At 41.7% G+C, this 57,671-nt stretch carries 65 protein-coding genes, 2 tRNA genes and 12 pseudogenes (1 of these 79 cut by a window edge); 65 read left to right on the top strand and 14 right to left on the bottom strand.

Going from position 1 to position 57,671, the window contains the following annotated elements; all coding sequences use genetic code 11:
* Positions 1-90: 90 nt before the first annotated feature.
* Together KUH03_RS26525 and KUH03_RS26520 are read right to left on the bottom strand one after the other, a co-directional pair.
* Positions 91-861, bottom strand: coding sequence for a DUF5694 domain-containing protein (locus KUH03_RS26525; RefSeq protein ID WP_257087503.1), 771 nt, complete (start codon positions 859-861; stop codon positions 91-93).
* Positions 862-1,183: 322 nt separating this feature from the next.
* A complete protein-coding gene (locus KUH03_RS26520) occupies positions 1,184-1,618 on the bottom strand; it encodes a hypothetical protein (RefSeq protein WP_257087502.1) in 435 nt (144 codons plus the stop codon).
* Positions 1,619-2,329: 711 nt separating this feature from the next.
* Between KUH03_RS26520 and KUH03_RS26515 the strand changes: the two genes are divergently transcribed.
* From KUH03_RS26515 to KUH03_RS26455, 13 genes and pseudogenes are all read left to right on the top strand, one after another.
* Positions 2,330-2,896, top strand: a complete 567-nt coding sequence (locus KUH03_RS26515) for an ABC transporter permease (RefSeq protein ID WP_257087501.1) — start codon at positions 2,330-2,332, stop codon at positions 2,894-2,896.
* Positions 2,800-3,132: an ABC transporter permease gene (locus tag KUH03_RS46790; protein WP_306429182.1), complete on the top strand. Its 333-nt coding sequence runs from the start codon at positions 2,800-2,802 to the stop codon at positions 3,130-3,132. Before KUH03_RS26515 ends, KUH03_RS46790 begins: the two co-directional genes overlap by 97 nt.
* Positions 3,129-3,506: a hypothetical protein gene (locus KUH03_RS26510; RefSeq protein WP_257087500.1), complete on the top strand. Its 378-nt coding sequence runs from the start codon at positions 3,129-3,131 to the stop codon at positions 3,504-3,506. Before KUH03_RS46790 ends, KUH03_RS26510 begins: the two co-directional genes overlap by 4 nt.
* A gap of 354 nt (positions 3,507-3,860) precedes the next feature.
* Complete coding sequence (locus tag KUH03_RS26505; protein ID WP_257087499.1) at positions 3,861-4,286, top strand: ABC transporter permease; 426 nt, start codon at positions 3,861-3,863, stop codon at positions 4,284-4,286.
* A gap of 161 nt (positions 4,287-4,447) precedes the next feature.
* The gene (locus KUH03_RS26500; protein WP_257087498.1) at positions 4,448-4,648 is read left to right on the top strand and encodes a hypothetical protein; all 201 of its coding nucleotides are present in this window, start codon (positions 4,448-4,450) and stop codon (positions 4,646-4,648) included.
* A gap of 307 nt (positions 4,649-4,955) precedes the next feature.
* Positions 4,956-5,507: a TolC family protein gene (locus KUH03_RS26495; RefSeq protein ID WP_257087497.1), complete on the top strand. Its 552-nt coding sequence runs from the start codon at positions 4,956-4,958 to the stop codon at positions 5,505-5,507.
* Entirely contained in the window at positions 5,504-6,340 is an 837-nt protein-coding gene (locus KUH03_RS26490; RefSeq protein ID WP_257087496.1) for a TolC family protein, read from the top strand. Before KUH03_RS26495 ends, KUH03_RS26490 begins: the two co-directional genes overlap by 4 nt.
* Positions 6,341-6,351: 11 nt before the next feature.
* A complete protein-coding gene (locus KUH03_RS26485; RefSeq protein ID WP_257087495.1) occupies positions 6,352-7,101 on the top strand; it encodes an efflux RND transporter permease subunit in 750 nt (249 codons plus the stop codon).
* A gap of 20 nt (positions 7,102-7,121) precedes the next feature.
* A pseudogene (locus tag KUH03_RS49195) lies at positions 7,122-8,632 on the top strand (efflux RND transporter permease subunit).
* On the top strand, positions 8,515-8,940 hold the full coding sequence (locus tag KUH03_RS26470) for a hypothetical protein (RefSeq protein WP_257097324.1): 426 nt from the start codon (positions 8,515-8,517) through the stop codon (positions 8,938-8,940). Before KUH03_RS49195 ends, KUH03_RS26470 begins: the two are co-directional and overlap by 118 nt.
* A 58-nt stretch (positions 8,941-8,998) precedes the next feature.
* Positions 8,999-9,514, top strand: a complete 516-nt coding sequence (locus KUH03_RS26465; RefSeq protein WP_257087492.1) for an efflux RND transporter permease subunit — start codon at positions 8,999-9,001, stop codon at positions 9,512-9,514.
* Positions 9,511-10,605, top strand: a complete 1,095-nt coding sequence (locus KUH03_RS26460) for an efflux RND transporter periplasmic adaptor subunit (protein ID WP_257087491.1) — start codon at positions 9,511-9,513, stop codon at positions 10,603-10,605. Before KUH03_RS26465 ends, KUH03_RS26460 begins: the two co-directional genes overlap by 4 nt.
* 162 nt (positions 10,606-10,767) lie before the next feature.
* A complete protein-coding gene (locus KUH03_RS26455; RefSeq protein ID WP_257087490.1) occupies positions 10,768-11,034 on the top strand; it encodes a hypothetical protein in 267 nt (88 codons plus the stop codon).
* A 220-nt stretch (positions 11,035-11,254) separates the two neighbouring features.
* On the opposite strand, the gene KUH03_RS26450 is transcribed toward KUH03_RS26455, so the two are convergent.
* Together KUH03_RS26450 and KUH03_RS26445 are read right to left on the bottom strand one after the other, a co-directional pair.
* Positions 11,255-11,716 carry a hypothetical protein gene (locus tag KUH03_RS26450; RefSeq protein ID WP_257087489.1) on the bottom strand — a complete coding sequence of 154 codons (462 nt, stop codon included), beginning with the start codon at positions 11,714-11,716 and terminating at the stop codon, positions 11,255-11,257.
* Positions 11,717-12,241: 525 nt separating this feature from the next.
* Positions 12,242-12,315, bottom strand: a tRNA-Pro gene (locus tag KUH03_RS26445).
* Between the two features lie 581 nt (positions 12,316-12,896).
* On the opposite strand from KUH03_RS26445, the gene KUH03_RS26440 reads away from it, so the two are divergent.
* The 32 genes and pseudogenes from KUH03_RS26440 to KUH03_RS26275 all read left to right on the top strand — a co-directional run bounded on the left by KUH03_RS26440 (position 12,897) and on the right by KUH03_RS26275 (position 30,637).
* Entirely contained in the window at positions 12,897-13,475 is a 579-nt protein-coding gene (locus KUH03_RS26440; RefSeq protein WP_257087488.1) for a nitronate monooxygenase, read from the top strand.
* Between the two features lie 137 nt (positions 13,476-13,612).
* Positions 13,613-14,185: a hypothetical protein gene (locus KUH03_RS26435; RefSeq protein ID WP_257087487.1), complete on the top strand. Its 573-nt coding sequence runs from the start codon at positions 13,613-13,615 to the stop codon at positions 14,183-14,185.
* Positions 14,152-14,532: pseudogene (locus tag KUH03_RS26430) on the top strand (hypothetical protein); the annotation flags it as partial. The gene KUH03_RS26435 and the pseudogene KUH03_RS26430, both read left to right, overlap by 34 nt.
* 320 nt (positions 14,533-14,852) lie before the next feature.
* On the top strand, positions 14,853-15,830 hold the full coding sequence (locus KUH03_RS26425; RefSeq protein ID WP_257087486.1) for a polyketide synthase: 978 nt from the start codon (positions 14,853-14,855) through the stop codon (positions 15,828-15,830).
* Positions 15,713-15,958, top strand: coding sequence for a hypothetical protein (locus KUH03_RS26420; protein ID WP_306429805.1), 246 nt, complete (start codon positions 15,713-15,715; stop codon positions 15,956-15,958). The genes KUH03_RS26425 and KUH03_RS26420 overlap by 118 nt, the downstream gene beginning before the upstream one ends.
* Positions 15,959-16,061: 103 nt before the next feature.
* The gene (locus KUH03_RS26415; RefSeq protein WP_257087485.1) at positions 16,062-16,589 is read left to right on the top strand and encodes a hypothetical protein; all 528 of its coding nucleotides are present in this window, start codon (positions 16,062-16,064) and stop codon (positions 16,587-16,589) included.
* Positions 16,586-18,364, top strand: coding sequence for an acyltransferase domain-containing protein (locus tag KUH03_RS26410; protein WP_257087484.1), 1,779 nt, complete (start codon positions 16,586-16,588; stop codon positions 18,362-18,364). Before KUH03_RS26415 ends, KUH03_RS26410 begins: the two co-directional genes overlap by 4 nt.
* A pseudogene (locus tag KUH03_RS26405) lies at positions 18,364-19,670 on the top strand (SDR family NAD(P)-dependent oxidoreductase). Before KUH03_RS26410 ends, KUH03_RS26405 begins: the two are co-directional and overlap by 1 nt.
* 8 nt (positions 19,671-19,678) lie before the next feature.
* The gene (locus KUH03_RS26395) at positions 19,679-19,873 is read left to right on the top strand and encodes a hypothetical protein (protein WP_257087482.1); all 195 of its coding nucleotides are present in this window, start codon (positions 19,679-19,681) and stop codon (positions 19,871-19,873) included.
* A gap of 19 nt (positions 19,874-19,892) precedes the next feature.
* On the top strand, positions 19,893-20,249 hold the full coding sequence (locus tag KUH03_RS26390) for a beta-ketoacyl synthase N-terminal-like domain-containing protein (protein ID WP_257087481.1): 357 nt from the start codon (positions 19,893-19,895) through the stop codon (positions 20,247-20,249).
* Between the two features lie 173 nt (positions 20,250-20,422).
* A pseudogene (locus tag KUH03_RS26385) lies at positions 20,423-21,250 on the top strand (hypothetical protein); the annotation flags it as partial.
* A gap of 34 nt (positions 21,251-21,284) precedes the next feature.
* Positions 21,285-21,521 carry a hypothetical protein gene (locus KUH03_RS26375; protein ID WP_257087479.1) on the top strand — a complete coding sequence of 79 codons (237 nt, stop codon included), beginning with the start codon at positions 21,285-21,287 and terminating at the stop codon, positions 21,519-21,521.
* The gene (locus tag KUH03_RS26370) at positions 21,437-22,405 is read left to right on the top strand and encodes an acyltransferase domain-containing protein (RefSeq protein WP_257087478.1); all 969 of its coding nucleotides are present in this window, start codon (positions 21,437-21,439) and stop codon (positions 22,403-22,405) included. Before KUH03_RS26375 ends, KUH03_RS26370 begins: the two co-directional genes overlap by 85 nt.
* 20 nt (positions 22,406-22,425) lie before the next feature.
* A complete protein-coding gene (locus KUH03_RS26365; RefSeq protein WP_257087477.1) occupies positions 22,426-22,584 on the top strand; it encodes a hypothetical protein in 159 nt (52 codons plus the stop codon).
* Entirely contained in the window at positions 22,581-23,573 is a 993-nt protein-coding gene (locus KUH03_RS26360) for a polyketide synthase dehydratase domain-containing protein (protein WP_257087476.1), read from the top strand. The genes KUH03_RS26365 and KUH03_RS26360 overlap by 4 nt, the downstream gene beginning before the upstream one ends.
* 64 nt (positions 23,574-23,637) lie before the next feature.
* Complete coding sequence (locus KUH03_RS26355; RefSeq protein WP_257087475.1) at positions 23,638-24,036, top strand: 4'-phosphopantetheinyl transferase superfamily protein; 399 nt, start codon at positions 23,638-23,640, stop codon at positions 24,034-24,036.
* Positions 24,037-24,111: 75 nt separating this feature from the next.
* Positions 24,112-24,411, top strand: coding sequence for an acyl carrier protein (locus tag KUH03_RS26350; RefSeq protein WP_120262284.1), 300 nt, complete (start codon positions 24,112-24,114; stop codon positions 24,409-24,411).
* Between the two features lie 144 nt (positions 24,412-24,555).
* A complete protein-coding gene (locus tag KUH03_RS26345; RefSeq protein WP_257087474.1) occupies positions 24,556-24,942 on the top strand; it encodes an alpha/beta fold hydrolase in 387 nt (128 codons plus the stop codon).
* A gap of 282 nt (positions 24,943-25,224) precedes the next feature.
* Positions 25,225-25,413, top strand: coding sequence for a hypothetical protein (locus KUH03_RS26340; RefSeq protein ID WP_257087473.1), 189 nt, complete (start codon positions 25,225-25,227; stop codon positions 25,411-25,413).
* Positions 25,414-25,659: 246 nt separating this feature from the next.
* A complete protein-coding gene (locus tag KUH03_RS26335; RefSeq protein ID WP_257087472.1) occupies positions 25,660-25,947 on the top strand; it encodes a hypothetical protein in 288 nt (95 codons plus the stop codon).
* Positions 25,857-26,573, top strand: coding sequence for a nucleotide disphospho-sugar-binding domain-containing protein (locus tag KUH03_RS26330; protein ID WP_306429804.1), 717 nt, complete (start codon positions 25,857-25,859; stop codon positions 26,571-26,573). Before KUH03_RS26335 ends, KUH03_RS26330 begins: the two co-directional genes overlap by 91 nt.
* Complete coding sequence (locus tag KUH03_RS26325) at positions 26,570-27,118, top strand: hypothetical protein (RefSeq protein WP_257087471.1); 549 nt, start codon at positions 26,570-26,572, stop codon at positions 27,116-27,118. Before KUH03_RS26330 ends, KUH03_RS26325 begins: the two co-directional genes overlap by 4 nt.
* A gap of 23 nt (positions 27,119-27,141) precedes the next feature.
* Positions 27,142-27,570, top strand: a complete 429-nt coding sequence (locus KUH03_RS26320) for a glycosyltransferase (protein ID WP_257087470.1) — start codon at positions 27,142-27,144, stop codon at positions 27,568-27,570.
* Positions 27,571-27,573: 3 nt separating this feature from the next.
* Positions 27,574-27,999, top strand: a complete 426-nt coding sequence (locus KUH03_RS26315; RefSeq protein WP_257087469.1) for a hypothetical protein — start codon at positions 27,574-27,576, stop codon at positions 27,997-27,999.
* Complete coding sequence (locus tag KUH03_RS26310; protein WP_257087468.1) at positions 27,975-28,436, top strand: hypothetical protein; 462 nt, start codon at positions 27,975-27,977, stop codon at positions 28,434-28,436. The genes KUH03_RS26315 and KUH03_RS26310 overlap by 25 nt, the downstream gene beginning before the upstream one ends.
* The gene (locus KUH03_RS26305; RefSeq protein ID WP_257087467.1) at positions 28,433-28,684 is read left to right on the top strand and encodes a hypothetical protein; all 252 of its coding nucleotides are present in this window, start codon (positions 28,433-28,435) and stop codon (positions 28,682-28,684) included. The genes KUH03_RS26310 and KUH03_RS26305 overlap by 4 nt, the downstream gene beginning before the upstream one ends.
* Positions 28,685-28,698: 14 nt before the next feature.
* On the top strand, positions 28,699-28,842 hold the full coding sequence (locus KUH03_RS26300) for a hypothetical protein (RefSeq protein ID WP_257087466.1): 144 nt from the start codon (positions 28,699-28,701) through the stop codon (positions 28,840-28,842).
* A 61-nt stretch (positions 28,843-28,903) separates the two neighbouring features.
* On the top strand, positions 28,904-29,440 hold the full coding sequence (locus KUH03_RS26295; RefSeq protein WP_306429803.1) for a condensation domain-containing protein: 537 nt from the start codon (positions 28,904-28,906) through the stop codon (positions 29,438-29,440).
* Positions 29,441-29,454: 14 nt separating this feature from the next.
* Positions 29,455-29,598: a hypothetical protein gene (locus KUH03_RS26290; protein ID WP_257087465.1), complete on the top strand. Its 144-nt coding sequence runs from the start codon at positions 29,455-29,457 to the stop codon at positions 29,596-29,598.
* Positions 29,595-29,807, top strand: a complete 213-nt coding sequence (locus tag KUH03_RS26285) for a hypothetical protein (RefSeq protein ID WP_257087464.1) — start codon at positions 29,595-29,597, stop codon at positions 29,805-29,807. The genes KUH03_RS26290 and KUH03_RS26285 overlap by 4 nt, the downstream gene beginning before the upstream one ends.
* A 139-nt stretch (positions 29,808-29,946) precedes the next feature.
* On the top strand, positions 29,947-30,087 hold the full coding sequence (locus tag KUH03_RS26280; RefSeq protein ID WP_257087463.1) for a hypothetical protein: 141 nt from the start codon (positions 29,947-29,949) through the stop codon (positions 30,085-30,087).
* A 61-nt stretch (positions 30,088-30,148) separates the two neighbouring features.
* On the top strand, positions 30,149-30,637 hold the full coding sequence (locus KUH03_RS26275; protein ID WP_257087462.1) for a hypothetical protein: 489 nt from the start codon (positions 30,149-30,151) through the stop codon (positions 30,635-30,637).
* A 174-nt stretch (positions 30,638-30,811) separates the two neighbouring features.
* Here the strand turns inward: KUH03_RS26275 and KUH03_RS26270 are convergent, their stop codons facing one another.
* The 3 genes from KUH03_RS26270 to KUH03_RS26260 form a co-directional block, all read right to left on the bottom strand.
* Positions 30,812-32,359 carry a tetratricopeptide repeat protein gene (locus KUH03_RS26270; protein WP_257087461.1) on the bottom strand — a complete coding sequence of 516 codons (1,548 nt, stop codon included), beginning with the start codon at positions 32,357-32,359 and terminating at the stop codon, positions 30,812-30,814.
* A gap of 323 nt (positions 32,360-32,682) precedes the next feature.
* Positions 32,683-33,480: a lipopolysaccharide assembly protein LapB gene (locus KUH03_RS26265; RefSeq protein WP_257087460.1), complete on the bottom strand. Its 798-nt coding sequence runs from the start codon at positions 33,478-33,480 to the stop codon at positions 32,683-32,685.
* A gap of 220 nt (positions 33,481-33,700) precedes the next feature.
* Positions 33,701-33,774 (bottom strand) — tRNA-Pro (locus tag KUH03_RS26260).
* A 342-nt stretch (positions 33,775-34,116) separates the two neighbouring features.
* Between KUH03_RS26260 and rplS the strand changes: the two are divergent.
* The 9 genes and pseudogenes from rplS to KUH03_RS26220 all read left to right on the top strand — a co-directional run bounded on the left by rplS (position 34,117) and on the right by KUH03_RS26220 (position 40,382).
* Positions 34,117-34,463: pseudogene (gene rplS / locus KUH03_RS26255) on the top strand (50S ribosomal protein L19).
* Positions 34,464-34,669: 206 nt separating this feature from the next.
* A complete protein-coding gene (locus KUH03_RS46785) occupies positions 34,670-35,224 on the top strand; it encodes a carbohydrate-binding family 9-like protein (RefSeq protein WP_306429802.1) in 555 nt (184 codons plus the stop codon).
* An 8-nt stretch (positions 35,225-35,232) separates the two neighbouring features.
* The gene (locus tag KUH03_RS26245) at positions 35,233-35,364 is read left to right on the top strand and encodes a hypothetical protein (RefSeq protein WP_257087459.1); all 132 of its coding nucleotides are present in this window, start codon (positions 35,233-35,235) and stop codon (positions 35,362-35,364) included.
* An 8-nt stretch (positions 35,365-35,372) separates the two neighbouring features.
* Positions 35,373-35,888, top strand: coding sequence for a hypothetical protein (locus tag KUH03_RS26240; protein ID WP_257087458.1), 516 nt, complete (start codon positions 35,373-35,375; stop codon positions 35,886-35,888).
* Between the two features lie 124 nt (positions 35,889-36,012).
* Positions 36,013-37,618: pseudogene (locus tag KUH03_RS26235) on the top strand (CTP synthase).
* 39 nt (positions 37,619-37,657) lie between these two features.
* The gene (gene yidC, locus KUH03_RS46780; protein ID WP_306429181.1) at positions 37,658-38,755 is read left to right on the top strand and encodes a membrane protein insertase YidC; all 1,098 of its coding nucleotides are present in this window, start codon (positions 37,658-37,660) and stop codon (positions 38,753-38,755) included.
* The gene (gene yidC / locus KUH03_RS46775) at positions 38,692-39,480 is read left to right on the top strand and encodes a membrane protein insertase YidC (RefSeq protein ID WP_306429180.1); all 789 of its coding nucleotides are present in this window, start codon (positions 38,692-38,694) and stop codon (positions 39,478-39,480) included. Before yidC (KUH03_RS46780) ends, yidC (KUH03_RS46775) begins: the two co-directional genes overlap by 64 nt.
* A gap of 121 nt (positions 39,481-39,601) precedes the next feature.
* Positions 39,602-39,736 (top strand): hypothetical protein, encoded by a 135-nt coding sequence (locus KUH03_RS26225; RefSeq protein ID WP_257087457.1) that lies wholly within the window; start codon positions 39,602-39,604, stop codon positions 39,734-39,736.
* A 100-nt stretch (positions 39,737-39,836) separates the two neighbouring features.
* A complete protein-coding gene (locus KUH03_RS26220; protein ID WP_257097314.1) occupies positions 39,837-40,382 on the top strand; it encodes an META domain-containing protein in 546 nt (181 codons plus the stop codon).
* 91 nt (positions 40,383-40,473) lie between these two features.
* On the opposite strand, the pseudogene KUH03_RS26215 reads toward KUH03_RS26220, so the two are convergent.
* Positions 40,474-41,822 (bottom strand): annotated as a pseudogene (locus tag KUH03_RS26215) (acyl-CoA dehydrogenase family protein).
* A 709-nt stretch (positions 41,823-42,531) separates the two neighbouring features.
* Between KUH03_RS26215 and KUH03_RS26210 the strand changes: the two are divergent.
* The 3 genes and pseudogenes from KUH03_RS26210 (at position 42,532) to KUH03_RS26200 (ending at position 44,857) form a co-directional block, all read left to right on the top strand.
* Entirely contained in the window at positions 42,532-42,753 is a 222-nt protein-coding gene (locus tag KUH03_RS26210) for a hypothetical protein (protein WP_120262264.1), read from the top strand.
* Between the two features lie 128 nt (positions 42,754-42,881).
* Positions 42,882-44,229 (top strand): annotated as a pseudogene (purB, locus tag KUH03_RS26205) (adenylosuccinate lyase).
* 72 nt (positions 44,230-44,301) lie between these two features.
* Positions 44,302-44,857, top strand: a pseudogene (locus KUH03_RS26200) (NifU family protein).
* 132 nt (positions 44,858-44,989) lie between these two features.
* Here KUH03_RS26200 and KUH03_RS26195 read toward each other — a convergent pair.
* Together KUH03_RS26195 and KUH03_RS26190 are read right to left on the bottom strand one after the other, a co-directional pair.
* On the bottom strand, positions 44,990-46,090 hold the full coding sequence (locus KUH03_RS26195) for a glycoside hydrolase family 3 C-terminal domain-containing protein (protein WP_257087456.1): 1,101 nt from the start codon (positions 46,088-46,090) through the stop codon (positions 44,990-44,992).
* Between the two features lie 17 nt (positions 46,091-46,107).
* Positions 46,108-47,244: a glycoside hydrolase family 3 protein gene (locus tag KUH03_RS26190; RefSeq protein ID WP_257087455.1), complete on the bottom strand. Its 1,137-nt coding sequence runs from the start codon at positions 47,242-47,244 to the stop codon at positions 46,108-46,110.
* A gap of 389 nt (positions 47,245-47,633) precedes the next feature.
* On the opposite strand from KUH03_RS26190, the gene KUH03_RS26185 reads away from it, so the two are divergent.
* The 8 genes and pseudogenes from KUH03_RS26185 (at position 47,634) to KUH03_RS26145 (ending at position 53,648) form a co-directional block, all read left to right on the top strand.
* Positions 47,634-48,482: a transketolase gene (locus KUH03_RS26185; RefSeq protein ID WP_077437637.1), complete on the top strand. Its 849-nt coding sequence runs from the start codon at positions 47,634-47,636 to the stop codon at positions 48,480-48,482.
* Between the two features lie 2 nt (positions 48,483-48,484).
* Entirely contained in the window at positions 48,485-49,438 is a 954-nt protein-coding gene (locus KUH03_RS26180; RefSeq protein WP_077437638.1) for a transketolase family protein, read from the top strand.
* Between the two features lie 21 nt (positions 49,439-49,459).
* A pseudogene (locus KUH03_RS46770) lies at positions 49,460-50,003 on the top strand (RNA polymerase sigma factor).
* Between the two features lie 33 nt (positions 50,004-50,036).
* On the top strand, positions 50,037-51,191 hold the full coding sequence (locus tag KUH03_RS26165; RefSeq protein WP_257087453.1) for a hypothetical protein: 1,155 nt from the start codon (positions 50,037-50,039) through the stop codon (positions 51,189-51,191).
* A 31-nt stretch (positions 51,192-51,222) separates the two neighbouring features.
* Entirely contained in the window at positions 51,223-51,519 is a 297-nt protein-coding gene (locus KUH03_RS26160; protein WP_257087452.1) for a hypothetical protein, read from the top strand.
* 148 nt (positions 51,520-51,667) lie between these two features.
* A pseudogene (locus KUH03_RS49190) lies at positions 51,668-52,854 on the top strand (aspartate aminotransferase family protein).
* An 87-nt stretch (positions 52,855-52,941) separates the two neighbouring features.
* Positions 52,942-53,064 carry a hypothetical protein gene (locus KUH03_RS26150; RefSeq protein WP_257087451.1) on the top strand — a complete coding sequence of 41 codons (123 nt, stop codon included), beginning with the start codon at positions 52,942-52,944 and terminating at the stop codon, positions 53,062-53,064.
* Positions 53,037-53,648 carry an SGNH/GDSL hydrolase family protein gene (locus KUH03_RS26145; protein WP_306429800.1) on the top strand — a complete coding sequence of 204 codons (612 nt, stop codon included), beginning with the start codon at positions 53,037-53,039 and terminating at the stop codon, positions 53,646-53,648. The genes KUH03_RS26150 and KUH03_RS26145 overlap by 28 nt, the downstream gene beginning before the upstream one ends.
* Before the next feature lie 334 nt (positions 53,649-53,982).
* Here the strand turns inward: KUH03_RS26145 and KUH03_RS26140 are convergent, their stop codons facing one another.
* The 4 genes and pseudogenes from KUH03_RS26140 to thrC form a co-directional block, all read right to left on the bottom strand.
* The gene (locus KUH03_RS26140; RefSeq protein ID WP_306429178.1) at positions 53,983-54,981 is read right to left on the bottom strand and encodes an MFS transporter; all 999 of its coding nucleotides are present in this window, start codon (positions 54,979-54,981) and stop codon (positions 53,983-53,985) included.
* A 60-nt stretch (positions 54,982-55,041) separates the two neighbouring features.
* Positions 55,042-56,228: pseudogene (locus KUH03_RS26135) on the bottom strand (class I SAM-dependent rRNA methyltransferase).
* Positions 56,229-56,512: 284 nt separating this feature from the next.
* The gene (locus KUH03_RS46755) at positions 56,513-56,779 is read right to left on the bottom strand and encodes a hypothetical protein (protein WP_306429177.1); all 267 of its coding nucleotides are present in this window, start codon (positions 56,777-56,779) and stop codon (positions 56,513-56,515) included.
* Positions 56,780-56,784: 5 nt separating this feature from the next.
* Positions 56,785-57,671 carry the 3' portion of a threonine synthase gene (gene thrC / locus KUH03_RS26130; RefSeq protein WP_306429176.1) on the bottom strand. It continues 88 nt past the right edge of the window, so 887 of the gene's 975 nt are visible here — the last part of the coding sequence; the start codon falls outside the window, past its right edge; its stop codon occupies positions 56,785-56,787.

Below are 57,671 nucleotides of genomic sequence, written 5' to 3'. Positions count from 1 at the left end.
CAGTAGGAATTCAAAAAAAAGAAAAAAAGGTTTATTTTAAATAGTCAAAAATATTTTCAAGTTTATATTTTGGGCTCCTTTTCAAAAAATCTATAAAAAAGCTGTATGTGTCCCTCCCATTAATATAAAGATTCTGTCATTTTTATCAACAGGAATTTGATTAAAATTTGAAAACATCACCAAATTTCTATGATAAAATTTCGCAGCTTCATCGGCACCTTCTGCATTCCCTTTACTTGAGATATAAGTCAGCAGATCAGCATTTATGTTCATTAAACTTTCTAAATATTGAGGGTGGTTATTCAATTTGAACAAGTCATAGAACGAAATTTTCTCGTTTACAATGTTTTTTTGATTTTCTTCGTATAACTTCCAATACTTATTGACCGTGATTTTGTCTATGGCATTTTTCACACTACTGCCGATATTATAATTGTAACTCTCTTTAAAATCTATTCCATAAATTTTCTTTGCCCCACTTAATCGTCCAACTTCATACGCTAGCAGTTCTCTTTCATCAGGTTTTTGAAATTTTTTATCCGGATTTTCGATATAATCTAAATAATCTGCTTGTCTTATAGGATCATTTTTGGGCAAAGATTCGATGACAATTATGGTAGGCTTAAATTTCGCTAGAATGTTCGCCAACTTCTTTATTTCTATTTTGTTGTTTTCATCATTCACATCAAATGCTAGCGAATTTGCATCGGAAGTCTCTCCCATATGAAATGTCCCAACGTTCAAAACCGAAATTGCATCATCGAATTTTGTTTTTATCTTTTTTGATTCAAAATAGCGTCTTGTCCATAAAGGTTTATGGTTACAAACAATAACAAAGTCAATAGTATTTTCATTTTTCATAATATTTCGTTCTATCGGACCATCCCAAAAGAACTTATATGGTTAGCTATACTAGCTAAAGGTACAAAAAGTTTCACAGCACAGATTTCAATAAGTCAATTTCGCTTTTGCATTTTATTGGATACGACAAGTCGATTTATCTTTTGATATCCTATAATAGAAACAATTGATAGCCAACTGTAATGATATGTCCAGAACTTTCAACAGCCCGAAGTAATGTCTTCACAAACAAAACCCTTCAAATTTTATGAATTTGAAGGGTTTTGACTTTATTTTATAAACATGCTCGAGGTGAAAGGATTCGAATCTATGCCCCGCCTGATTACCAACTTCTTTTGATTATCATAGTGGTTTTAATCGCCCCCTGCTGATTAACCAGTGTTAGCTTCGATACTGTAGAAACAATATTTTCCTGAATCTTATATTCAACACCATCAAAAATCATTGTTTTTGAATCAGGCATACTGTAGTCGTAAGCTACCGCAGATTTATCTTTTTTCTTATGCCAGGCACCATCTTTATCAAAATTAAGTGTCTCGCCCTGCTCCATCATTTCACGGGTCACATTTAACTCAGCGACACTATTTCCTGAAACGGTTTTAGTCCAGCGTTCCCAATTTCCGGTACGGATTATATTCAGTGCTGCATCCCTGCCAATATTATCAACAGTTTCCTTACTACAAGATGTCATTCCAACCGCAATTACTCCAAGCAACAGCAGCATCCAATTTTTAAAAGTCATTTTTAATATGCTCATAATTTATTTTTGGGGTACATTTACAAGTATTATACCAAAATCTAATTGTCAACATGACGTAAGTCCGTTAAAACGGAGTTGTTTAGCTGTCCGAATATGAATAACTGGTGTTCGAATATGAACAGTCAACAAAATAAAAAACAAAGCAACACATTCATTAAAAGACACTTACCTATTTGGCAATCTATTTGAAAATGTCTGAATATTGAACAACGTATTTTATACCATAGTTGAATGACCGATTTCGTCGGACTAGTTGATGAATATAAGTTTAAAACACAGTCACTAATAGAGAAAAAGTATGATAAAGAGCTATTTCACAATTGCATGGAGAAATCTGCAAAAAAATAAAGTATTTTCGTTTATCAATATTCTCGGCCTGACAATAGGGATTACGGTGTGCCTGATGATATTTCTTTTTATCGTGAATCAATTCAGTGTGGACAAATTTCATATCCAAGGCGACCGGATTCACCGGGTAATGCGTGGCTTTAACAGTTCGAAGGAGCGCGTACCTTACCTCTCCCCCTTATGCCACAGCACTGTTAACAGATTATCCTGATGATATCAAGAAAGCGGTAAGAGTGATGCCGACCAATGGATTGTTTTCCTTTAATAATATCGCGTTCAATGAAAAAAACTCTATGTAGCGGATTCTGATTTCTTTGATCTGTTCAGTCTTCCCTGATCAGGGGAAATGCAAAGACTGTTTTGCAGAATCCCGCTAGCGTAGTGCTCACGGAAACAAGTGCTAAAAAATACTTCGGCAATGAAAATCCGATAGGCAAAGTGCTGAAGCTAGATAAAAACAAACAGCTTACCGTTACAGGTATCGCAAAAGACGTCCCCACCAATTCACATTTGGATTTTGACCTGGTCATACCACTCGCCAACTATTCTAAAGAAGAGTGGTTTAAAGGCTGGATTAACAACAGTATGTTTACATATGTCCTACTCGGTGAGCATACGGATAAAAAACTGCTCGAAAGCAAGCTTCCACAGTTTATGGATAAACACATGAAAGCAGTTTCCAATCTCATGAACATTAAATTCGATCTTTCGCTCACGCCATTATATGACATTTATTTTGAACCCCACAGCCAATTCGACGATGTAAAACATGGAGACAAAAAAGTCGTATACATCTTTCTTTCCATCGCTATCCTGATATTAGTGATCGCTTGTATCAATTTTATGAACCTCTCCACCATTCGAGCGGTGGACCGATCAAAAGAAGTCGGCCTGAGGAAAGTACTGGGGCACAACGCACACAACTGACCTATCAATTCATAGGCGAATCTCTCCTATTGACTTTTATATCTTGCTTGCTCTCCATTGCTATATTACAACTACTGATGCCAATTTACAATCAGCTCTTAGGATACACGTTGACGGTTTCCTGGGATTCCTGGCCAATATATGTCTTTTTGGTCGCCATTATCTTTGTAGTTGGATTATTGGCAGGAAGTTATCCGGCTTTTTACCTATCGACTTTTCTCCGATCCAGGCATTGAAGGGTAAACTGCAATTAGGCAAGGGTGGAGCGTTGTTTCGTCAGATTTTAGTGGTATTACAGTTCAGCATTTCCATTTTACTTATTATCGGAACCACCATCATCACAAAACAGATGAAATATGTAAAAGAAAGAGGGTTGGGATATGATGATCAGCAAAGCATAGTGATTCCATTGGATAATAATGAACTGTACAGCAACATGCATACATTCAAAAACGAATTGCTGAGCAACAGCAACATTGCCTCAGTTTCTTTCATGTCCGGCGAACCGGGGGCTTTTTCGATAGCCATAACTTTGAGGTGGAGAGAAAGGATACTGAGTCATGGAAATCCAGAACGGAATTTACAGACTTTGGATTTGTCCGTACCTTAGGCCTGAAGATACTTGCTGGGCGGGATTTTTCCATGCAATATCCAACAGACTCCACCAAAGCAGTACTCATTAACCGTACTGCAGCAACACAGCTTGGTTTTACCCCGAACAAGCCATCGGTAAATGGATAAGAAATACAATCCGGGATTCTTCACGCCGAACCATCATTGGTGTCGTGGACGATTTCAACTTCCTTTCCCTGAAAGAAAACATGGATGCACTTGTTATTTCGCCATCCGACGACCTGCGAACAGTAGTTATAAAATTGAATACGAATGACTTTCCCGCTGCATTGAAAACAATCGAAGCCGCATTCAATAAAGCAGCTCCGCTTTATCCCTTTGAATACACTTTTTGGATCAGAAGTTTGACACCCTTTATAAAACAGACATCAGGCAGCAAAGAATCCTTGGTCTATTTGCGGGATTGGCCATATTTATTGCTTGCCTGGGGTTATATGGACTGGCCTCATTTACAGCAACCAAACGAAATAAAGAAATCGGAATTCGCAAGGTACTGGGAGCCTCGATATCGGGTGTGGTGGCACTGCTTTCCAAAGATTTTATGAAACCAGTGCTAATAGCCTTACTCATAGCCTCGCCTATTGCCTGGTGGATTATGAACAAATGGCTGGAAAACTTTGCCTACCGCATTAACATCCAATGGTGGATGTTTGTCGCGGCAGGACTGATTGCAATCTGCATTGCACTGGTTACAGTAAGCTGGCAGGCGCTTCGGGCCGCAATAGCCAATCCCGTTGATAGCCTGCGGGATGAATAATAGGGCTATAAATGTTATAAAACTTTGATGAAATTGTACAAATAAGCCTTTAAAAGAAAAAAATATATTTGCATCACTGATACGTAAAGCCATTGCGATTTGTCTAGCACCCTATGATGCTGGCGATTTTACCGGCAATTCAACAGATAAATTAAAAACAGGTGAAAAAATTACTCGTCATCTTTCTTTCTATAATATATTCGGTATTGGCCTTAGGCCTTACACAGTACCAGCATATTTGCAAAGGAACATCTGTAAAACTGTACAGCTGGACGAATACTGAAAACCCTGACAACAATAAACCTTGCCCGATCTGCTCTTCAAAGGACAAGAAATTAAACGAAAAAGAAAGACTGCTGTAAACATCAGTCCAAACTGGTCAAACTCAACGACAGTCTAAAAAAGCAATCTCACTTTGATTTTTCGGTAAAATTCTGGGGTTCGGCGATACCCAACCAACTGCTGGGTGCCCTATTTGATATATCTTTTATCAATAGCAATAACGACAAATCCTCACTTATCTATCCTTAAAAAGCCCCATCTGGAGCAATCCGCTCTATATCCTTCATTGTACTTATCGAATTTGATAGCACACATCTTGTAAAAGCTTGTGGTGCCTAAACAGGTACCGCCTTAATTCTTGATGTCTACTCACAAATTTTATTTTCGATGAAATTAAAACTCATTGCATCATTGGGTGTAATCTGGGGAATGAGCCTACATGGCTTTTCACAGACCTTAAAACTCGAAGATGCCCTCACACGTGCCGTTGAACAGTACGACCAGATAAAATCAAAGCAATTTGTTGCATCGGCAGCAAAACAGCATACTGTCTTTCAAAAACAACAATATCTTCCAGACCTCACCTTAGCAGCACAGCAGAGCTTTGGAACAATAAATGCCCAACATGGTCCTATGTATGCCTATGGTGGTCTTGCATCGGGTGCAACATCCATGCCCCTAGCGGAACAAAATTGGAATGCCGCATTTGGATCGCTCTATTTTGCCAATGTCAACTGGAATGTATACACCTTTGGAAGGATCAAAAATCAGGTGCTCCTCGGTTCAATAAAGGAACAGACAACCGAGGCCGATCTTGCACAGGAAATCTTTCAGCACAAAATCAAAACAAGTGCCGCCTATCTGAATCTACTGGCGAGTCAACGGATAAAATATGTTCAGGAAAAAACCTGGGCCGTGCACGGGTTTTTTATGAAATGACTACCGCCAGAGCGGAAAGTGGATTGATCGCTGATGTAGATGCCCAATTGGCCAAAGCAGAAGTTTCTAATGCAAAATCCCTTCAGATCAAATCCTACGACAAGGAACTAGAGTACTCAAAACAACTCGCCATTTTGTTAAATGATGATTTTAAAACATATCAACTGGATACGACCTATAATACCAGTATCCCGAACAGGAAAGTAGTACAACACGAAGCTTCCGTGGAAAAACATCCATTCCTGCTATTCCAAAACAGCAAAATCAACGAGAGCATACAAACCGAGGAAATCCTGAAATCCAATCGCATGCCCTCTGTTTCCGCTTTTGGCGTACTACAAGGACGCGGCACTGGTTTCGACTGGAACTATATGCAGGATAACTCAGCATACTCTTCAAATTATTTTAAAGGAGTGGGTATAAACCGAGCAAACTATCTGCTTGGCGTTTCATTCAGCTGGAACCTGACTAATATCTTCCGTTTTGATACCAAAAACAGGGAGCAAAATTATATACTCTGGCGATCCAGAGAGAATATGAAAAACATAAAAAGATTTTATAGCGCAGTCCCTCCTCGCCGATTCTCAGCTAAAAATGCCATTGACAATTTCAGGGAAACCGAAATCCAATTGTCCGCTGCTAGTCTTGCTTACAAACAGCATAATGCATTGTATGAAAATGGACTGACAACCCTGGTTGATTATACCCAGGCATTGTATAGTTTAAATAGAGCTGAGATCGACTATGAAATTGCACAGAATAATGTTTGGCAGGCATTGCTATCGCTGGCCGCCGCGCAGGGTGATTTCAATATTTTCATTCATCAATCTTAAGTCTATCCTTTATGAATATCATCAAATTTGCCTTGCAAAAACCAATTTCCATTATGGTTATTGTCATTGGCCTGTTATTCTTTGGTATCAAAGCAACCAAAGATGTTAAAGTAGATATCCTACCCGAAATGGACCTGCCTGTCGTTTATGTAGCCCACTCTTTTAACGGCTATACCCCACAGCAGATGGAAGGTTATTTCACCAAAATGTACGTCAACATGCTCCTGTTTACCAATGGTATTAAGAGTATAGAATCAAAGAATACTCAGGGATTGACACTCATGAAAATTGTTTTCTATGAGGGTATTGATATGGGAGAAGCAATCGCAACCATCAATGCATTATCCAATCGTTCCCAGGTATTTTTACCTCCGGGTGCGCCACCACCCTTCATCATCCGCTTTGACGCTTCCTCCCAGCCTGTCGGTCAGCTGGTCTTTCGTAGCAATACGAAAACCAATAATCAACTACAGGATATCGCGAACTTCAGTGCGCGACCATTCTTAATAAAGATACCGGGACTGACAACTGCTCCACCTTTTGGCGGAAGTCCACGGACAATCGAAGTAAACATAGATCCTTACAAACTGCGGGCGCACAACCTGTCTCCGGAACAGGTTGTTGAAGCCATCAGTAGAAATAACATCACCTCTCCTTCCGGAAATGTGTATATCGGTGACAAAAACTATCTGACACCGACAAACAATACGGTAAAGAAAATAGAAGAACTGGGGAAATTCCAATCTTTAAAAACACAGTAGACAATGTATACATCCGTGATGTGGCAATCATAAAAGATGGTGCTGATATCGCCACAGGTTATGCCCTGATTGACGGAAAAAGATCGGTTTATATTAATATCGCTAAAGCAGGAAATGCTTCGACCCTGGATGTTGTCAATAAGCTTAAAGAACGCTTGCCCGAAATCCAACGAAATATGCCTGACGATGTCAGCATTTCGTACGAATTTGACCAGTCGGTTTATATCAGCAATGCCTTGAAAAGCTTAGTTATCGAAGGAATTCTGGGCGCTGTCCTCACCGGTCTGATGGTGCTCCTATTTCTGAACGACCGCAGGGCAGCGCTGATTGTAATTATGACCATCCCTATTTCGATTATTTCTGGTGTTTTATTTTTGAAGCTATTTGGACAGACCCTCAATATCATGTCCTTATCGGGACTAGCATTAGCTATTGGAATATTGGTCGATGAAAGTACGGTGACCATCGAGAATATCCACCAGCATTTTGCCCTGGGAAAAACGCGTGCCCAAGCAATCTGGGATGCCTGTAAGGAAATTGCTTTTCCAAAACTTTTGATCATGCTCTGTATTCTGGCCGTATTTGCTCCTGCTTTTATGATGACCGGTATTCCCGGTGCATTGTTTATGCCGCTTGCACTGGCGATCGGATTTTCGATGATTGTTTCGTTTTTATTGTCGCAGACTTTTGTACCCGTGATGGCCAATTGGATGATGAAACATGATCCTGAAACATGTCATAATCCCGCACATAAGAAAAATTGGTTTGATCGTTTTCGTGAGCGCTTTCTGCATCTATTGTCAAACTTGGTAGCCAAACACAAGATAATCGTAAGCTTAAGTTTGATTTTTGCATTGGTAGCATGCTTTTTCTTATATCAGGAATTGGTAAGGATGTATTGCCTACAGTCAATTCCCGTCAGTTTCAGGTACGGATAAAAGCCCCTGAAGGTACGCGTATCGAAGTAACTGAAGGAAAAGTAAAGCAGTTTCTAACCCTTTTGAAGGAAAAAGTAGGCCCTGATAATATTGCCATATCATCGGTTTTTATCGGTCAGCACCCCTCTACTTTCGCCGTTAGCCCAATTTATTTATACAATGCCGGGCCACACGAGGCATTGATGCAGGTGGCATTGAAGAAGCTAAAAGGTAATTCGGATGAATTAAAGGATGAACTCAGAAAGTACTTTCAAGAAAAAATGCCGGAAATACAGCTCTCTTTCGAACCCATTGAACTTACTGAGAAAATACTAAGTCAGGGCACCAATACCCCTATCGAGATCCGGATCTCAGGGATGATGAAAAAGATGAATCGCATGTATGCGCAAAAACTTCTCGGAAAGTTAAAGGAGATCGACTACCTGCGCGACCAGCAGATCCCCAGTCCATGGATTATCCAGCCCTACAGATTAATATCGATCGGACAAGGGCGGCACAACTGGGACTCGATGCACAAGATATCGCAAAGTCATTGGTCACCGCTACCGCATCCACACGCTATACCAATAAGAATTTTTGGGTCGGTGGAATGATGGGAATTGCCTACGATGTGCAGGTTCAAACACCACAAAATATTTTAAACAGTAAAGAAGAACTGGAGAATCTAACACTTTCTAAGAATGCAGACCGTCCCGTGCTAGGCGATGTCGCAACAATTACGGCAACCAAAGAACTTGGTGAAAGCTATAATTTGGGAACTATGGGCTACACCACGGTTGCCGCAAATCTGCATAAAAAGATCTGGGGAAGGCTTCGCACGACATTCAAGCCGCTATTGCATCTTTGGGTGAATTACCAAAAGGTATCAATATTGAAGTCGCGGGGATGGCACCTGTACTGAATGAGACGATGAGTAATCTCGCTACAGGTCTATTGATTGCTGTTGTGGTTATCTTTTGATGCTTACAGCGACTTTTCAGTCCTTTCGGATATCACTCGTTATTCTCTCTACAGTTCCTTTCGTGATCGTTGGAGCGTTGATATTATTAAAATTAACCGGTTCGACACTCAACTTACAATCTTATATGGGACTCATTATGTCTGTCGGCGTTTCGATTGCCAATGCGGTCTTATTAATCAATAATGCAGAATCGCTACGACTGAAAAATCAAAATGCAATAAGCTCCGCTATTGAGGCCGCCAAGCTTCGCATCCGTCCCATTATCATGACAACTATCGCCATGGTTGCGGGGATGTTACCGATGGCTATCGGTTTTGGTGAAGGTGGAGACCAGGTCTCGCCATTGGGACGCGCTGTTATCGGAGGTCTTCTTTTTCAACCTTCTCGGTACTCATCGTCCTCCCGCTGGTATTTGTATGGATACAGCACAAAGCAACAACGACCTCGCCTTCTTTGGATCCTGAAGATGAGGAAAGCATTCATTTTGTTAAAACAAAAATCTAATTCTTTATGAAATTTAAGTCAATCATATTACCAGCAATTGCGCTATTATTTAGCGCATGCGACCAAAATACAAAAGAGAACAACGGCACCACAAAGGAAACCCCAAAAGCCACGAAGATGGGGTTCATGCCTTTGATGACCATCCCGATTGCCAAAATGAATCCTACTGTTCCACTACAACTGGCGGGCGAACTAAAACCTGATCAGGAGACAGCATTGTTTGCAAAGGTGCAGAGTTATGTCAAGACGATCCATGTAGATATTGGTTCGCAGGTCAGCAAAGGGCAGATACTAATGGTGCTGGAAGCTCCCGAATTGCAGGCTCAAATAGCCAATGCAAAGGCCAAAATACTTTCGCAAGAGGCGATTTATACAGCAACAAAAGCCAATTACGATCGTATGTTTCGGGCAAACCAGACTAAGGGCGCTATTGCCCGCGATGCCCTGGATCAAATTACGGCACAAAAACTTTCTGACGAAGCCAGTGTAAAAGCCGCTCGGGCCGCCTATACAGAAATACAGGATATCAATCAGTATTTAATTATACGGGCACCCTTCAGTGGTATCATTACATCCCGAAATACAGATATCGGCGCCTATGTTGGCCCCATGGGTGGAACACCTTTGCTTATCATCCAAAATTCATCTAAACTCCGTTTAAATCTATCGGTTCCGGAAGCACATGTTCCCTATGTAGCCATAGGTGACACCGTCAACTTCACGGTAAGGGCACTTCCGGAGAAGAACTTCCAAGCAACAATAACCCGAAAAAGTGGTACGCTGGACATGAAGTTACGATCCGAAAAGTTTGAAGCAGACTTTGTCAATAACGATCCGGATCTTAAGCCTTTTATGGTCGCCGAAGCAAAGGTTCAGCTTAAAAACAGCAAAGCAACTTTCTTTATTCCACGTTCGGCATTGGTCGAAGGCAACATGGGAATCTATGTCATCAAAAATGCCGGTGGAAACGCAAAGTTTATTCCTGTAAACAAGGGAAGAATACTCAATGATAAAATTGAAGTTTTCGGCGAACTCACGGAGGGTGACCAGCTAATAAAAATGGCCAACGAAGAAATCACAGAGGGAACACCTATTAAATAGAAAATATATGAAAATGTTAAGATCAATGTTATTTTCAGCTTTATTAATTACGTTGGCAATAAGCTGTGGCAGTCCTGAAAACACAAACAACAATGCAGCTTTGCCAGCTGTAACGCAAAAAAGCAATTTGGTTATGAAAAAGGACAACAGGTCCCACAGGATATGGTCTGTATGGTCAATGACGAATTTATGGGCAAAAAGCAACTGGCGGTACCTTTGGATGGAAAGATCTATTACGGCTGTTGCGAAAATTGCAAAGAGAGAATCCCAAAAGATGAGAATGTACGCTATGCCATAGATCCACATACTGGATCAAAAGTTGATAAAGCGAAGGCCTACATTGTCCTTATCGGAAATGAAGGTCAGGTTGCCTATTTCGAACATCAGAACAACTATAAGTTGTTTCTGAAGCAGAATAAGGTATTATAGCCATACAGTAAAGAAAATCAAAACGATGGGCTGCGCCTGGGCAGCCTCATTATTAAGATCATACAACAGTCTAGTTTATATCAGCTTTAATTACTGCTCCTCGGCTTCTAGCAGTTGAATAAACCGCTCACCCAAAGGTGAAATCTCGTACCCTACGGTGTGGCTTATTGTTAAACCCAGGTTTTTCAGCTTGCGAATATTTAGTTTCAGCCATTCCTTTTCAAAAACCCAGTAACCGCGCAATACCGATCGCATGTAGATTGGGATTTTCTCTTATGGCAGATAAGATTAACCTTATCCATGGCCCCTGTCTACTAACAGTATCCAAGCGGGCTATTTTTATTTTCAACTGCATGAACTGTTCCTCCGAGAGTTCAGTCCCCTCCCGCAACTTAATCCGCGGGTCTTCGGAGTGATAACGGACAGCTGTCCTGAAAATCGTTGCCAAGTATTGCTGTCTGAACGATTTTAAGAGTTGAGTTTTATCTTTAAAACCAGCACTCATGGCCTCTTGGTCAGTTATTACGGATTCGTCGACCGTTTCTATCGCACCGATTTCAACCAAACCAACCGAAGTCTTCAACAGCGTCCCGCTTTTGACAGCAGCCTGTTTCCATTGACGAAAGGCCAAGGTAATTTTCCCTGATTTTATTCCCGCCAGATGAATCTCTTTAAACAGCATCGCATGAATTCTTTATATCCATATTTAATTTCTGATCCGAAACCGAATGAAATTAAAAGCAAAAATCGTGCATTCATTTACGAGTCAACACATGAAGAAACCAAACTCTTAGAACAAGATTTCAGCTATCCTGGAGTTTGCCAAGTTGGGAATTCCCCAGTTCAGAGTTATTGGATTGATTATCACCAAAAGTCCGTTTAAACTGACATACTGTACAAATTAAATAACCTACAAGAACACCTAGGATAGATGCCAAAATATCTTTGTAATCAAAGGGGCCGCTAGTTTATGATTTTAGCAAATGTGTTGCTCAACAAGATGGAAAATTATATTGGCTGTTGACTATGAAAAAAGCTGTTTACATTACATTGGTTCAGTCGGGGTGGCAGGATTGGTTCAGCCACACAATGCCCAAACACGACCCTGAGCCTCCTTTGGATCGAACCTCACAGCTCCTCAAAAGGCCGTAGGTTCTCATCTCGCCTAGAAACAAAAAAAGCCCTAACTTTCATTAGAGCTTTTTAGTCGGGGTGGCAGGATTCGAACCTACGACCTCCACATCCCAAATGTGGCGCGATACCGGGCTACGCTACACCCCGAAAAAGGTATCACCTTTGTTTTGTGTGGCACAAATATACACTTATTAGGCATTCCTTACAAGCATAAATGTAAAAATAAAACTAATCAGCTGATCTATTGAAAGATATTACCTATTATTCATATTTAATTAAATAGTTAAATATAAAAGTCATGCAGGAAGCAAGATAATCAAAGCGCTCATACGCTTTATTCACTTCACAACTGCCGAGAAGGATCGCAAACAAATAATATAGAAATCGAAAACGACAACCTATTATTATAAAACACAATCAAAAAAGCTTTATGAGATAAAATTATCCCTTTAGTTATTACAACTATAAGAAAATATTTATTATTTTCGAAACACAGACCTAAAAAACGATATACAACTGAATTTCAATAAATTTGTAGCCTCTTGGTTAATAATACTCAAGCATTTACTACTTTTTGTTAAAAATCATTATCAAATTACCTTTATTGTTAAAAATATAATAGAAATTAACTACTTTTATTCTACCATAACAACCCTCCTATCAAAACCACTAAGATTTTGATGTTTGTTATGGATCTCCTGCTATTATATTTTCAAGATCATCAATGCATGAAAAATTTAACCATTATTGGATTAACGCCTTTTGAAAAGCCTGACGTCAATCTCATGCCCAAACTCTATCAAGCGGGTGCATTTCCCGTACTAAGTTTGGGACACGACTTAGCCAACGCTCAGGAAGCACTGAATCAACTTGATCAGACTGCTCTATTTACTTATGGAATTTATTTTCCAAATGATAAACTTCTATCCCTTGAAATTCCGGAGAAAGTAAGCGTCGTCATTCTTCCTTTTGGCACCCCAGCTCCCACAGCTCCGCACCTGTCTATAGTGTATCAGGTCAGTAGTCTGGAAGAAGCCATACAAGCGGAACAGCTTAACGCAAAAGGAATTATCATAAAAGGAAATGAAGCTGGAGGTCTCGTTGGATATGAATCCACGTTTGTACTCTTCCAACGGATTATCAAAGAAATCCAGTCCATACCAGTATGGGTACAGGGCGGCATAGGTCTGCATACCGCTGCTGCCGCAAAATCCCTCGGTGCCACTGGAATTGTGTTGGACAGCCAACTTGCGCTGTTTCCTGAAAGTTCAGTTCCCAAGACTTCAAAACACTCTGTGGAAAATTAAACGGGACGGAAACCAAGATCATTGCCAACCATCGCGTATTGGTGCGACCAAACTCTCCAGTGTTATCGGACCAGGTTGACACGACCGAACTCCGAGCATATTTTACCGACCTGAATCCTACTACGAGTTATATCCCGATGGGGCAAGACATTTCCTTGGCCATCGATCTTTATGAAGATTTCAGAACACTGAAAAAGCTTATTTTCGGATTTAAGGAAGCCATGTACGGCCATTTAAAGCAGGCGAAAGCATTACAACCGATTGACAGTGACAATGTATTAGCGAAACAACTAGGCCTGCGTTATCCGATCGCACAGGGTCCCATGACCCGTGTTAGCGATGTCCCTGCTTTTGCCAATGCCGTAGCGGAAGCTGGAGCACTCCCATTTGTTGCCCTGTCCCTGCTCCGTGGTGAAAAAGCCAAAACCTTGGTTATGGAAACCAAACAACTCGCCGGAAACAAAACCTGGGGAGTGGGAATCTTAGGCTTTGCACCACAGGAATTGCGTGAAGAACAGACGGCCTATATCCTGGAAGCTAAACCTCCTGTTGTCCTGATTGCCGGTGGTCGACCTGCACAGGCTAGGGTATTTGAAAAAGCAGGCATAACAACGTTTCTACACGTACCGTCTCCTGCCCTGCTCGACATGTTTCTAAAGGAGGGTGTCAAAATTTCATTTTCGAAGGTCGCGAATGCGGTGGCCACGTAGGACCTCTTTCGAGCACTGTGCTCTGGGAAAAACAGATCGAACGTATCTTAAAAGAAGATCATCCCGAACAGATCAGTGTTTTCTTTGCCGGCGGCATACACAATGCTTTCTCAACAGCATTTGTTTCTATCATGGCAGCTCCCTTAGCTGCGCGAGGCGTAAAAGTCGGTGTATTGATGGGAACAGCATATCTTTATACGCAAGAGGCTGTAAGTACAGGTGCAATTCAGGAAGAATTTCAGCTGCAAGCCATGCAAGCCAGGGACACTGTCCTCCTGGAGACAGCACCAGGGCATGAAACTCGTTGCTTGAATACGGCTTTTGCACAACACTTCAACCGGGAGAAATCCAAACTCTTGGCTGCAGGTGTAGATAAAAAAGAAGTCTGGGAAAAACTCGAAAAATTAAACGTCGGCCGCTTACGTATTGCTGCTAAAGGTGTAGACCGTCAAGGTGATAAATTGGTCGACATCCCGAAAAGTGAACAACTGGACCTGGGTATGTATATGATCGGCCAGATTGCAACCATGCAGAACAAGGTGATCTCCCTAGACGCGCTGCATCAACATGTCGGCATCGACAACCAGCAGTATATCCATGAAGCAATATTACCGGAAGAACCACTTTCCAGCGAAAAACCGTTGGACGTTGCCATTGTCGGAATGGAGTGTATTTTCCGGGAGCCAAAAATCTGGAAGAATTTTGGCGCAATATTATCCTTGGAAAAGATAGCGTTACCGAAGTTCCAGATGAACGCTGGAACAAAGAGATTTACTATAAACCTGACGCAGACGGTCCGGACGTATCGCACTCAAAATGGGGTGGTTTTATTCCGAAAATTGATTTTGATCCCTTAGCTTTCGGGATTCCACCGCAATCGCTCGCAGCTATTGAACCAACACAATTGTTGACGCTATTGGTCGCCAAGCGTGCCATGGAGGATGCCGGTTATGGCGAAAAACAAATCAACCGTGAAAACATTTCCGTGATCATCGGTGCTGAAGGTGGCAATGACCTCGCCAATAGCTATAGCTTTAGAGGATACTACAAACAGGTATTCGGAGAACTTCATGAAGAAGTGAAGGAAGCATTGCCTCATACCACTGAAGATTCATTCCCTGGTATACTGGCAAATGTTATCGCTGGCCGGATCACGAACAGACTGGATCTCGGCGGCCGAAATTTTACAGTAGATGCTGCTTGCGCCTCATCCCTCGCAGCGATTGACCTCGCCTGTCAGGAACTTATTCTGGGCAAATCGGATATGGTGCTTGCGGGTGGAGCGGATCTCCATAATGGAATCAACGATTACCTGATGTTTTCCAGCACACATGCGCTATCACGTAAAGGACGATGCGCTACATTTGACAGTGATGCGGATGGAATTGCTCTTGGCGAAGGGGTAGCGATATTGGTGCTCAAACGCTACGAAGATGCTGTACGCGATGGCGACCGCATCTACTCGGTTATCAAAGGCGTGGGCGGATCCAGTGATGGTAAAGCCTTAGGCCTCACCGCTCCCGAAAAATCGGTCAGGTACGCGCACTGGAACGTGCCTATAATCAAGCAGGTATCAGCGCAGCATCCGTTGGCTTGGTTGAAGCGCATGGTACAGGAACAGTTGTTGGTGATAAAACAGAACTGAGTGCGCTGACCAATTTATTCAGCCGGTCGGGTGCCCTACCAGCACAAACGCATTTAGGTTCGGTCAAAACCCAGATCGGTCACACAAAATGTGCCGCCGGATTGGCAGGCTTAATCAAAGCTTCCTAGCTGTATTTCATGGTGTAAAACCACCAACACTTCACCTTCAACAACCGAATGCATATTATAATGCCCAAACCAGTCCTTTTGCTTTCCATGCCGAAACAGGTTTATGGGGAGAAAAAGACGTTATGCTGGCATCAGCGCCTTTGGTTTTGGTGGAACAAATTTCCACGCTGTTATTGCGAATCATCCGCAGGAAGATAGTACAATTGCATTGCAATCTTGGCCATCGGAACTATTTGTTTTCCGTGGCGACAGCTACGACGAAGCTAAGGGTCAATTGGGTCAGGTAAAAGCACTGTTAGATATTAACGATAGCCTCCCGCTAGAAGATATCGCCTATAGCTTAGCTGTTGCTTCTAAAAAAGAGATCCAGCTCAGCATTGTTGCCGATACAGCCGAAGACCTAATGATGAAAATCGAATTGGTGTTATCTGGTATTGAAAGCAAAGACACCTTTATAGTCAATAAACGCGAAGGTAAAACAGCATTCTTATTTCCGGGACAAGGTAGTCAACGTATCAATATGGCCCGTGATCTCTTTGTGGTATTTCCGGCAATGCGAAAGCTGATCGCCCAGTATCCTGAACTGGAAAAAGTGGTCTTCCCTCAACTACCTTTGATGCCGATTCTTTGAAAAAACAAAAGGAAATCATTAAAGATACACGTCTGGCGCAACCACTTTTGGGGATCGTCGATTTAGCCTTAGCTAAATTCCTCCAGTCATTGGGTATCGTCCCAGATATGCTGGCAGGCCATAGTTACGGTGAATTACCGGCATTGTGTTTCGCTGGTGTATTTGACGAAGAACAATTAGTTGAACTGAGCAGCAAGCGGGCTCAATCCATCCTGGATTCGGTCGAAAATGGAGATCCCGGCACCATGGTTGCTGTTAACGCAAATGCGGAACAGTTGAAGGCACTCCTCAATCGCGTGGAAGGCTGTTATCCGGTGAATTACAATTCTCCGACACAATGTGTTGTTGCAGGTAGCACAGCCGCTATCGGGAAACTCATGGAACTGCTAAAACAGGAACGTGTCTCTGCTAAAAAGCTAGAGGTGGCCTGTGCTTTTCATAGTCCTTTAGTCGCTAGATCGAAAGAGCTTTATGCGAATGTATTGAAGGATGTTCCATTCCAAGAAATGCGACTACCGGTCTGGTCAAACACAACAACAAGCTTATATCCTACTTCGGTATCCGAAATAAAAGCAAGACTGACTGATCATCTGGTTCAACCTGTCCGCTTTGTTGAGGAGCTTCAGGCCATGTATGCAGATGGCGCACGGATATTTATTGAGGTAGGTCCAGGTAAAGTGTTGACGGGCCTGACCAAATCTTGTCTGGAGCAAGATCAACTGACCCTGTACGTAGAGGATAGCAACCGCAACAAATTGACGCACCTACTCTGTATGCTTGCACAATATTTGGGAACTGGTCGCAATTTCGCTATTGATAAACTTTTTGAAGGCCGTCAGATTCAACCAATCCAGCTAGATCAACCAAACTTATATAAGAAAAACCCTACTATCTGGCGTGTCAATGGACAAGCTGCACATCCAACGACAGGAACGCTACCTGTCAATGGCGCATTGCCAATAGTAAGCCCCATTAAAATGAGCAACCTTAACAACCCTATAGCTGCAACAACAGAAGCACAACCTGCTGCTGAGCGTATGCTGCAAGAATATTTAAACAGCATGAAAATGCTGATCCAGGCGCAACGTGATGTTATGCTTTCCTTCTTGGGACAAAACCCTCAAGTAACACCGATGCCTGTCTATTCGAGCCCTGCACCAAATGTGACTGCAGATCGTTCTAACCCGATTCCTATTCAACCAGCTCTCAGTGAAAATTCCGCTGTCGCAACAGTTGTACAAACAGCAACCAAAGACATTAAAACTTTATTGTTGCAGGTAGTAAGCGACAAGACCGGTTATCCACATGAGATGTTGGGTATGGAAATGGATCTGGAAGCCGACCTCAGCATTGATTCAATCAAGCGGGTGGAAATTATCGGAACATTGCGTACAGAGCTTGGGACACTAAAGTTCGATCATGCAAATGAAGATACAATCATGGAACAATTGGCTGCCATAAAAACCTTAAATGGCCTGGTTTCCTGGTTAACAGAATTCAGCGGCGCAACAGCGGCACCAGCAACAAGTACTCCAGCAGCAGTATCGACACCTGCAAGCGCAACGACAAACAAGTCTTCACTCTCCCTTGCAGAATTACAAACAGCAATACTGGATATCGTCAGCGAAAAAACCGGTTATCCCAAAGAAATGTTAGGATTGGATTTGGACCTCGAAGCGGATTTGAGCATAGACTCCATTAAACGGATGGAAATCATTGCTGAACTGAAGACCAAAATTGGTTTTGGGAGGATCTCGAACACGCCGAAGATCTAATGGAAACCTTAGCCGCGATTAAAACCCTTAACGGCCTTGCTTCCTGGATCAGTGAAGTTAGCGATACAGCTCCTGAGCAGAGTCTCTTGTCCAGACTTCGTTTTGACCTGACACCAGCAGATGCTGCTTCAGCACAAGATACAGAAATTCTACAAGGCAAACGTTTTGCCATTGCTCCTGATCATGGGCAACAGACACTAGCCATCAAAACCATGCTCGAAAAACATGGTGCTATCGCCGAATTGGTCAATCCGGAAAATGATCTTGCTGTCTTCGATGGGCTAATTATCTCCGACATATTTTCAGCAACAGTACAACATAATATTATAGATCAAGTTGATCTGATCAAAAAAATGGATCTGGACAGGGCCAAATGGGTTTATTTAATCTCTGATATTCCGGCACATGTCGAAAAAACAAATGATACACATGCCTTACGCCACTACCAGGGTTACCCGGGACTGTTTAAAAGTTTAGCTCGTGAGTTTGAACAGACCAGCTGTCGATTGATCAGTTTAAGCACACCGCAGGAAACAGATCAGATCGCTGAAATCGCACTAAAAGAAATCTTGACAACCGATAAAACCGTTGAGGTTATCTACAAGAATGATCAACGTCATACATTCGATATTATTCCTTCACCACTGTCGACAGGCAACGAAGAAGTGCAAATCCAGCTGGATCAAAAATCTGTTGTCCTTGTACTTGGCGGTGGACAGGGGATCACTTCTGAATTGGTAAAACATATGTCGGCCTCCTACCCTTGTACTTACATCCTTGTGGGCAGGTCAGCAGACCCAAGAAAAGATATCCCGATCTCGAAAGAACTGGAAACAATGACCTCCAAGGAACAGATCAGAGCTAATCTTATTCAATCAGGACTATTCCATGCACCAGCACAAATTGAGAAAGAGACCCTTCGCATCTATAAGAACAATCAGATCCTACGGACTATCCGCGATATGGAACGTCTAGGAAACACTGTCGTTTATGAATCATTGGATCTCTGTGATGAGGCTGGATTAACGGCCTTACTCCACCAGATTTATGAACAATATGGACAGCTCGATGGTGTTATCCATGGTGCCGGTTTGCTGGAAGATAAACTGTTCAAACAAAAACAACCAGTTCTTTTGGACGTGTCTTTGACACCAAAGTAAAACCATTACGCGTATTGGCGGAACAACTACGTTCGGACTGTCAGTTCGTTGTCTTATTTTCGAGTATAGCATCTGTTTATGGCAATAAAGGTCAGACAGATTATGCGGCAGCAAACAGTGTATTGATGACTATGCCAATGTACTGAATAAACGCTTGAAAGGAAAGGTTATTTCGATCAATTGGGGGCCTTGGAAAGGTGCCGGCATGGTTTCACAGACATTGGAAACAGAATATGAACGCCGTGGCATCTCCCTTATTCCTTTGGATGAAGGGAAGGAAATTTTCCTTAACGAGATCAGGTATGGTACGGAAAGCCAAGTGTTAATTATGTCAGGCAACAATTGGTAAACCGTCATATCCATTGATTATGAAGAAAACAGATGTTGCCATCGTTGGTTTATCTTGTGTCTTTCCGGGGGCACAGGATGCCAATATGTTCTGGCAAAATATCATTAATAAGGTCGATTCCACTGAATTTGCTCCATCCGATCGCATTGACCCTATCCATTTTAGTGATGGTCCGGGGACTGTAGATCGCTTTTATTGCAAACGTGGTGGGTTTATCTCTGACTATGTGTTCGATCCAACGGCATTTGGCATTTTACCACTTGCCGTTGAGGGAACCGAGCCGGATCACCTGTTAACGCTTGATCTGGTACAGAAAGCGCTGGAAGATGCCGGCGTATTCCAAAACAGGTATCCCTGGAAAAGGCGGGAATTGTGATCGGGAAAGGAAATTATACTGGCCCGGGGCTACCCGTGCCATAGAAATTGTACGTACTGGCGAACAGATTTCTTCCCTTTACAGGAACTTTTACCGCAGGTGCCAGCTGCTGATATCGAAAAGGTAAAACAAGCATTCCAGGAACGCAGGGGCGCTTTGCCGCTGATACGGCTATGGGCTTAATCCCTAATCTTGTGGCTTCGCTTGTTGCCAACCGCTTCAATCTTGGCGGTGTGGCCTTTACCGTAGATGCTGCTTGTGCCAGCGCTTTGATCGCTGTAGACCATGCTGTACAGGAACTGCAGCGTCGCCGTAGTGATATCATGATTGCAGGCGGTGTACATACAGGACAAAATGCAGCTTTCTGGAGTATCTTTGCACAATTGGGAGCCCTTTCTCACAACCAGCAGATCAAACCTTTCAGCATGGATGCCGATGGCTTACTCATCGGTGAAGGCTGTGGTTTTGTTGTATTAAAGCGACTCGAAGATGCTGTACGTGACCAGGATAAAATCTATGCTGTCATCAAAGGTGTAGGCGTGAGCAGCGATGGTCATGGCACAAGCGTCATGAGTCCATCGGTGAAAGGACAATTAAAAGCTTTACAACAGGCTTGGATAAATGCTGAACTGGACAAAAACAGATCGGCTATCTGGAAGCACACGGTACAGGGACACCTCTTGGAGATAAAACTGAACTACAGACACTGTCGCAGTTTTTCGGTAAAGAAGACGCTGCTCCAGTCGCTGGAATCGGTTCGGTCAAATCCAATATTGGTCATGCCATGCCTGCGGCAGGAATCGCGGGCCTGATAAAAACCTGTTTGGCGCTACACCATGATACACTACCACCAACCCTTTATTGCGAAAACCCGACCGCTGATATGCAGACTACGCGATTTGCTCCGGTGCAGGAAGCAAAAAGCTGGTCAAAGTCAGGTCTGCCCAAGGTGGCCGCGGTAAATGCTTTTGGTTTCGGCGGTATTAACGCACACGTGGTCTTAACAGGCTATGATATGCCTAAAAAGATCCCGTATTGTTACTTGCCCGACCAACACATGCGGAATTACTTTCTGCTTTACAGCATAACGATACGACAGTGGGTGAAGGCCATTATCGTATCGCCCTATTTGATCCAACCCCAGAACGGATTGAAAAGGCAATCAAAATCGTTTCTAAAGATAAAGCTTGGCGCAACAAGCAGGATATCTGGTATACCTCCGCCCCATTATTACAAGAGGGGGCAAGGTTGCCTTCGTCTTCCCTGGTTTAGATGGCTTAGCGAAGGGAGAGGTAGACTCGGTCAGCCGCTATTTTGGACTGACTGCACCTATAAAAACCGAAGGTGAAGGACTGCTGAATGATGCGTTGGCTATTTTCAATTCTTGCAGCATTTTGGACAATTCCCTAAAAAAACTGGGAATATATCCAGACATGAATGCTGGGCATAGCTTAGGTGAATGGTTGGCTGGCTATTCTTCGGAACTAGCTGAAGCAAGTTCGGTCAAGGATCTTATTGATGTCCTGAACCCGAAGACTTTTGAACTCAAGGATTCCAAATTTATTGCCATCGGAACCGGGCTGAAGGAAATTACACCTTTGATTGCTGGAATTCCTAATATTTATGTTTCCAATGACAACTGTCCACATCAGGTCATTCTATGCGGCAGCAATACCGCTTTAGAGGAGCTTGTACCTCAGTTGAAAGCGAAACAGATATTCCATCAGATCCTGCCATTCCAGTCGGGGTTTCACTCGCCTTTTGTGGCAGACAAGCTCGATCTGATCTTGGCAGGTATGGAAAAAGTACAGTTTCAGCCAACCAAAATCCCTTTGTGGTCGGCCACCACGCTGATGCCATATCCATCGGATCAACAGGCCATCCGCCAATTGAGTGCCGAACACCTTGTCCAACCTGTCCGTTTCCGCGAGCTAACGGAAAAGCTGTATGACGAGGGAGTCCGGTTCTTTATCCAGGTGGGTACTGGTGGACTGATCGGCTTTATTGACGATACCTTAAAGGGAAAAGCTTTCAGCACCCTAGCATCCAGTGTGGTAACACGTTCGGCGCTTGCTCAGCTACAACGTGTCGTTGCGGCTTTATTTGTAGAAGGAAAACGGTGGCGCTGGATTTTCTGGCGGTACAAAATCATATAAAAAAGGCGACAAACAAAGGCATGAAGTTGCAGCTCGGTTCGCCTATCGTCCGTAATTTTGATGCGGTCAAGAGCTTAGGAAAGTCTTTTGATACAGTACAGCCACAACTGACCTCGGGAACAGCTGTAAAGAGCAATCATCCATTGGTACAGGCATTTCAGAGAATATCGCGGATATGATCCGGATGCAGGAAGAAGTATTGACACTCTTTCAGAACCGGCCTGCTCCTAGCAGTGCAGCAACTGTCGCCAAGCCCGTTGTCGTAGAAAAACCTGTAGACAGACATTTTTCAAAAATACTACAGGTCAATTTGGACAGCCATCCTTACCTGATCGATCATAGTCTGCTGCGACAACCACAGGGATGGCCAGAAGTAGCGGACATGGAACCGGTGATTCCGATGACCATGATTTTTGAATTGCTGGCCGAAATCGCTCAGGCGGAACAACCTGCTACCAAGATCCATAAGATCATGCATGTGAGCGTGTTCCAATGGATGAATGTAGCCAAACCTTTTGAGAAAATGGTCAAGGGCGAATGGCGTTCCGCTCAACTTGCCTATCTGGATATCGAGAATTTTGCAAATGCAGAGGTAGCACTGTCTACAGCATATCCCGTCGCACCACAGTTTGATCTTTCCATAGGTGAACCTCTGCCTATCACGCGTACTTCCGAAGAAATCTATGATAAGCATATGTTCCATGGAACAGCCTATCAAGGGATTATGGAGGTAACCGCTGTAGGTAAAAAGGGGATCAGGGGCAAGATCAAGGGTAATGGTGGAAAGGGCTCGCTATTGGATAATGCGGGACAATTGTTCGGTTTGTGGCTTCAGCTCACACTAACAAAAGATCGCATTGCATTCCCCGTTAAAATCAAAGAAATCGAGTTTTTCGATGAGATTCATAACCAGGACGGTCTGTTTGAATGCACCTGTGTGTTGACTGAGCTGAACGATGAATTTGCTATCGCAAACATTACGCTCCAACGAAACGGAAAAGTATGGTGCTCAATCAGAGGATGGCAAAATAGACGATTGAAATCGACGAAGCGTTGTGGAATGTTTCCATGTCGCCATTACACAACCGTCTCTCAGCGGAAATCGCACCAGCTGTTTTCTTTTTCCACCAGGCATATACCCGTGTCGCTTCCTGGGACTTTATCCTGAAACGCTATTTCAACCAAACGGAAAAACAACACTACCAACAATTGTTGCCCAACCGCAGAAAAAGTTGGATGGTAAGCCGTGTTGCGGTAAAAGATGCTGTACGCCAGCTACTGAACCATCAGAAAACCTTCCCTGCTATCCTATTACGTTTGAGATCCGCTCGGATGAAATCGGTAAACCTTATTTACTGGGCGATGCGACTAAAGATATCCATGTGTCACTGGCCCACAAGGGAAAAGATGCCGTAGCTATCGCCCGTCAAGACAGATCTGTAGGTATTGACATGGAACTCATCGAGGAGCGTAGTACCGGTTTTTACCCACTGGTCTTTACCGATGCTGAAATGGAATTGCTAAAAGACAGGGATCAGGCGGAATGGACGACCCGTTTTTGGGTAGCGAAAGAAGCTTACGGAAAATTTCTGGGGACTGGCCTACAGGGCAACCCAAAAGATATGAAGTAGAACGCATCCAGGAGATCATCTCTGGATCAATCAAATAGAAATAAAAACGATCAAACACCAAAATTATATTATCGGATGGACACTGTAAACACCACACTAAAATTGAATCATGAAGAATTATTCGCTTTATTAAAAGGCTTTATAACAGAAGTTATCGGCGAAGAATTTGTAGAAGAGATGGATATCACACCAGAAAGTTCCTTCACAAAGGATCTCGAAATGGACAGCATAGAAATTGTTTCTTTTTCAGAGAAAATCAAGGCACATTTTGGTGACCAGATTGATTTCACAGGCTGGTTATCTTCGATGGACCTGGATCAACTGATCAATCTTGACCTCCGTATGATCATCAATTATATCTACGAATGCCAATAATTACGGTCAACAACAGAAAGGTTCACATACAAGAACTAAATAAAGGTGCTGAACATACCGTGGTACTGATCCACGGCATGTTCAGCAACCTCTATTTATTATTTTAATATTGCTCCGATCCTAGCGCAGCATTTCCACGTGGTCATGTATGATCTCAAAAGTCATGGCATGAGTGAACGTGTATCGGAAGGCTATGATCTTGAAAATATGTCATCGGATCTGATTGCTTTGTTGGATAGTCTACAACTTCAAAACGTCCATCTGCTGGGTTACAGTTTTGGTGGACTAATTGCGCTTAAAACGGCATTGCAGATCCCTACCCGTGTGGAACGACTCGTCGTTATGGAGGCTCCGGATCCACAGGATGAAAAAGCACGCAACATCATCGATGAGTATAGTAAGGAATTTCTGGAACATTATATTGCCAATTTTACCGATACAACGAAAAGGAAAATGGGTAAGCGACAATTTGAAAAAATCATCGCCTTTACGAATTTTTATTCAACCAGACGAGCATCAAAGCTGATATGATCAAGGAAAATATTTCCTCCATGAAATGGATACTGCAACATTACCGCCATCCACCTTACTGTTGTATGGAGATACATCAAACTGTAAACCAACGGGGAATGGCTGCAAACAAAAATATCTGGTGCTCAACTTGAACTCATTCCGGGAGATCACAATATCCCCATACAAGAACCTACACAGATAGCTGAAACTATCGTTGATTTTTTATCTAACCCTTTATTACAAAACCATGGCTAAATTTGTGTTTGTTGTCCCCCACTGACAGGTCATGTCAATCCGACGTTGAGCATTGGTGCTGAACTATTGGAAAGAGGACATGAGGTGGCCTGGATCAGTCTCGACAAAAACTTAACTGATAAACTTCCAGCTGGCGGAAAGCTTTTGCTTATTCAATATGACCAGACGGATGAAGAAAAAAAGAAAGTGAACAGTACCTCGATATCATTTCAAAAAGATCGTCTATGGTATTGATAGCATCAAGTTTCTTTATGAAGATGTACTTATCCCTTTAAATAGACATTGTTATAAAGGTATCCTTACCTTATTAGAAACATTTGCACCTGATCTCGTGATTGGTGACCATCAATTATTTGCGGCATCCATCGCTGCAAAAAACTGGGGCTCCGCTATGCGACCACTGTCACGGCTCCCGCAGCTATTAAAATTGTTAGTGAACTCCCAAAGGTACACGAATGGGAAGAAAAGCAGATCGTTGCTTTGCAACAGGAACTTGGGGTAACTGGAAATAAATCTTTGGATTGCTCGGATTTGCTTACGCTTGTCTTAACGTCCCGTTATTTCTTTGGGGAGATGGATCTCAGCTCAAACTATCAGTTCACAGGACCTGTCCTGTCCGAACGTCGGGTATCGGCTGTATTTGACTGGGATAAACTACATGCTAGTAACCGAAAAAAATCCTGGTCAGTATTGGTACTACCTTTGATCACGACCATAAGAAAGCATTTTTCCAAAAGGTTATCGATGCATTTGCGAGAGAGGAGCTGACTGTCGTCGTTGTTTCAGATCCGCAGCTATTTGATGCCTGGCCTGAAAACTTCATGGTTTATCAACAAATCCCGCAATTGGATCTGTTACCACATCTGGATGCTGTTGTATGCCATGGTGGCCATAACACGGTTTCCGAAACTCTTTCACAGGGTCTACCACTTGTGGTCATCCCGATCGCTTACGATCAGTCACATGTCGCGGGTCGCGTAGTGCGTACCGGTGCCGGTGAACGACTGAATTTCAATCGCTTTAAAGCACATCATTTAAAAGACAGTGTCCATACCATCTTGAATAATCCAACCTATCGTGAAGCTGCACATACCGTCCGTCAATCTTTTGTCGATGCGGGTGGCACGAAAACCGCAGCAGACCTCTTGGAAAAAACTGCCGCCCCTATCGCTTCAAGAGCGGATGTACCGGCTAAGTTCCTCTTTGTTGTTCCACCATTTTTTGGACATATCAGCCCAACATTGAGTGTAGGTGCAAGCCTCCTTGCCCGTGGGCATGAAGTCCGGTGGTTTGGCATAACGCCATTAGCTGATCATCATATCCCCGAAGGTGGAAGTTATATCTATCCTGAAGCGGATCTAGTACCTTTCAGGAGGAACTCCAACAGCTATTGAAACGTCAGGATGATGGCCCCTCCTGTTCGGGTCCCGAAGTCATGAAACTGGCGCTGGAAGAAACCTATGTCCCGATCGCGAAAATGATGATGCCGGGATTGGAACGTCTTCTCGGCCAATGGCAACCTGATGTGATCGTAAACGACTGCATCACCTTTGGAGGTGCACTATTTGCACATAAACATCAGATCCCTTGTGTGACAACAACTCCCGTTCCACCGGATGTCATGGGCGACACGGAAAAGAGTGCTCCTAGGATATTTGAGTGGCAGCAAAATCTGATCAAAGACCTTCAAAAGGCCGTGGGAATTTATGATGAAGGTATCTTTATACACTCCCATCAGCTCAACCTGATATTTACGTCACAAGCTTTTGCCGGCTTTGAAACGGTACCGCCACACATGAAATTTGTCGGACCGGTCAAAGGTCGTCCAAACAATACCCCTTTTGACTGGGAACGTTTGGCCGCCAGCACTACTCCAAAAGTATTTGTATCCTTAGGTACACTGCTCGTGGATATTCGAAAAGCATTTTTGGTAAACTGATCGAGGCCTTTGCCGATCAGCCGGTGACAATTATTGCCGCTACCCCACCAGAAATATTTGAAGAATGGCCTTCCAATTTTATTGTGAGTGGCTTTGTTCCCCAATCCGCTTTGATGCCACACATGGATATGGTTATTTGCCATGGGGGCTTCAATACGGTGAACGACACCTTTACCAATGGTTTACCCATGCTGATCACACCAATCGCCTATGATCATTTTCATACAGCCAAACTTATTGAGCAGGCGGGTTGCGGGCTTAGCATCCGATACAAACGTATGCGTATAGATGCATTGCGGGACACCGTGTTTGAATTGTTGGAAAACCCGATCTATCGAAATGCCGCCAAGGAGGTACAAAAGACCTTTCTAACCGCTGGCGGTAACGACCAGGCGGTAGCGCTATTGGAAGATTTTGTGAAACAAGAATGTTTGACATTGGCACAGGTGTAGGCGATGAAAAGAAAACTATTATTTGGTGAGCGCATGCTGTTGGGGGATGGAACTGAACCCTTCAACGCCGTCATTCCCTTTCGGCTACGTGGTGTTTTCAGCGAAGAAGATATCAAATACGCCTTGAGCCGATTACAGGAAAAACATCCCTGGCTGCGGGCACTTATCCAACATGATGACAAAAATACACCTTGGTTTCAGGTTCCGGAACTAACCGTATCGATTCCGATACGGTTAGTAAACCGAAAAAGTGAAGACGACTGGCAAGTGGAATCCAAAAAGGAATGGCATTCGACCTTCGATTATCAGACGAAACCTTTAATCCGATTTGTCTGGATTAAGGGGAAGAAGTCTCAGATATGCTATTTGTATTCCATCATTGCTTATGTGATGGTGGCTCGGCCATGGCATTATTGTATGAATTTCTAAAAGTACTGGACAATCCGGCCGCGGAAATCGGACTGGAAAATCCGATCCTTGGTATTGAGGATGTCGTACCCGAACATATCTTACAGAGTGGTAAGAAGCGATTTAAAGCAAAAACAATTGGCCGATTAGCAGCTTTAGCTATTAAATGTATTCCGGTCGGCAGAAAAGCGATCGATCGGCAGACGGACTATCTGATTCATTGGAAGTTTGACCAAACCACCAGCAAGCAACTCATTTCTCATTGCAAGTCATTGGATGTCACGGTCAACACATTTCTGGGGGCCATGGTATTGCAGGCATTCCGGAAAGTACGTGGCACGTCGGCATTCAATAAAGTTTCCTGTCCAGTAGATATCAGGCGTTTTACACCACAGATAAAAGATGACCATATTTTTGCTTTCGGATTAATGATTGTCATGTCTTCGAACCAAAAATGAGCTTTTTGGATAACCTCCGGTTGATGCAGGATGACGTGGAACGCAAAACAGCGAAGCTCAATCCTTATATCACCATGATGGTCATGGAATCTGCCCACGATGCCCTAAAGAACTTTACCAGACTCTTAAAACGGGGCAAGTCATCCAATGACTGCATGTTTTCCAATTTGGGACGCATACAGATCCCCGATCAATATCGGGCATTCAGCCTGAAACAATCTTCAGTCCTTCGGTCATTGGTCCTTTAGGCAATACAACGACCATGGTCACCTCCACCTTTCGTGGACAAATGGATTTCTCCTTTATGGGAAGTGAGGGGTATTTACCACAGGCAGAAGCATTGGCCATTCGCGATGAGATCATCGATCAGATCAAACAACAATTAGATTACCAGGTAGCATCATGATCGAGAGAAAACTAATGATGGTGGAACGGATCATGTATGTTGATACTAAAACACCCTTAAACTGTGTATTTGCCGCCAAGATAAGCGGGAGATCTCCGAAGAACATCTTCGGAATGCCCTTACCAAAATTCAGCAAAAACATCCATTGCTCCGATCGGTTATCCGCATAGAGGATGCACAGCAGCCTCGATTTGCTGTCAAAGAGGATATAGAATCTATTCCACTCCATATTGTCCAACGTCAAACGGATATGGATTGGCTGACAGAGTCGGAACGGGAATGGTATCGCCCCTTTAAAGAGGACAATAAACCGCTAGCCCAATTGGTATGGATCAAAGGTAACTCCGTTTCGGAGCTGCTTTGGGTGTTACCACATTGTGTCTGTGATGGAACCAGTATTGTCACGTTGATGCGGGAGCTACTTGGCCTGTTGGATAACCCCGATAAGGTACTCGAGCCTTACCAGCTCTTTGAATCGGTTAATGAATTCCTGCCGCAGGGCTTTGAGCTCCAAAAAAATCACGTAAAGCCAAGTTCTATTTGCTATTGGCAAGATTTTTCTTTTTCCTGCAACGAAAGAGCGGAAAAAGAAATTTAGGAAAAAACTATGCGATGCACTGGAAACTGGATGCAGAAACAACTGCTGCCATAACCCAAGGCTGTAAAGATCAAAGCATTTCTGTCCATGCGCTCCTATGCACGGCATTTATGCAAGCTTTTCGGGAGGTGCAAGGTAAAGCTGCAAAAATAAAGTGATTAGCCCGGTTGATATCCGGCACTTTATTCCAGAAATCAAACAGGACCACATGTTTGCCTTTGCACCAACGGTGGAACTTTCTCTAAAAAAGGGAAATGATAATGTCGTGGATACTGCAAAAGATATCAAAACGGTGCTCACACAAAAAACAGAAAAGATGGATGCCCGAGAGCTACTCTGGATGGGGAACAGATGCACCCGCTCGTGAAGCGCATGATTTCTATGTTAAAATCGAGCCCAGGAGGACATGACGTCACGCTATCCAATATGGGTAAGCTCCAGATTTCAAACGAGTACAACAACTTCACTCTGGAGACCATATACAGTCCAACAGTGGCTTTCCCTGGTTGAATTCAAATACTTTGGTTGCAACGACGTTCAATCAACAAATGGATTTTACGTTTATGTCCAATGAAGATTTTTTACCAAAAGAAGAAGCGATTAAAATAAAAGATAAGGCGATCGCAATCATGACCTTATCCCTATAGCACTCCACATGACGAAGTTTACGGAATCAAAGAAAATAAAAAAACAACGCTCAAGCGCTTTTTGAGGAAGCGCGCAATTTATTATATCCTCCCAAATGTATTCTTCAATTTCCTGGTTGCCTACGCCAGCTTTCAGGAGCTTGGATATACACACTTTTTTGCTGGCCCACAAAGTCTGGCTCGACTGACATTGCCTATGGCCATATTTTTACCTGTTGTTCTTACAATGGACATTATCAAGCGGGTGATCGCAGCCATAGAACAGGAATCGATCGCATTAACAGTAGACAGTGAGCTGAACAGGAATAAATTTATTACGAAGCTGTGTATTATCCATGGCTTCGTAACGGGTTTATTGGTATTCCTATGTCTGCTACTGGCACAACATAATCTATCTACACACTACAAGTTAAATGCGACTGCAATGGCTATTTTAGATGCGCTACTCGCGGGTGTATTATCGATTTTGTTCACCTACTTACCGATCAGGAAATTAAGAAAATATTTATCTGAGCCCTCGTTAATCATGCAGGAAATAGAACGAAATTAGCTTCCCTAGTGGGAAGCTCGTCCTTCTAACATTTGCTACCTAAACTTTTTTTCAGAAATGCTGCTGCTATAACTTGTTGATCTTGGGTTTTATTGACTGCTAGAATTAAACAAAAGGGCTGTATCAAAATAATTATTTTGATACAGCCCTTTTTCAATCGCCAAAAAATTGCTGTTACTTATTGTTCAATTTCTGTAAACGTTCTTTTGCTGATGGGACGATATCATCGTCTTTTTCATAATTTTCAATCACACTTTTTAACGTACTCTTCGCCTGGAAAGCATTCCCTTTACGCGCATAGGTATCTGCAAGCAATACGAAGCTCTTGGCCACCCAATATTCCTGAGTCTCCCTGTTGTTGATCACATCAAAAGCTGTTTCTTGGGCTTTATCGTATTCCTTGTTATCATACTGCAGTTGTCCCACACGGTACCGCGCCTCCGCCCCTACCGCCGTTTGGCTCTTCAGAGCGGCCAGATTGAGCTCTTTCATGGCCGACGCTATATTCTTTTCCTTCAGAAAGGCCCTACCACTGTATAAGTGTGCCTTGGCAATTTCCTCCTCTGTTGCACCATCGTAATCCTTTATAAACTGCACATATTTGGCCATCTGCTCCATATCGCCGAGTTCGAAATAACAGATCATCAGGTTGGTTACTGCGTAGCCATAGTTTTTCTTGTATTCGGAATTTAGCTCCAATTTTTTGAGGTGCACAATAGCCTCGTTGTACTCCTTTAGCTCCAGATACAGTGCAGCCACCGTCAACAAGGTATTCTCCGTATACTTACTCGTCCAGTCGTTTAGGATGATATTCAGATCGTGTAGCGCTTCCTGCGGATGTCCGGTCTTGTATGAACTCACCCCACGGATGTAACGTGCATATTTTACTTGTTTGGGTTTCGGAAATTTATCAAAATAGGCGTTGATTGCTTCCACTGCTGCTCCGTATTCTCCTCTGGCAAAGAGGGATTGTGCTGCTTGGAAAGCCTGGTCATCCTGCTCCGCAGGGCTCAAATTACCGACATTGGAACCGATCGCATAGCGGATATAGCTTGTGGCATCACCCTGGTCGAGGTAGATGTTTTCAATGAAACGCATTGCCTGTTCGGCTTCCGCAGTTCGGGCATATTTCTCCACCACCTGCTGGAAGGTAGCTTTGGCCGGTTCGGGTTCATCATTATTGTACTGCACGAGTCCAATGGTCATCAGCGCACGCGGGACATAGCTGCTCCGCGGATACTTCTCGATCATCCCTTGCAGTCCTTTGAGCGCGTTCTCATAATCGCCCATCGTGAAATAGGTGTAAGGGATCTCAAAGGCCGCGTCATCGGCATAGTTGGATGATGGAAATTGTTTCAGAACGGACCGCAAGGTGCTAAGTTTGGTTTCATTGTCGCCCTGCAGGCCAAAGATCACGCCGCGCTGGAAGTAGGCATAGTCCTGATTGGGCGCTTTGCCGTTAATCAGCTTATCATAGTAGCTGTTGGCCCGGCTGTAATCGCGCAGGCACAGATACGAGTCGCCCAGACGTGCGATCACGTCATACCGTATATTTTCATCCACCGTACTTCCTCCAGCCTTCAGAAAGCGCTCAAAATAATCGGCCGCCAGCGCAAAACGGTTATTTCTGTAGGCCGCATAAGCCAGCCCATAATTAGCATAATTATAAACCTCGTTGTCTCTTGCAGCGGGCAAGCTCAGAAATTGGGAGAAATTTTCCACGGCCTCCCGAATTTGCGCACTTCATACATCGCCTCCGCTTTCCAATAGGTAGCCAGGGCCGCCATTTCTGCGTTGATCGGGAATTTTTCCGAACGCATAAACATGGAGATGCTATTTTCGAAAGCACGCTCATTATAAAATTCCAGTCCACGGTAGTAAGTTACTTTTTGATAGATCGCATCGACCTCCCGGCCTCGCTTCTTCAGCGACTCCAGCAGGCTGACCCCAGCATGAAAGTTGGTCGTCCCCGCAAGATTTCAGCTGATAGTGATTCCGGACTTTCCTGTTTTTTTACCCCGGTTCAGCAGGTTTATCTTCCTGGGCTATATATTTCTCGAGGATTTTTGTGCGGCTTGTGTGGAGTCCATGGCAAGAAGGACTTTGGCGTAGTTAAATAGTGCATCGGCTTTCACTTGCCTATCGAGATCCAGTTTCGTCGCTTTGACGAAGGCATTTCGCGCCGCCTGCTTGTCGCCCGTTTCCAGGGCGATATGGCCCAGAGTCATGATCGCTCCTTGATAAAAGGCATCCGAAGGTTTCATCGATTCCATCATACCGCTCGCTCTTTTGTATTCGCCGGCCCCATAGGCCAGATAGCTGATGCGGTAATTGTCGATATTGCTTTGCGAAGCGTCCGGATGACGTTTCATCAACTCATGGTAATAGGCCTGTTTGTATTTTTGTTGCGCCAAATAAGTGCTGGTGGCGATCTGGCGCAGCTCTGTCTCGATCGCGTCGCGGTCGATAAGCTTCATATTTGGGCTCCGGCGCACCTTGACGGCATCGGCAAGCATCGGTCGGTAGTCGCGTACGACGTCGATGGAATCCATCGTTTGAACTTGCCCTTCAATCCCTTTTTGATTATGTTGGCCCTTTTCTTTCTGCTGTTTCTCAACTTCTTGCGCATAGCCGGTAACCAGCAAAGCTGAAAGTACCCCAGTAAACAGGTATTTCAGGTAATTGTCGCCGATTCTTTCTTTCAATGTCATTGTTTGTTCGTATTTCTGAGTTTTTCCAACCTTTCCTTTGCCGAGGAGACAATAGTTTGATCTTTCACTAATTAGATAGCCAAAACTAAAGAATTCCGACCACATTAGGTAAATTGTCAGGAAAAAATCCATCCAGTTTCCACGATACCCGACTCCTTTGCTCGCTATCGGCAAAGAATTAATACAATAATGGAGCCAAGAAGAGCAATAGCGAGGAGGTGATCACCTCGCGGAAATCGAAAATTAGTGTATAAAGCTCCTCCGGATCGAACCTTATAGTCCCTAAGAGGTCGTAGGTTCTCATCCCGCCTAGAAACAAAAAAAAGCCCTAACTTTCGTTAGAGCTTTTTAGTCGGGGTGGCAGGATTCGAACCTACGACCTCCACATCCCAAATGTGGCGCGATACCGGGCTACGCTACACCCCGAAAAGGTATCACCTTTGTTTTGTGTGGCACAAATATCGAATCAATTTTTCAATTTATCAAGACCTAAACTCATTTTTCACACTAAACCACTGATTAATTGTACAATATTTTTATCAGTTACATTTTAAATCCCCATTATCAGGGTCAAAAACGCGGTCAATTGGTACTATATAGGAATATTTAAAATAACTTTAGATTATCCATTTCATTTTCATATCTTTGCATCCGATTTGACTGTCGGTAGATAGTTTTTTCAAAAAGTATTTTCATATTCAAAAAATAAGTCGTAATATTGCATTCCGATTTTTACAGGATATAAATCGTTAATAATTACTCGAAATCATGGATTTAGTAAAATTTGTAGAAGAACAAGCGGTAGTAAGAAATGAAATTCCCGCTTTCAAAGCCGGAGATACCATCAGCGTTCATTATAAAATTCGCGAAGGAAATAAAGAGCGTGTGCAGGTGTACCAAGGTGTAGTAATCCAATTAAACAGCGAAGGTGCTAACGCTACTTTTACCGTTCGTAAAATCTCTAACGGTGTAGGTGTTGAACGTATTTTCCTGTAAACTCACCAAACATTGAAAAAATTGTAGTAAACAGCTACGGTAAAGTTCGTCGCGCTAAATTATTCTATTTACGTGGCCTTACTGGTAAAGCTGCTCGTATTAAATCGAAAAGAATCTAATTACGACTACCTCGGCATAAAAAAAGGCTTTGATGAAATTCAAAGCCTTTTTTTTATTTTATATCCCTTCCGCCACTTCCTTTCCCCAGCACAAATACGTTCTCGCCCCCTTCACTTGAATAGGAATACCAGAACCCGTGTAATAAAATTAAGACAATTGAACCTCATTTCTCAAAAAGAATCGCACCTCTTTGTCTAGCTAAAACATTTTACTTACTTTTAGCGCTGCCAATCTCTCCTGTGTAAAGATCAGCGGGAGTCTAAAACTTTATATAAACAGTGCAAGGATTGCCATTGCACTCATAGAAATCTCTTGGCGGCTAATAGACATACAATATTTTGATGAAAACTGTTTTTTTATACTTGCTCTTACTTTACAGACGACAACCATTTTTGCGCAGCGAAATGTAGGTGATTTTCTCCAACTACAGTCTAAGCCCGAGACTTACTATGTCCAAAAAGCTCAAACTCCCATCAAAATTGATGGTAAAGATGACGAAATATCCTGGGAAAAAGCACCATGGACAAACGCATTCAAAGATATCGAAGGTACGAGTAAACCTACCCCATCATTTGACACTCGTGTTAAAATGCTTTGGGACAATGAAAACCTCTACCTCTTTGCTAAATTGGAAGAACCTCATATCAATGGCTATCTCAGACAGAAAGACACCATTATTTATCATGACAATGATTTTGAAGTATTTTTAAACCCAATCTCCAATCTCCGGAATATATTGAAATTGAAGTCAATGCACTGAATACCATCATGGACCTTCTGATGACCAAACCTTATCGTTTTGGTGGAAAAGCTAATTTAAACTGGGATACCAAGGATATCCAGAGTGCTGTATACCATGCTGGAACAATAAATAATCCAACCGATAAAGACAATTTTTGACCGTCGAAATGAAGATTCCCGTCAAAAGTCTAAAATACTTTGGTGAAGGAAATCAAATCAAGGCAAATGAAGTGTGGAAGATAAATTTCTCCCGCGTACAATGGCACTATGATGTCAATGGAAAAGGTTATATCAAAAGAAAGGATAATACAGGTAAGCCACTTGCGGAAGAAAACTGGGTATGGTCGCCCATCGGTCTGATCAACATGCATTATCCCGAACGATGGGGACATATCAAATTTGTAGATCAGGATAGTAAACATTCCATGGATGATCAATTTTTGGCCTTAGAAAAAACAGCTTGGAATATCTTTTACCTGCAACAGATTTACGGGAACACGAATAAGCGCTATGCAACATCTCTTGATGAATTGAGCAAATTATATCCTGAAATCATTACTATTAGCAAGCATTATCAACTTGTCTTTTCCAATGCAAATAAGTTCTATCGCATTGAGATTAAGTCAAAATCGCAGCCCAATTTAAAGGCTACAATCGATAATCAGGGCAACATCTATTTTTAATTTATTCATTCAGTCGATCTTCAATTATAATATTGAATAAAAAATTGCTATCTTTGTATCCCGTACATAGAGCAACTATTATTGGTCGTTTTGACCACATAAAATTGAAAATCCTTTAATTGTTATGACTAAATATATTTTTGTTACGGGCGGCGTTACTTCGTCGTTAGGGAAAGGTATTATTGCAGCCTCCCTTGCTAAACTTCTCCAGGCACGTGGCTACAAAGTGACCATTCAAAAATTCGATCCTTACATTAACATTGACCCAGGAACATTGAATCCGTATGAGCATGGTGAATGTTATGTTACTGAAGATGGAGCGGAAACGGACCTTGATCTGGGCCACTACGAGCGTTTCTTGAACGTCCCTACCTCACAAGCGAATAATGTAACAACTGGTCGTATCTACCAACACGTTATCCAACAAGAGCGTGAAGGTGCATATTTAGGAAAAACAGTTCAGGTAATTCCACATATCACCGATGAGATCAAACGCCGTATGCAGCTTTTGGGTGAATCAAATGAATATGATATTATCATCACCGAACTTGGCGGAACTGTAGGCGATATCGAATCCCTTCCATTCGTTGAGGCTGTAAGGCAATTGCGTTGGGAACTGGGAGCAAATAACTCATTGGTTATCCACTTAACTTTAGTTCCTTATTTGGCCGCAGCCGGTGAACTTAAAACCAAACCTACACAGCACTCTGTCAAAACGTTGCTGGAATATGGTGTACAGCCGGATATCTTAGTATGCCGTACAGAGCACAAATTATCACAGGAAATCCGTAAAAAATTAGCACAGTTTTGTAACGTTAACATCAATGCTGTTGTTGAATCTATCGATGCCTCGACAATCTATGATGTTCCTTTACTTATGTTGAAAGAGAATCTGGATAAAACGGCGTTAACGAAACTAAAACTTTCCAACAAAAACGAACCGGATCTAGAAAACTGGAAAAACTTCCTCGGCAAGCTCAAAAACCCAACAAGTGAGGTTTGCATCGCTTTAGTCGGAAAATATGTTGAACTTCCAGACGCATATAAGTCCATTATCGAAGGTTTTATACATGCTGGAGCAACAAACGAATGCAAAGTGAAGGTAAGCTATATTGCTGCTGAAAGTGTTACAAAAGAGAATGTTGCTGAAAAACTAAAAGGCATGGATGGTGTGTTGGTTGCCCCTGGATTCGGCGAACGTGGTCTGGATGGAAAATTAAATGCAATCAAATATGTGCGCGAAAACAATATTCCTTTCTTTGGTATCTGTTTGGGTATGTGCTCCGTCATTGAATTCGGAAGAAATGTATTGGGATTGAAAGATGCCAATAGTTTCGAAATGGATGCGAACACCAGCAATCCGGTCATCAATCTGATGGAAGAACAAAAAATATCACGAATATGGGTGGTACCATGCGTTTAGGGGCTTACGATTGTGAAATTAAAAAAGGTACTAAAGCCTTTGCAATTTATGGAAAAACAAAATTTCCGAAAGACACCGTCACCGTTATGAATTTAACAATGACTATTTAAAACAATATGAAGCAGCAGGAATGATCGCTTCGGGATTCAATCCGGAGACTGGATTAGTTGAAATTGTCGAATTGAAAAACCATCCTTTTTTCGTTGCCGGACAATTTCATCCAGAATTAAAGTCAACTGTTGCAAATCCTCACCCACTTTTTGTTAGCTTTGTAGCCGCTGCTTTGGCCAACAAGAAATCAAAGTAGTATTAGAAGGATAAAATTAATTAAGTTTAATTATTAAAGATGGATAGAAATACCCTAATTGGTTTGGTCCTGATGTTTGCCATCATCACTGGTTCATTTTACCTGATGAAGCCTTCAGAATCAGAAATCAAACAAGAACAAGCGCGACAAGAGGCGAAAGCTCAGGCTGCAAAAGGACTGCCTGTAACAAGTGACTCTATCGCGAAAGCAAAAACAGCGCAAACAGCAGTGATTGCAGATTCAGCTGAACTGAAAAAACCTTTTGGTGCGTCAAAATTTGGAACTGAAAAAATCATTACCCTTGAAAATGATGCTATCATTGCCAAAATCAGCACAAAAGGTGGTAAAGTGAAATCGGTCGAATTAAAAGGCGAAAAGAATTTCAATGGAAAACCTTTGATGCTTTTCGAAGGTGAGGACAATAAGTTTGGTTTCCAGTTCAATGCTGCGGGACAAAACATCTCCACCAACGATTTATTCTTTAACACAGAATCTTCTGATATCCAAGTTTCGGGTGAAGGTAAACAATCGGTAAAATTCAAATTGAACTACAGTGCTGATCAATATATTGAATATGTATATTCTATTGCTGGAAAAGGTTACAACGTAGCCCTGGATGTCAATACAAAAGGTATTCAAAACCTGATCCCACAGAGTCAAAAAACATTGACATTGAACTGGAATACTGTTCTGAGACAAAAAGAGCAGAATATTGAATCTGAAAGACAAAAATCTACCCTATATTACCAAGAAGATAATAAAGTAGACCATTTATCTGAATCGAAGGACGATGATGAAGCACTGGAAAAGAAAGTGCAATGGATTGCTTTTAAACAACATTATTTTTCAAATATCCTAAATGCTAAAAATGGATTCGTTAATGCGAAAATCGATGTAAAGCATGCAACGGAAGGTGATGTGGTGAAATTTTACAACACCAATGCTGAATTGGCTTTTGATAACCATAAAGACAACAATTATTCGTTGAATTTCTTTTTCGGGCCAAACCAATACAATGTATTGAAAGCAGAAGGCAATGATTACCAATCCATCATCAATATGGGCTGGGGCCTATGCGCTGGATCAATCAATGGATTACCGTGCCTGCATTTAACTTCTTGGATGGTTTCCATATGAGCTATGGTATTGTCATCTTGTTACTTACATTATTGTTAAAACTGGTTCTTTCGCCAATGACTTACAAGTCATATGTATCTATGGCTAAAATGCGGGTATTGAAACCGCAGTTGGATGAGATCAAAGCGAAAGTCGGTGAAGACAATCAGATGTTGATGCAACAGGAGCAGATGAAGCTGTATAAACAGGTCGGAGTGAATCCACTCGGAGGCTGTCTACCTCTTGTGCTGCAAATGCCATTTACAATTGCTTTCTTCTATTTCTTTCCAAATTTATTTGAATTGAGAGGACAGAGCTTCTTGTTTATGAAAGATATGTCAACCTATGATACCTTGTTTACATTTGCACCTATTTTTGGATCATTCAACCACATCTCTTTGATGTGTATCTTGATGACCCTGACAACATTGTTGACCACTTGGTACAACAATGCGACTTCGGGCGCAACTGGTCAAATGAAATACATGGGTTATATTATGCCTTTGATTTTCTTCTTTGTCCTAAACAGTTTCCCTGCAGGTCTGAACTATTACTATTTCCTAAGTGCGTTGTTTACATTCTTGACGCAATTGGTTATTCGTACAATGGTAAATGATGATAAAATCTTAGCTAAACTGGAAGAAAATAAAAAGAATCCAAAAGTTGAGAAAAAATCAAGCTTCCAGTCTAAAATGGAAGAAATGATGCGTGCTCAACAACAAGCTCAACAAAACAAAAATAAATAGTATTATTTATATAACTGATAAAGAAGGCTTCCCAAGAGGAAGCCTTCTTTTGTTAATAGCCTTTTGTAGCAATTTGTAAAACCAAACGTTAGAAATGATGTTTTATATAAAAATTTAAAAGATGAGATTTAGAAACATTGTGGTATTGATGATGGCTGTTCTTGCTTTGGCGAGCTGTTCAGCATTAAAAAGAATTCAGGCAAACCGGATTCGGATAATGCATCCGCTACCATTATTGGAAAAAAATGGCAATTAATTGAAATCGGTGGAAAGGCTGTTTCCGGACAGGTCAACGGTCGGGTTCCTTTTCTCAAACTGGAAGAAAAAGTTATAGCGCCAATGGTGGTTGCAACGGAATAGGTGGCGAACTGACCTTTTCAACCAATGGAAAAATTAAGTTTGCACAAGGGATGTCAACGATGATGGCCTGCCCTGACATGTCGATTGAACAAGCTTTATCTAAGGCATTAATCACAGCGGACAACTATAGCCTAAGTAATGGTATTCTAAGTTTAAATAAAGCAAAGATGGCTCCTTTGGCAAAATTTAAGTTAATGGAGGAAAAGCAAAATTTAAGCGGAACTTGGGAGCTTGATTACATCTCTGGACCACGTATCGCTTTTGAGGGCCTGTATCCCAATCGCAAACCAACGATAACATTTAACATACAGGATGGAAAGATAAATGGTAACAGCAGTTGCAACAATTACAATGCTACATTTAAGACGAACGATCACCAAATTAGCTTCGGTCCTATCATGTCTACGAAAATGGCTTGCGAAGGCAATGGTGAAGCAACCTTCTTTTCCACATTAGAAAAAGTGAACAGCTATGATGTCAATGAAAATACACTGACCTTTATCATGGGCGATATTGCCATGATGAGATTTCAGCGCAAGTAAAACATAAAAAGGATAGGGTTTTGGTGATCACCAAAACCCTATCCTTTTATATCAATTATTGTCCGTACTAAATTAATTTACGGCACAAGCTTTAGACAAAAGCACTAAATCCTGTGATACTTCTTCCAACAATCAAAGAATTGATTTCCTTGGTGCCTTCATAAGAATAAATCGCCTCGGCATCGGCGAGGAATCTGGCAACATTATACTCCAGCAAGATACCATTTCCGCCCATGACTTCCCTCGCCTTGGACACAATATCTCTTGTCCGTAAAGAACAAAACACTTTTGCCAGTGAAGCATGTTCATCCCTTAGTTGTCCAGCATCTTGCAATTCAGATAATCGAAAGACTAGCGTTTGCATTGCCGTTAGATTCGATAGCATTTCAACCAAATGATTTTGAATCAACTGAAAAGATGCAATAGGCTTGCCGAACTGTTTTCTTTTGCGTGTATAATCCAAGGCATTTTCATAGGCTCCTCGTGCGCAGCCCACAGCCATCCATGCAACCCCGCTCTCGTCATTTGAAGGACTTTACCTGTATCTTTGAAAGAATTCGCATTTTGCAAACGATCTGTTTCGGGGATGATACAGTTGTCTAATGTAATCAATCCATTTTGCACAATCCGCAAGGCCATTTTATCTTTGATCTTTTCAACCGAGAACCCAGGATTATCTTTACGCACAATAAAACCTTTTACTTCTCCATCATCAAGATCCCTGGCCCAAACTATTGTAATATCAGAAAAGGTGGAGTTTCCGATCCATTTCTTCTGACCATTTAAAACCCAGCCTTCAGCAGTCTTCTTACAGGTGGTTGTCAATCCGCCTGCTGCTCCCGAACCAACTTCCGGTTCGGTTAGACCAAAAGCACCGATCACCTCCATCTTTTGCATCCTTGGCAACCATTCCTGTTTTTGTTCTTCCGACCCACAGATATAAATCGACCCCATGGCTAAACCACTCTGTACACCAAAGAAAGTAGCAACGGATGCATCTACCCGAGCAATCTCTGCAGCAATGATACCTTCCATCAACGAACTTCCCCCATACATCCGTAACCCTCGTAAGTATATCCACATATATTTAAAGCGGCTAACTTGGGTACTATTTCAAAAGGGAATTCATCTCTTAACCAATATTTATTGACGATAGGCTTCACTTCGACTTCCATAAACTCACGTACCTTCAACTGGAGTTCGCGATCTGACCCATTCAATTTGCTGTCCATATCATAGAAATCCCCATTGATAGGTGGTAATTCCTTTTTTTTCTTTCCCGGGATTTAGCATTTTCATTAAACCATGAAGCTGTTTATCATCCATTTTCGAGACCGCATCCATAACAGCACCTAGGTCTACTTTTTTCGAGATTTCCTCTAATTTGCCAAAGTCAATTGATTTTGCCAAATCCATTATATTCTTAACTTTATCAAACATAATCGCAATTTCTTTTTTACAGGGTTTCCTCTTAAAATAATAAAAATATTTAAAAATTGTTTGTGTAGCCCACGATACACCAATCAATTCAAGCCTGTTTCCTCCTTACTATAGCTATCTAAACAGTTTTATCTATCAAATCGTTTGTGCCTATTTTTAATTTCTTCTATTAAATGGACCATCTCCCTCAATAAAATGGAAGCAAATAAAAAAATAAATAACTGATTTTAAACACCTTACATACAATTAAAAAAAATGTATTTTTTTGGGTTACCTTTTGGGTTCCGTGTATTAAGAGATGAAAAGAAAATATTTCAATTTAAATTAGAAAATTAGAAAATGAAAAACGCATTAAAATTCGGTTTCTTAGGTTTAGCTTTAACTGTAGCTTTCGCATCTTGTAACAACACTGAGAAAAAGCTGAAGGTGCTACTGATTCAGCATCTGCTTTAGTTGATTCTGCTGCTAACACTTTGGATTCAGCTGCTAATAAAATTGATTCAGCTGCTCAAAAAGTTGATTCAGCTGCTTCAAAAGTTGATACTGCTGCTAAAAAATAATTTTAGAAGCTGAATAACGCATTTGGAGAGGCTTTTCGCAAGAGAAGCCTCTCTTTTTAAAAAATATTGGGCAGCAGGGTTACCTTTTCAATTTACCTGTATTAAGTCTTAAATAACAAGATTTAGAAATTACTTTTAATTTTAATAAAATGAAAAACGCATTCAAATTAGGTTTCTTAGGATTGGCTTTAACTGTAGCCTTCGCTTCATGTGGTGAAACTGGTAAAAAATCAACTGATGCAGTTGATTCAGCATCTGCTTTAGTTGATTCTGCTGCTAACACGTTGGATTCAGCTGCTAACAAAATTGATTCAGCTGCTCAAAAAGTTGATTCAGCTGCTTCTAAAGTTGATACTGCTGCTAAAAAATAATTCTTCGAAACAGAATTTCAACCAGTATAGAAATGCCTCCTTAATAGGGAGGCATTTTTTTATATCTCACCCAATTAAATTGCTAAGCTCCAAGCATTTTTTTACCTTTGCCAAAAATCATTCAATCTATGGCTTTATCATCCTTAACAGCAGTCACGCCTATTGACGGACGCTATTACAATAACACCAATGAACTTTCGGCTTTTTCTCCGAATTTGCTTTAATAAAATATCGAGTTCGTGTTGAAGTTGAATATTTTATCGCATTAAGTGAATCGGGTATCGCTCAATTGCAGCATTTTGACAACACATTGAACGAAAAATTGCGAGATATCTACCGTAACTTTTCCGAAGAAGATGCAATCTGGATCAAAAACACTGAAAAAGTTACCAATCATGATGTTAAAGCCGTTGAATATTTTTAAAAGATCAATTTGAAAAACTAGGACTACAGGATCATCTTGAATTTATTCACTTTGGTCTGACTTCTCAGGACATCAACAACACCGCTATCCCTCTTTCATGGAAAGAGGCAATCAAAGAAAGTTATACACCGATCATTGAAGAATTGCTGCATGAGCTAAAGTCTTTGGCAACCTCTTGGTCGGCTATTCCAATGCTTGCCCGTACACACGGACAACCAGCATCTCCAACTCGTCTAGGTAAAGAACTCTATGTCTTTATCGAGCGTATCGAACGTCAGTTACAACTTTTACATACCGTACCTTATTCAGCTAAGTTTGGTGGGGCAACAGGTAATTTCAATGCTCATCACGTGGCGTATCCACAGACCAACTGGATTGCCTTCGGTAATAATTTCGTTAATAATATTCTAGGATTGGATCGTTCACAAACCACGACCCAAATTGAACATTATGACAACTTTGCGGCAAGTTGTGATGCATTAAAACGAATCAATAACATCATCATTGACTTATGCCGTGATGTATGGACTTACATCTCCATGGAATACTTTAAGCAGAAAATCACTGCTGGTCAGATCGGATCTTCTGCAATGCCACACAAAGTCAATCCTATTGATTTTGAAAACGCAGAAGGAAATTTAGGAATTGCCAATGCGATATTCGAACATTTAGCCGCTAAATTACCTATTTCACGTCTTCAAAGGGATCTTACAGATTCGACTGTATTACGTAATATCGGCGTTCCATTTGCACATACCCTAATTGCTTTCAAATCGACATTGCGAGGTTTACGTAAGTTGATCTTAAATGAACAGGCGCTTGCGAATGATCTTGAAAATAACTGGGCAGTTGTTGCTGAAGCGTTACAAACGATCTTGCGCAGAGAAGGCTATCCAAAACCTTACGAAGCATTAAAAGATCTAACACGTACCAATACGCATGTGACCAAAGAGACCATTGCAACGTTTGTAGATAATCTCAACGTATCTGAAGAGGTAAAAGCGGAATTAAAGGCAATCAGCCCTTCTAATTACACAGGTGTCACTTTATAAGCTTTGACTTATAGATGACCTTAACAACGCTTGTTTTGATCTATCTTTGTTTGGAATAAAAATAAAATTTAAATGGCTACTATCAACGTATATACAGAATCTACTCCCAATCCTTCAACTATGAAGTTTTTGGTCAATAAGTTATTGATCAATGGTAGTGTGGATTTCCCAAATAAAGAAGCTGCACAAGATTCACCTTTCGCGCTGGAATTATTCAAATTCAATTTCGTAAACGGTGTATTTTTTTGCAAGCAATTTTGTTACCATTACCAAAACAGAAGATGCGGAATGGGAAGATATCGAAGCCTTATTGAAAGACTTCGTAAAAGGTGCTGTAGAATCTGAGCTTGCGGTGAAAGCTGTGCATCATGATACGGAAGTAAACTTTGAAGGAACAGAAACAGAAGTGAAAATACAACAAGTATTACATGATTATGTAAGACCTGCTGTTGAACAAGATGGTGGTGCTATTCATTACAAATCTTTCAACGAAGGTATTGTAACTGTTGAGCTAAAAGGCTCTTGTAGTGGCTGCCCTTCATCAACGATCACCTTAAAAGCTGGTATCGAAGGTTTATTGAAGCGTATGGTCCCAGGTGTGACAGAAGTTGTTGCTGAAGCAATGTAATCATAAATAACATAAGAATTTTTAAAAGGATTCAGCAATATGAAATTTTGCTGAATCCTTTTTTATATCTAATTGTATCTAGTATGCCCTAATAAGGGATATATTTTTTTGCACAAACAGGCGCTGTGAACATCACTCTTTAGTCACATCGAATGAATCTTTCAATGGTAGATTAGCAGATGAATTTCCAATAAAGATTTCAAATTTCCCAGGCTCTACAGTCCATTTATTGTATTGATCCAACAACTCAAGGTGCGCCGGTAAAATTGAAAACTGGACAGACTTTTTCTCACCGGGATTTAATTCGATTTTTTCGAAACCACGCAAATCCATCTCGTAAGTTGTTACAGAAGAAACAACATCCTTGACATAAAGTTGAACGACCTCTGCTCCTTTTCTTTTTCCGATATTCTGTACATCCACTGTAACTGTCAGCGAGTCTGTCGGTCGAATCTGCTTTTTATTCAGACGCAAATTTGAAAATTGAAAATCAGTATAACTTAAGCCATAGCCAAAAGGATAAAGAAATCCAACAACCCGACTATTTCCCCAGCCATTGGGACCAACACCGGGTTGTCCCGCTTGTGCCCCAGGCTTGGTCGGGAAATTCATTTCGATCTGTCCAACAGATTTAGGAAATGAAATCGGAAGCTTTCCGCTCGGATTATACTCACCAAATAACATATCTGCTACAACGTGTCCAGATTGACCACTTAGAAACCAAGTTTCGACAATAGCAGGCAAGTATTTATTTTCCCAATTGACAGACAATGGACGTCCATTAACGAGTACCAGAACGATAGGTTTTCCTGTTTCTTTTAACTTCATTAGGTAATCACGTTGTTTACCTGGTAGATTGAGATCTGAGCGAGACCGGCTTTCTCCAACTTCACGTTCCGATTCTCCCATGACAGCAATAATCAAATCAGACTCCTTCCCTAGGCGTACACCTTCGGACATGCTTTCGATTTCCTCTTTAGACAGATCTGTTGGGATAATTTCACTTTCGGGCCAGTTCTTATCGACAACATCCACCCCTTTCGAGTAGTTTACTTGGACTGCTTTCCCTTTAGCATATTCGATAATGCCATCTTTAATAGTTGTAATCGGATTATTGGATGGCCCATAACGACTTGTTGTATAATTTGTTGCTTCGGCCATAGGGCCCGTCACCAAAATCCGCTTATACTTATTGACATCTATCGGTAATAGCTGCTGCTCATTCTTAAGCAAAACAATGGATTCTCTATTCACTTGCAGGAAATATCCTCATCTGCCTGTGTATGGATTTTCTTGTCCGCCAATGTTGTGTTGTCGACAAGCGGATGATCAAATAATCCTAACTTAAACTTGACAGTCAATACTTCCCGAACACGTTGATCCAATATGTTCATATCAAGCCCGCCTTCGTTGATAAGTTCCATCAATGGTGTCAGGTATGTACTCGGTGGATCGAAATTCGTCCGGACATTGAGTCCTCCCGCTAAGGCTTGCCGTATTGCATCTTTATAATCTACAGCAACATGATGTTTACTGCTGATAAACTCCAGCGCCTCACTATCCGAAACGATATATCCTTCAAATCCATAATCCTTCCGTAGCAAATCTTGCAGAAAATATTTACTTGACGAGACCGGTACACCATCATAGTCATTGTAACTACTCATAATACCCATTGGTTTAGCCTCTTTGACAACCCGTTTAAATGGATATAAATGAAGTTCATGCATTTCACGAAAACCAACATGTGGATCTGTCCTTGCATTTCCATCTCGCCCTCCCTTAGGTACTGAATAGACGGCATAATGTTTCAATGTTGACGCAACACCATTTTGTTGAATACCCAAGACAGCCTGTTTACCCATTTCTGCGATATGAAAAGGATTTTCACCATAAGTTTCCACAACACGCCCCCATCTTGGATCTCGGGAGACATCTAGAATCGGGGCATAGACATTGGTATATCCTAAATATTTCGCTTCTCGCCCCACTATTTCACCTGCACCCCGCACCAATTTGGTATTCCAGGTGCTTCCAATATTAATCGGAGCTGGTAGTGGCGTCGCCCGATCATGGTTGAGACCGTGTATTCCCTCATTAGTAAAATCAACTGGAATACCTAGCCGGGTATGTTCGATAAACCACTTTTGTACATTATTCAATGCAACAGCATGGCGGCTGAAGGGATAAGAAAAAGAGCTTTTTGCCGACTTATTATAGGCAAGACTATTTAACATCTCGTCTATGTTGGCTAATCCATGTTTCCAAATCTCATTGTCCCAGGCAGCCGTAGGTTGTTCATCCTTCAATACTCTTCCATAACCATAGAGTGTAACGGTTTGATTGGCCTTTTCCTGTGTCGTCATCTGGCTCAACAGGTCCTCCACTCGACTTACTACGGATTGTTTGGGATCTTCATAGATATCCTTTTACCATTTTTGTTGAAGTCAATCCAATCTTTATGGTAAACGGGTTTATCCTGAGCAAAAGAATAGAAGTGTAGTACGGAAAATGTCGCAACAAACAGAAAACGTTTAGATTGATTAGGCATCATCTTGAAAATTGTGGGTTTTATAATTAAAAGCAAGGTACAAAAAAAGTTAACATGAAAAGGTCTAAAATTGAAATGGTATCCGTTCGCAAGCTAAGGACCTATTTAACCAAATAGCTATGCGTATCACCATAAAGCCCATACTAAATAAAGAAATTCACTTTTTAACAAGCATCTAGCTTAAAAATAGTTAACTTTACGACCAATTGTGAAACCAACAAAAAAATGAGTGCAGATATTAACAAACTAGAACAAATTGCATCACAAGTAAGACGTGATATCGTACGTATGGTACACGCTTGTCAATCAGGACACCCAGGTGGTTCTTTAGGTTGTACAGATTACTTTGTGGCGCTTTATTTCAATGCAATGAAACGTAATCCTTCCTTTGATATGGACGGAAAAGGAGAGGATTTATTCTTCTTGTCAAACGGACACATTTCACCTGTATTTTACAGTACATTGGCACATGCGGGTTATTTTGAAGCAAGCGAATTGGCAACATTCAGAAAAATCAACTCCAGACTACAGGGGCACCCAACGACACACGAAGGTCTTCCAGGCATCCGCATTGCGTCAGGATCTTTGGGTCAGGGATTATCCGTTGCTATCGGTGCCGCACAGGCAAAAAGATTGAATAAAGACAATAATCTAGTTTATGTATTAATGGGTGATGGTGAATTGCAGGAAGGCCAGGTTTGGGAAGCTGCAATGTATGCACCACACAACAAGATTGACAACTTGATTGCGACTGTTGATTACAATAATGCACAGATAGACGGATCGACAGATCAGGTACTATCATTAGGTGATCTTCGCGCAAAATGGGAAGCTTTTGGCTGGGATGTGATGGAAGTGACTAAAGGAAATGATATGGCTTCAGTAGTTGCAGGCTTAGAAGAAGCAAAATCACGTACCGGAAAAGGTAAACCAGTGGTTATCTTATTGCACACAGAGATGGGAAAAGGTGTTGATTTCATGATGGGTTCTCATAAATGGCACGGTGTTGCTCCAAATGACGAACAATTGGCGTCGGCATTGAATCAACTTACTGAAACTTTAGGAGATTACTAGAAATGAAAAAATATACTTACACAGAGTCAAAAGATACACGTTCAGGTTTTGGTGCTGGCTTATTGGAAGCTGGAAAACAAAATGAAAATGTGGTAGCATTATGTGCTGATTTGATCGGTTCATTGAAAATGAACGATTTTATCAAAGAATTCCCAGAACGCTTTTTCCAAATCGGTATTGCTGAAGCAAACATGATGGGCATCGCGGCTGGACTTACTATTGGTGGTAAAGTTCCTTTCACAGGTACTTTCGCCAACTTCTCTACAGGTCGTGTTTATGACCAAATCCGTCAATCTATCGCATACTCAGGTAAAAATGTAAAAATTGCTGCTTCTCATGCAGGATTAACCTTGGGTGAAGATGGTGCTACACACCAAATTTTGGAAGACATTGGATTGATGAAAATGTTACCTGGAATGACTGTAATCAACCCTTGTGACTTCAACCAAACAAAAGCAGCAACTATTGCGGCAGCGAAATTTGAAGGTCCGGTTTATTTACGTTTTGGTCGTCCGGTAGTTCCTAACTTTACTCCGGCTGATCAAGAATTTGTCATCGGAAAGGCCATCTTATTGAATGAAGGTACAGATGTGACCATCATCGCTACAGGTCACTTGGTATGGGAAGCCATCCAAGCGGGTGAAAAATTGGCAGAATTGGGTATCAACGCCGAAATCATCAATATCCATACGATCAAACCGTTGGACGAAGAAGCGATCTTGAAATCAGTTGCTAAAACGAAATGTGTCGTGACAGCTGAGGAGCACAACCGTCTTGGTGGATTGGGCGACAGCGTTGCGCAAGTACTAGCCAAAGAATTACCGAGCCCGCAAGAATATGTAGCGGTCAACGATAGTTTTGGTGAATCAGGTACTCCAGCTCAACTCATGGAAAAATACGGTTTGAACGCTGACGCTATCGTTGCTGCGGCTCAGAAAGTAATTAAAAGAAAATAACAAAACTACACAGGTCAATATATGGATGACGCTTTAATTATAGCAAAATTCGCCGAAGAAAGTACGCGAGAAGAAGCTTTCCGTTTATTGTTGAAAAATATCAGCAAAAGATTTATTGGCATGTGCGGAGAATGGTAATCGATCACGATGATGCAGATGATGTCGTTCAGGATATTTTTGTCAAAGTATGGAAGAACCTTGGGAACTTCCGTGAAGACTCACAATTGTATACCTGGCTATATCGCATTGCAACAAACGAATGTATTACATTCTTAAATAAAAAAAAAAAAAAAGCAGAACGTGTCGTTGGATGACGACACGACTGCTTACTTAGCAGAAACACTTGCTGATGGCAATTATTTTAATGGTGACAAAGCTCAAATGAAATTGCAACAAGCTTTATTAACATTGCCAGAGAAACAGAAATTAGTTTTCAATATGAAATATTTTGAAGACATGAAATATGAAGAGATTTCTGATGTACTCGGTACAAGTGTTGGTGCATTAAAAGCATCTTACCATTTGGCAGTAAAAAAATAGAGGCTTTTTTAACAACCACGATTAAACCTTTTAGCGAAATTCGGTTCTAACAAATACTATGAAGGAAAATAGCACATATCATGATGGGCTGGAATCTAATCATCTTCCAGAATCATTGCGTGAAAATCCTTTTGGCGTGCCTGAAAATTATTTCAGTGATTTAGAATCTAAAATAATAGCGCAAGTCAAATGGATAGCATGCAAAGATGATTCTGTATTTGAGGTTCCTGATGGGTACTTTGATTCGCTCCCTGATGTTGTGCTGAGCAAAATAGCAGCTGACTCCCTCAAAGCTCAAGTCGCTGGAGATGGCTTCGCTATGCCTGAACAGTATTCAGATAAACTAACAGAAAATATCTTTCATCGAATTTCGGAAGAAAACTTAAAAGAAAAAATCCAATCGGATGGTTTCGATCTTCCTGTGGATTATCATGCAGATCTTGAAGATACTATTTTCGCTCGTGTTGCAGAAGCCGAATTGAAGGAAGTTATCTCAACGGATGGTTTCGACCTTCCTGTAGAATATCATTCAGATCTTGAAGAAACTATTTTCGCTCGTGTTGCGGAAGCAGAATTGAAGGAAGTTATCTCAACAGATGGTTTCGATCTTCCAGTAAATTATCATGCGGATCTTGAAGAAACTATTTTCGCTCGTATTGCGGAAGCAGAATTGAAGGAAGTTATTTCAACGGATGGTTTCGACCTTCCTGTAGATTATCATGCGGATCTTGAAGAAACTGTTTTCGCTCGTGTTGCAGAAGAAAAATTAAAAGATACGGTTCCTGTTACAGGTTTTGACCTGCCACCACATTATTTTGATACGCTTTCAGGCAAAATTATCGGTGCTATTCAGGATATAAAAGAAGAAAGAGATTCAACTCCGATCCGTCGCTTAGGAAAGCCAAAAAAATGGTATACTCGATATGCTGTAGCGGCTTCGTTTACAGCCATGTTAGGTCTAGGTGGGTATTGGGGTTATCAATTCCAGCAGCAAAATACGATCGCACAAGATAATGTAGCCGAGGAACAGCTCAGTCAACATTTATCTGAAATACCCAAGCAGGAAATTATTAATTACCTTTCGGCTTCGGCTTCAGGTGATGACATAATATATATGTCCCAATATACGGATGAAACAAATCTTCCAACGAAAGGATTTGGCACTAACATATCTAAACAAGAGATAGAAGATTATCTAAACTATACCTTATAATGATGTTCAACAAAAAAACATATGGATAACATTGTTCTTTAGTATATTTTCTATTGCCTTGGGCTTTGCGCAAGACAAAAATCGATTTCAAGCTATTGAAAATGAAAAGATAGCTTATATTACTAAGGAACTAGATTTAACACCCAAAGAAGCACAGCAATTCTTTCCACTCTATAATGAATATAGCCAAACATTATGGGATATCCGGAAAGAAAAACTAAATGGAGCCCCTAAAAACAGTTTTAGAGGTGGATCGAGGGATGTATTGCAATATGATGCCAAAGAAGTACAAATAAAAAGGAGTACCGCGCAAAATTTGCCAAGGTGATAGGCAACGCCCGGGCTTCACAATTCTTTGAAGTAGAACAGGAATTTAGGGAACATCTCTATAAATCTTTACAAAATAGAGGGAGATAATCTCAAAAAAAAAAGAAGTCTTCAAGACTTCTTTTTTATTTTCGGACATTTGTATAATCATGCTAAGCAATAGAGAATTATTTTTGATGAACACTGCTCAAACCTCTAGCTCACCTAGGTTGGTTGAAGTGGTTAAGGCCGAGGGTGTCTACCTTTATGGGCCAAATGGGGAAGAATATATGGATCTTGTCTCCGGTTTTAATGTGAGTAATATCGGGCATCGTCACCCCAAAGTACTCGAAGCAATAAAGGCTCAGCTCGATCAATATTTGCATGTCACCGTTTATGGTGAATTTGTACAAGCTCCCCAAGTCCAGTTTGCGACAGAATTACTGGCGGAATTACCTTCAAATTTTCAATCGGTATATCTGACCAACAGTGGTGCAGAAGCTGTCGAAGGGTCTATGAAAATAGCCAAGAAATATACTGGGCGGAGACAGATTATCGCTGCAAAAAGGCCTACCATGGAAGTACACAAGGTGCACTTAGCCTTATCGGGAACGATGAATACCGTCAGGCTTATGCCCCACTCCTTCCAGAAATAGACTTTATTACGTTTAATGATCCGCAAGACTTAACGAAAATTACAACTGAAACAGCCGCTGTGATCCTAGAGGCTATTCAAGGAGAGGCTGGTGTCAGAGTCCCCGATGTGGCCTATATGCAAGCGGTAAGAAAACGTTGTGACGAGACTGGCACCCTGTTGATTTTCGATGAAATCCAGACCGGTTTTGGTCGTACAGGAAAATTGTTTGCCTTCGAACATTTCGGTATTGTACCTGATATCCTGATGTTGGCCAAAGGCATTGGTGGCGGTATGCCATTGGGCGCCTTCGTTGCCGCTAAAGAAGTAATGGATGTCATTAAAGACAATCCGATGTTGGGTCATATCACCACATTCGGAGGACATCCCGTGAGCTGTGCCGCTGCACGTGCATCACTCGCAGTGATCAAATCGGAAAAACTGGTTGAACAGGTTGCCCATAAGGCCAACTTATTTAGAGAAAAGCTCAGCCATCCAACAATTAAAGAAATCCGAGGTCAAGGCCTTATGATGTGCTTACAATTGGACAACTTTGATCAGGTTTATAATGTCAGTAAATACTGTGCGGAGCAGGGTGTCATGATTGACTGGTATCTTCACTGTGAAACAGCACTTCGTGTGGCTCCACCATTGACCATTACGGATGCTGAAATTGAAAAAGCCTGTAACATCATTATAAAAGGTTTGGAAAAGTATGCTTAAAGTATGTAACTTTAAGCATAACAAAAACCTAATAATGAGCACAAACCGCAGATCATTTATCAAAAAAGTATCATTGGAGCTGGTCTTTTGACTGGAGCCAATTTATTGGGCAACGAAGCTTATGCCTATGAGGATAGTTTCAAATCTTCAAAAATAAGTTTGAATGACGAAGATATCATCCTATTTCAGGGGATTCTATTACGGATGTAGGCCGCGATAGGAATAACAGAAATCCCAATGACACCAAGGCCCTAGGTCAAGGTTATGCCTTGTTGGCTGCAAGCGAATTATTGAATAAATATGCCGCAAAGAAACTGAAGGTTCATAATACTGGAATTAGTGGCAATCGTGTTCCCGACCTTCAAAAACGTTGGGCGGAGGATACATTGGCATTCAAACCAACTGTATTAAGTATCTTGATCGGCGTAAATGATTTTTGGCGAACGATAGACCGCGGAGCCAAAACGACTGTTGAAGAATATAAATCGCAGTACCAGCAATTGTTGCAGGAGACATTACAAAATCTTCCGAATGTTAAACTGATTATTGGAGAACCTTTTGCTGTAAAAGGGGTAGGCCATATCACGGATGCTTGGTACCCCAAATTTTTAGCTTATCAGGAGACCGCACGTAATGTTGCAAAAGAGTTCAACGCGATACTCCTTCCTTATCAAAAAATCTTTGACAATGCCCAAAAGACTGCCCCAGGAGCCTATTGGGCAGCGGATGGTGTGCACCCCACCCTTGCTGGAGCGCAACTGATGGCAGCAGCCTGGATGGACTGTATCAAATAGTATAAAGAGAAAACTATACAAAAAGTAAAAGTCCCTGAGAATTAATTAATCAAAAGAGGTTTTAAAGGGATACAAATAAAACTAAAGAAAAGCGGGAGTGTCCAAAAGATTGATACTCCCGCTTTTTAATATATCATATTCTAAATCTCTTTATAGGGTGTTTTCTGTAGATTAGGAAGAAAATAGGCGACGACACCGATTAAGGGTAAATACGAACACAGATGGTAAATAAATTCGATGGACGTATGATCCGCCTGCCATCCGAGTACCGCAGACCCGATTCCCCCATGCCAAATGCAAATCCATAAAACAAACCAGAAACCATACCCAGCTTCTAGGCAATAACTCCTGTGCATATACGATAATTGCAGGAAACGCAGATGACAATATTAATCCGATGATCACAATAAGTATCCCCGTCATTGTGAGGCCAACATAGGGTACGGCCAATGCAAAGGGGCCACCCTAAAACGGAAAACCAAATCACATATTTCCGTCCAAAACGATCTCCGAATGCTCCACCTAGCAAGGTCCCCACCGCAACGGCAATCAGAAAATAAAACAGGTACACCTGTGCTTCCACCTCATTGATCCCAAACTTTTTCATCGTGTAAAACTGAAAATAATTAGTAATACTTGCGATATAGAAATATTTGGAAACGATCAACAACAATAGGATAATGACAGTTGCGACAATACGTGAATTGGGAAGATCTGGAACACGAATATTCCTTTTTGTTGATCTCGAAACATTTGCAAGTCGACGCTTATACCAGGTGCCGATATAATAGGAAATAAACTGGCCAACAAGTGTAAATAAGCACATCCAGGCAACAGCTTGCTGTCCTCGAGGTAAGACCAGAAAAGCAACTATAATAGGTGCTAGAGCTGTCCCTGCATTCCCACCGATCTGAAAAATGGACTGTGCCATACTCCTTCTACCACCTGAAGCCATGTAAGCCACACGTGAAGACTCCGGATGGAAAATTGAGGAGCCAATCCCAACGAGAAAAACGGAGAACAATATCCATGCATAGCTATGTGCCTGGGAAAACAACAACATGCCCACAAGCGAAAAGGACATACCGATAATCTGTGAATACGGAACAGGATGTTTGTCCGTAAATGAGCCGACAACAGGTTGAAAAATTGAAGCGGCAATCTGATATACTAATGTAATCATCCCCACTTGAGAAAAACTCAGGTGATGCTCTTCTTTTAATAAAGGGTATGTGGCAGGAATTACAGCCTGAATAAGATCATTCAGCAAGTGCACCATACTCACGGCAAACAAAATAGAAAAAATAGGTCTAGTTTCTTTTTCTTTGATCATGATTTCGCTTTAAATTAAAAAGGTCGATTTATTCAAATCAACCTATATATCTGCATTTATTTATAATACACGTACCAACAGTCCTTTGAGGTATTCTCCTTCTGGAAAGGAAGCCCTAACAGGATGATCTTCGGGTTGATGGAATTGTCGAATAAACTGTATCTCTTTACCAGCGTCCAATGCGGCCCAGGCAAGCACCTGTTTAAAAGTGTCCATATCCATTGCTCCGGAGCATGAAAATGTCGCCAATAACCCACCACTATTCAACAGCATTAAACCCCGACGATTTAAATCTTTATAAGCCCGCGACGCTCTTTCCAAAGCTGAACGGGAAGGTGCATACTTTGGAGGATCTAAGACGATCAAATCGAATTTTTCACCCTCATCTACAAACTTACGCAATTGCTTATTGACGTCAGACAAAATTGCTTTATGCCGACTTGGCTCAAACCCGTTTTCGGCTACATTTTTTCAAGAGTTTCAATCGCCAGCGCAGAGCTATCTACGGACACAACTTCACTTGCACCTGCTTTTAAGCTATTCAGTGTAAATCCACCAGAATAACAGAAACAATCCAATACCCTTTTATCAGCAACATACTGCGCTGTCAATAACCTATTCTCACGCTGGTCACAATAGAAACCTGACTTTTGCCCATCGATGATATTTACCTTATAATGAAGGCCATTTTCGATGACGTCCACAAATTCAGGTGGTACCTCGCCAGACAAAAGACCATTTGTGTCTGGTAGGCCCTCATGCTCACGAGATTTCAGATCACTACGTTCATAGATTCCAGTAGGATTTAACAGCGTATTTAACTCTGCAATAATGATATCTTTAACCTTTTCTACTCCTACAGAATGGACCTGAATAGAAATAAAATCAGCATACTTATCCACGATTAATCCCGGAAGAAAGTCTGCCTCGGCAAAAATCAAACGAACGGTATTGGTAATGCCTTCCTGCAGCAAATGTTGTCTAGCTGCCACCGCCTTTTGAATACGGGTGCGCCACCAATCCGCATCAATCTGAGCTTGCGGATTCCATTCCAGTAAGCGGATAGCCACCCGCGAACTATTGTGAAACAATCCGTATGCAATAAACTCACGCTCGGCATTGTAAACCCCTACAATTTCGCCATCTTCAATCTTATCGGACAATGATTTAATTGCTCCGGAAAATACCCAAGGATGCAATTGCCAGGCAGCTTTATCCTTACCCTTATTCAAATAAACTGATTTCATTACTGCAAAATTAACTTATTATTTCGACATCCAAATGAAACATACGATATAAATAGCATAAGCAACAAAAACAGTGAATACCTAAGCCATAATCGATAAAAGCTAGTTTATAAAAACACTATCCAAAAAGTGAAAGCCTCCCAAGAATTAAAGATTTAAAAAGAGATTATAGGAGAAACTACGAATAGAGAAAAAGGGGACGCTCAAAAGATCGCCCCTTCGCGTTTAGTTATGGTTGATTAGATATCTTTTGAACGCTTCGAAGTTTACCGCCAAAGGTTCCGCTAATTTTTCTTTTCCTGCAACGCTTCCGCACCGGCTGGCAATACAATTTTTGCGAACACATCGGCATCTATTGCATCTGGGAATTTACAAGGATGTGCAGTCGATAAGAATACCGAAGCATAAGTACCTGGATGATCATTCGCATAAGCCTGTGCACCTAACCAAGCGATAGCGGTATGGGGACAGGCAATATAATTTGCATCTTGAACAAGTCTGTCCATCCCAGCTTTTGTTTCCTCGTCAGTAAAGGTATAAGAAGAGAGCATAGCTTTTAACTCCGCCAGATTACCTGCAAAAGATCCTGAATACGCACCCAATTGCTTGGGTCTCCAACATCCATAGCATTACTCAATGTCTGAATGGAAGGTTTAGGCGCATATTGTCCCGAAGAAAGGAATCGTGACACTGTATCGTTGACATTTGTCGCTGCCACAAAATGTTTGACAGGAAGTCCCATTTTATAAGCTAATAAACCTGCCCCAATATTCCCAAAATTACCACTTGGCACAGTAAATACCACTTCATTGATCCCTTGGGATCTTAGTTGCGCATAGGCATAAAAGTAATAAAAGGTCTGTGGGATCAATCGGGCAATATTAATTGAATTGGCCGATGTCAACCGCAAAGTTTGATTGAGTTCGGCATCATTAAAAGCCTGCTTCACAAGTGCCTGACAGTCGTCAAACGTGCCATCTACCTCTAATGCGCGTATATTTTGTCCATTTGTAGTCAGCTGGAGTTCCTGCACCTCGGAAACTTTGCCCTTGGGGTATAATATTGTAACACGGGTTCCCTCTACTCCTAGGAAGCCTAAGGCTACCGCTCCTCCTGTATCTCCAGAAGTTGCGACAAGTACGTCCAGCAACTTATCATCGGATTTAGAAAAATACGCCATGATACGGCTCATAAACCGGGCTCCAAAATCCTTGAAGGCATAAGAAGGCCCGTGAAATAGCTCTAAAACAGCTGTACTGTTGTTTAGGAATTTTACGGGTGCCTCAAAATTAATCGCATCATCAACAATCTTCTTTAGATCTGGTTTAGGAATATCATTGCCCAAAAGAGTTGAAGCAACCTCCAGAGCAATTTCCTGTAAAGAATATTGTTGTATATTTTTGATAAACAATGGATCCAATTGCGGAATTTGCTCAGGCATAT

Source organism: Sphingobacterium sp. E70, from assembly GCF_019285695.1.
In the GTDB taxonomy this organism is placed as follows: Bacteria; Bacteroidota; Bacteroidia; order Sphingobacteriales; family Sphingobacteriaceae; genus Sphingobacterium; species Sphingobacterium detergens.
The sequence above is the reverse complement of the archived record's forward strand: the minus strand, read 5'-3'. Positions and strand labels throughout refer to the sequence as shown.

Excerpts from the sequence above, each read along its gene's own strand:
- KUH03_RS26525 (WP_257087503.1), bottom strand. The coding sequence starts at position 861 with ATGAAAAATGAAAATACTATTGACTTTGTTATTGTTTGTAACCATAAA.
- KUH03_RS26345 (WP_257087474.1), top strand. The coding sequence starts at position 24,556 with ATGTATGATCTCAAAAGTCATGGCATGAGTGAACGTGTATCGGAAGGC.
- KUH03_RS26360 (WP_257087476.1), top strand. The coding sequence starts at position 22,581 with ATGATCCGGATGCAGGAAGAAGTATTGACACTCTTTCAGAACCGGCCT.
- KUH03_RS26520 (WP_257087502.1), bottom strand. The coding sequence starts at position 1,618 with ATGAGCATATTAAAAATGACTTTTAAAAATTGGATGCTGCTGTTGCTT.
- KUH03_RS26210 (WP_120262264.1), top strand. The coding sequence starts at position 42,532 with ATGAAAAACGCATTCAAATTAGGTTTCTTAGGATTGGCTTTAACTGTA.
- KUH03_RS26435 (WP_257087487.1), top strand. The coding sequence starts at position 13,613 with ATGGGGCAAGACATTTCCTTGGCCATCGATCTTTATGAAGATTTCAGA.
- KUH03_RS26315 (WP_257087469.1), top strand. The coding sequence starts at position 27,574 with ATGAAAAGAAAACTATTATTTGGTGAGCGCATGCTGTTGGGGGATGGA.
- KUH03_RS26185 (WP_077437637.1), top strand. The coding sequence starts at position 47,634 with ATGAGTGCAGATATTAACAAACTAGAACAAATTGCATCACAAGTAAGA.
- yidC (WP_306429180.1), top strand. The coding sequence starts at position 38,692 with ATGCGCTGGATCAATCAATGGATTACCGTGCCTGCATTTAACTTCTTG.
- KUH03_RS26365 (WP_257087477.1), top strand. The coding sequence starts at position 22,426 with ATGAAGTTGCAGCTCGGTTCGCCTATCGTCCGTAATTTTGATGCGGTC.
- KUH03_RS26300 (WP_257087466.1), top strand. The coding sequence starts at position 28,699 with ATGGTCACCTCCACCTTTCGTGGACAAATGGATTTCTCCTTTATGGGA.
- KUH03_RS26440 (WP_257087488.1), top strand. The coding sequence starts at position 12,897 with ATGAAAAATTTAACCATTATTGGATTAACGCCTTTTGAAAAGCCTGAC.
- KUH03_RS26495 (WP_257087497.1), top strand. The coding sequence starts at position 4,956 with ATGAAATTAAAACTCATTGCATCATTGGGTGTAATCTGGGGAATGAGC.
- KUH03_RS26485 (WP_257087495.1), top strand. The coding sequence starts at position 6,352 with ATGAATATCATCAAATTTGCCTTGCAAAAACCAATTTCCATTATGGTT.
- KUH03_RS26310 (WP_257087468.1), top strand. The coding sequence starts at position 27,975 with ATGGCATTATTGTATGAATTTCTAAAAGTACTGGACAATCCGGCCGCG.
- KUH03_RS26460 (WP_257087491.1), top strand. The coding sequence starts at position 9,511 with ATGAAATTTAAGTCAATCATATTACCAGCAATTGCGCTATTATTTAGC.
- KUH03_RS26180 (WP_077437638.1), top strand. The coding sequence starts at position 48,485 with ATGAAAAAATATACTTACACAGAGTCAAAAGATACACGTTCAGGTTTT.
- KUH03_RS26265 (WP_257087460.1), bottom strand. The coding sequence starts at position 33,480 with ATGGATTTTTTCCTGACAATTTACCTAATGTGGTCGGAATTCTTTAGT.
- KUH03_RS26245 (WP_257087459.1), top strand. The coding sequence starts at position 35,233 with ATGGACCTTCTGATGACCAAACCTTATCGTTTTGGTGGAAAAGCTAAT.
- KUH03_RS26490 (WP_257087496.1), top strand. The coding sequence starts at position 5,504 with ATGACTACCGCCAGAGCGGAAAGTGGATTGATCGCTGATGTAGATGCC.
- KUH03_RS26305 (WP_257087467.1), top strand. The coding sequence starts at position 28,433 with ATGAGCTTTTTGGATAACCTCCGGTTGATGCAGGATGACGTGGAACGC.
- KUH03_RS26165 (WP_257087453.1), top strand. The coding sequence starts at position 50,037 with ATGAAGGAAAATAGCACATATCATGATGGGCTGGAATCTAATCATCTT.
- KUH03_RS26140 (WP_306429178.1), bottom strand. The coding sequence starts at position 54,981 with ATGATCAAAGAAAAAGAAACTAGACCTATTTTTTCTATTTTGTTTGCC.
- KUH03_RS26350 (WP_120262284.1), top strand. The coding sequence starts at position 24,112 with ATGGACACTGTAAACACCACACTAAAATTGAATCATGAAGAATTATTC.
- KUH03_RS26415 (WP_257087485.1), top strand. The coding sequence starts at position 16,062 with ATGGGGAGAAAAAGACGTTATGCTGGCATCAGCGCCTTTGGTTTTGGT.
- KUH03_RS26390 (WP_257087481.1), top strand. The coding sequence starts at position 19,893 with ATGAAGAAAACAGATGTTGCCATCGTTGGTTTATCTTGTGTCTTTCCG.
- KUH03_RS26290 (WP_257087465.1), top strand. The coding sequence starts at position 29,455 with ATGCACTGGAAACTGGATGCAGAAACAACTGCTGCCATAACCCAAGGC.
- KUH03_RS26465 (WP_257087492.1), top strand. The coding sequence starts at position 8,999 with ATGCTTACAGCGACTTTTCAGTCCTTTCGGATATCACTCGTTATTCTC.
- KUH03_RS26455 (WP_257087490.1), top strand. The coding sequence starts at position 10,768 with ATGGTCTGTATGGTCAATGACGAATTTATGGGCAAAAAGCAACTGGCG.
- yidC (WP_306429181.1), top strand. The coding sequence starts at position 37,658 with ATGGATAGAAATACCCTAATTGGTTTGGTCCTGATGTTTGCCATCATC.
- KUH03_RS26450 (WP_257087489.1), bottom strand. The coding sequence starts at position 11,716 with ATGCTGTTTAAAGAGATTCATCTGGCGGGAATAAAATCAGGGAAAATT.
- KUH03_RS46755 (WP_306429177.1), bottom strand. The coding sequence starts at position 56,779 with ATGCTCTCTTCTTATACCTTTACTGACGAGGAAACAAAAGCTGGGATG.
- KUH03_RS26225 (WP_257087457.1), top strand. The coding sequence starts at position 39,602 with ATGAGATTTAGAAACATTGTGGTATTGATGATGGCTGTTCTTGCTTTG.
- KUH03_RS26240 (WP_257087458.1), top strand. The coding sequence starts at position 35,373 with ATGAAGATTCCCGTCAAAAGTCTAAAATACTTTGGTGAAGGAAATCAA.